The following is a 53,255-nucleotide window of genomic DNA, read 5'->3' on the forward strand; positions in this document are numbered from 1 at the left end:
GTTGACTACCATCACGACATTTCCTTCAACTGCTACTGGGTTGCCGTCAGACTTAACAGAGTGATGTTTGTACACCACAGTCAATTCTTTAACAACTGTCGCAGAGTCAGCAAATGTAAGGTTTGTAGTTTGGGCCTCTTTTTCTGCAAAAGTTGTTTTATTGCCAGCTGCAGTTCCAGTGAGGGTACGAGAAAGACCGATGGGCTTGCCGTCTCCGTCACCGTTCAAAAAGGCAGCTTCCAAAGCAGCAGCGAACGCTTCTGTGATTTGAGCAGATACGAATGATTGCAACCAAGCAGGTCCGAATTTTTCAGAGTCTTTAGGGATGACTACAAATGCAGTCAATTTGTTTTGGATTGCTTCTTCTTCGTTGAAGGCTTGTTTCAATTGGCCTTGAATTTCCCCGTTGATCTTGCCCCAAAGAGCTGTTCCGGTCTGAGTTGATTTGAGGAATTTAAGGCGGATGCCAGCGTTCCGCAATCCGATGTGTTGCAAGAGTGGGCGAGATTTCACCATATCATCAAAGATACGGTCGATTGTTTCTTGTGGGAAGAGTTTTTCTACTCCCACAGGGGCAGTCTTGTCGATGTCGTTGAAGAATTCACGAGCTTCCGCAGTCAATTTAGCATCATAAGGGTTCATTGCTGAAACTTCCTCATGAGCGGCATTGCGAGCTTGCTCCATCATTTCATTTGTCATTGACTCGATCATTTCATTGTAGAGCTTCGCTTGTTCTTCTTGAGGTGCGCCATTTGCTACAGCGTTCAAGAAGTTCTGACGAATTTCGTTGAATTTGTTTGATAATTTCATTGTCATTATTATTTTTCCTTTCTAAAATGCAAAAAAGCCGAACCCTTTAGGTGCAGCCTCGTTTGTGTTATTTTCTGGACTTTCTGGAAGGGTGAATCTTTTCTGTACAAATTCACTATTTTCAAAAGTCTCTTTTGCGATTTGTCGAGCTTCCAGCTTATTAGCTACCAATTCGGCAATTTTATCAACATCAGGAGTCATTGCTGATTTCGTCTTGTCAATAAAATCATGTGGAATCATTGGAGTTTCGCTTGCAGCAAATGCAGGAGCAATTTCTCCAGAAAACATGATCCTGTCAGCAAATCCTTGATTTACTGCTGATTCAGCATCGAACCAGGTAGTTTTGTTCATCAGATCCAATAAATCATCCAATGCTTTTCCAGTCTTATCAACATAAGCATTTGCGATTGATTTGTTAAATCCTTCAAGTACTCCAGCTTCATGTAGTAGAGTGTTGTGGTCTCCGTCAACTCGTGATGACACGTTGTGGATCATGATTTGAGCAGTAGGGCTAATTTCTACGACATCACCAGCCATTGCGATAACGCTCGCTGCACTTGCAGCAATTCCCACGATTTTAACAACTACTTTCCCTGAGTAGGCCCGTAATGCAGTATAGATTTCGCTACCTGCATATACATCTCCTCCTCCTGAATTGATGTGAACTTCGATGTCCTCACCAGTTTCTGGAAGTACTACGTTTTTAGGGGCGGTACAGTCCCAACCAAACCAATCATAAAGCCAAACATCATCGTTTGACACGATTGTTCCTTTAATCGGAATCACTTTCATCTTCTTTCTCACCTCCCTTCTCTACATCCTCACCAAGTTGATAGTTCTTAGTGATCAGAGGCTTGTCGCCCCACGGTACAGCTTCAAGACCGAGTTCTTCACGGACTTCATTGATAAGCATGGATCCCGAAGAAATTAGCTTGTCAATACTTTGAGCAAGCGAGAATTTGTCTCTTTGCCCTTCACCAACAATGACTAGTCGCTTATTGTCCTTGTACTCGCTTTTACTTAGTAAAGCAAAGTTCAGACCATCGCTCATTTTCTTCACAAGCGACTGGTAGCAATAGCTATTAAACATCTTCTGACTATTTTCCAGATTAGCCATGTCCCCATGCATCAGAGCAGTGGGAATCCCTAAGATGTCGGCTACCTCATCATCGAATTGCCTACGGAGCTTTTTCAGCTCATCTACAGACAAATTCGATGTACCTGTAGTATTGGTTAGCTCAGAGTATTCCATCCCCTCTTGAGCTGGGACAATCGCTACTGTCTTGGTCGTAAATGATTTAAAGAGACCGTCTGCATATCGTTGCATCTTTTCACGTTTTGATTCGTCAAAACTTGCATTCGTTCTAGTGCTGAGTACTCCACGGATTTGATTATTCCGTGCAAGTGCTTCAACCAGTCGAGTGTGTAGTTTTTCATAATCGTTGAAGAGTTGAGTGAAATATTCTTGGAGACGATTGTTGTTGTATTGTAAGAAAATGACTTCGTTCATTTTGAATGGTTTCTGGAAAGTATAATTTTGACAGCTTACAGATGTGAATGTGTCATCAAATACAGCATATTTCTGTCGGATGTACGAGTCAGCAATTAATAACTGATCGTCATTCGATAAGAAAATTAGTACTTCGTTTTTGGTCAATAAGCGATAAACCGCCTTTTGCCAAAACTCAGAAGCTGATTCATTCTTATTGGGCCTTACATTTAGCAGATAATCCCAATCAGTAGCCTTCTTTTTCCCATTATCGATGAATTTGAACTCAGATCTCGCAAAGATGCGGGCCACGAACTCAGCAGCCTTGTCAATCGACAGGCTCTTTAGTTGTAAATTTCCAAAGATCCGCTCCAGCTCATCAAATTCAAAACTTGGTTCCGGAACTTCTCGCTTGAATAAATTTAGCCATCCCAAGGCACCTCCTCCTTTCTAAAATTTTCTGCCTACCACCCACCCGGATATTTTTTTATCGTTTAAAGAAAGTCTTTTTGGAGCGTTTGAGTTCCTTCTTGATTGATTCAAACTCTTTATTTGTTTGTAAGACATTTTGACCGCAAATATCTTCATGTCGTTTCACGGACTGGCTCAAAGCATTCAATTCAGCACTAATTGAACCAATCTTGTTCAACAATTCCATGTTTTCTTTGCTTACTACTGCAAGCTCACATTCAAGTCCTTGAATCTTTTGTTCAAGTTGCTGTTTCTTTTTCATTCGTTTGTTCATTTTGTTATCCTTTCTAAAATTCCCAATCTTTGATCACATCAAGAAAGTCTCCAACAGTACTCTCTTGAATGATTTCTCTCTTGTAGAGAGCAGCAATAAAGGCATGGAAACCGTCAGTCTTTCGTCTCAGCGGTTCCTTTTTCAAAAATCTCTTGTTTCCGTCTTTGTCTTCTTTGACAAAGGTATTATCGGTATACCAGAGCATTGATTTGTCGTTTTCAAAAATGAATCTTTCGTTCGCAAATCCGTCCTCAATAATTGGAGCTACCTTCGACTGTATCGCTCCTGGATTTCGTAAAAATTCATATTCAAAATCAGCTTCCTCCAGCAATGGTTTCAGCAGATCCATTCGAAATCCGTCTGCGCAGACAATTTCGATATTGTACAGCTTGCGCCACTGAATCAATTTATCAACAAGTAATCTTGGATCTATACTTGGACCATCTACGATGGTGAAGAGGCCTTGCTCCTGCCATTCACGAATTGGAGCCTTGATTTTAAACATATCCAAAAATTGTTTTCTTGCAAAACTGTGTTGCTTCCAGATAAACTCATCACCGTTTTTAAATAGCAGTCCAACACTGGCAAAGTCTCTGATGCTTGCGTAGTCAAAACCAGCAACGCAAGATCTTCCTGAGAGATCTATGCCAGGGCTTCTCAATGCAGCCATTAACTTTTCACGAGTGGTCACATCTTTTTCAATGTCTGCTTCTGGCAGGTTCATCCGTTTTGTCATAAACTCTTGTCTGCCTGACGGTTCTAATTCCAAATCGTCATAGTCAGCTTTCGTTCTGGCAAGCAGACGTTTAGCGTAAGGAGTTGTCTCATCCAGCATAGGATTCGCTTTTGGCCAATTGCTCATATCGTCCACTTCTTCCGGATCATCCAACTTGCAGATAAACGGAAAAAAGCGGAACTCATCAAGTTCACCGTTCAAGATTTTCATCGACTTCTCAATCAGCTTGTCATAAAAACCTTCACGGACATGCCCGTTGGTACCGTTGTAGAAGGTGCGAGCATGGGCGATCTTACCAAGCCCTGACCGCTGAATTTTAACAGCAGAGTCATTTTCAAACTGGTGAATTTCATCGAATTCAAGGCAACCATCACGGGCTGAGTCCATTGTCTTTGGATTGTTAGTCCGATAAGAAAAGACCGAGTTGTTCCCTCGGCCTGTAATAGACATTTTTGTTAAATAAAAATGATCTTCCAATCCTCTTCGTTGGACGGTTTCATAAACCTCCTCAAAAGATACCTTCCCCTGTTTCTCCGAATTGGCTGTGATAGTCACATCATAATCTCGGATAGGATACAGTGGGCTGATAAAAAACGCATCTCGACTAGACATAAAACCATTCTTACCACCACCACGGGCCAAAGTAAGAAGGAATTCATCGAATTGAGGTTCGCCATCTTCTTTCCTGAAAAGGAATATAAACGGTGTCAAGAATTTTTGATATTTAGCAAGTGGAAAGAAATTTTTTTCAGTGAACTGAATATATTTTTCTATCAATTCATTGTGAAAATAAAGATCATCCCTTGGATATATCTTTTCTTTGATGATTTTAAATAACAGTGAGCGTTCTTTGTTGACTTTGATTTTTCCTGATTCGGCAAGTTCGATGTATTCATCAATCAGAGGATGAGAAATCACAATAGATCACTTCCGTCTGATGGTGGTTTCTTCTCAACTGGTGAATTTTCAACCTCAAAGTCAAATGATCGTTCAATCGCTAGTAGCTGATTGCTGGTCGTATTGATTTCTTTGATCAACGAGTTTGCCTTTTGAAATCTTTGCTGACCGTTATGGACGGTTATAACTAAACCGTCTTGTTTGAGCCGTTCTTTCAATTCATACAGTAGACGGACCAGGTATAGATAGCGATGAACTTTCTCATACTGGATCGCATCTTTTTTTCGTGTGCTGAAATTGCCGATTTTGGAAAGTAACTGATTTTCCAATTCTTTTATATTTTTTTCTGAGTATTCTTCCATGAGCCCCCTCCCCCTTAAAAAATAGTGCTTTGCATTTGGACAATCGACCCCTCCCACCGGTTCCCAGAGACCGATTTTTTTCGATTTTTTTCGACCGGGGGGTCTTTGAGTTTTTCAAAATTTTAAATTTTCATCCCCACCATTCGTCAGAACGAAAATTTTTATTTTGCAGTTTGGATGATTTGCGAAATTGGAAGCGATGATGTCGCTTGTTATGACACTCCTTGCACAGAGTACGAAGATTGTCTATATCTAAAGCAAACTCTGGATAATATTCCAGCTCTTTGATGTGATCGACTTCGAGGTTATCTGTAGTCACCTTCCCCTCATCTCGACACCAGACGCATTCAAAATGATCTCGACTCATTGCTTCGAGTCTTAATTGTCTCCATGATTTTGAAAGATAAAACTCTCTGCGACTTTCTCTTGTCGAAACATCTACTTTCAATTCTCAAATCCTCTGTAACATTTCATACTTTCAATTATCTATTTCTGAAATTCATTATATTATTTCTGAAAACTATATTGTTTTTCTCTCTTGAATTAGACATATCTTATATTCTGTCTGATTCGCCCCGGCATTAAAAAGCCAGTGAAATAAATGAATAGCAGGTAACTAATAAAACTAATTAGCGTTTTACTCGTTGTGTCTAATTGGTAACTATAAATCAAAATTAGACATGGCTTTATCTCGTTGATCTTGTCTAATCCCAATGTACCTCAGCGTAATTGCAGGAGATGAATGATTAAATAGATCCATGAGCATTGCCACGTCTTTAGTCTTTTTGTAGTAATGATAGCCAAATGTTTTTCTCATCGAGTGGGTGCCAATGTTTTCAATCCCACACTCGATAGCTGCGGTCTTCAATATCCAATCGACTGTCCGCCTGTCCAGTGGTTTGTTTTTTCCGATGCGACTTTGAAACAGATAATGATGCAGTGGCATATCTTTGATGTACTCTCTGACTTCTTTTTTCAAAGTCTTTGTCATCTTGAGCTGTTTCCTTTTTCCAGTCTTCTGCTCTTTGATTTTGATATACCAACCTTGCACATCCTTTACTCGTATTCGAAGAATGTCGCCCACTCGTAATCCGGAATTGATTCCAAATAAAAAGAGCAAGTAGTTCCGCTCATTCCATTCTCGTAGATATTCCTTCATAGCTTGGATATCATCCTTATCCCTGATTGGGTCCACAATGTTCATCGACTCACCTCCTTCCAAGGTAAAATAAAAAGCCAGCATTGCTGACTTACACTTATTGAGAATACAGGATTCGAACCTGTGTCCCTGGATTAAAAATCCAGTGCTCTTGTCCAAATTAAGCTAATCCTCAACCAATTTTCTATAAGGAGACCTCTCTTCGGTTTTACCCGATGATATAATTTTACCACCTTATTTTTAAATTTTTTCCACACTTTCGACTGTATTTTTAACTTTTTTCCAAATTAATATTAATCTTAGTGTTCACAGATAGTTCATAGATTTTCTTTTCTAGCCCGCTAAAGAATGGCTCAATCACTTCCTTGTAGGCAAGAGATTTACTGCAATGTAAGTATTTGATTGATGCTCCCTCCACAGTTAGAGTTCCATCAATGTATACTTCTTTGATTGCTGCCCATTGTTTTTCGGGTGTCAAAATTTTGATAGTGCTGATTGCTTCTCGAAGTAGTTCGAGACGATGCAGTTCTGGATCCGATTCTTTCTTGATGATATCGGCCAGCGCTTTCGGTGTCATTACCTTATTACTCTTGATCCCTGTATTTGGATCGGTTGGTTTCCAAGGTACTTCAATTTCTTCGATACGTTCCTTAATTTCTTTTTCAAACGGATACTGCTTCAAAGCTAGTATTAAATACCCATACCTGCTTCTTAAATTCATTTACTAACCTCCCTGCAGTATACTTCTATAATTCCATTCAATCCTAAACTTTCACGGTAAGCAAGTGCCTCGGATCTATCATGGAATTCTTTCTCTGTATACTTTGCTAAGTGTTTAGGATCGCTCCAACTTGAGCGTCCATGGTATTTCCTAACAACATATACCCTCATTTATTGTCCTCCACATCGATGATATGATCAATAATACGCTTTAAATCTCTAATATTGTCAAATGGCAGCACTGCATCGTGCAGATCTTCAAAATATGAATCGGTTACAAAAAACTTTTCCCCAAGTATAGCTATCTCTAGCTTGCCATTTATTTGGGCAATAGATAGAATTCTGTTCGCTCGCATTGGTATATGTACATTATCCAAACTCATCATTTCTCCTTTCTGTTTTTAAAAGCGATCACACTAGCCCAGATCAAGCCAGAGATCCAGACCAATGCGAATAATAAATAGATAAAGTTTTGTAGGTTCATGTTAATTCCCATCTATTTGTTATACAGTATTACATTGCTTGAGTGAGTGTAATATTCCTCGCCATTTTCAAAAGTTACACGAATGCTATCTTGTTTGTCATATTTTGCCCATTGCTTTACTTCACCTTCGACAATTCGTCCGTCAACTAGTCTGATTTTTGCGTATTTGAAAGTAAAAGTTGTTCCGAGAATATCTTTATTTCCACACCCCGATAGTGTTATAAAAGACAAACAAACAAAAACTGTGATCAATATTTTTTTTATCATATTTCTACCTCTTCCTCTTATGCTTCATTCAAATACTGGTTAAATACACCTTCGTCAAGAACTCCATTCTCAATTAAATTCTCAACGGCAATTTCAATTTTAATCAAACGATTTAATTCTTTATTTGGCAAGGATGCCATGATAACTTCTTCCATTATTTCACCTCTACTCTTTCTCCTGTGAATTTGCTTTCAAGACCTCTAAACAGTTCATATTCTCCTTTGTTATACGAATAAACCGCCGTCGTTGTCTCTTCCCACTGATTCTTAGTATATGGGTATCTGCTTGGTCGTGTCATATTACCACCTCATATATAAATATTTCGTATCAATATCCTGTTCTAAAATACACTCTTTCAACGACTTCAAAACTTCCAATGCTCCGCTGACTGTCCCCCATTTGTTTTCAGGTTCATACTGAGTATACTTCTCTGGATACCATTCTAACTCAGATATACCACGGGAGATATTATCTAAAATGTCAGCAACATTGTATGTTGTGTTTTGGTTAAAATCCCAATTCATGGCAACTCTGAACATTCTTCCAAGATTGTAGGTTGGAGAACTATATTTGGGTTCGGCAATGCAAATATAATCTCCATTTTCTATTTTTGCTAATATTTCCAAATCATAACTCATTCTGTTACCTCCAGCAATTCATGATTTTCGTAAATGTTGCCGATAACTTCAAAGTGATAATAAGAGAGATATAGTGGTTGCCATTCTGTTGTTCTATTTTGCAATTCATCTACAAACTCGTAAATAAAACTAGCATAAGATCCGTGCCATTTAACAATGACATTTCTACCTTTATAATCAAGGATATCTTTTTCAAAGATTTCCTTGCCGTTCTTATCTTTGAGTCCTGTGGATTGCATGAGTTCAATTTCATCAGGGGATGCTGGTATGCTGTCGTTCATGACTGAATCATTCAATTAAAGTTCTTCAAACCCATTGGCGAAGAAATACATAGTTTCTACTAGCATCATTCTGCCTAATTCATGATGCCACGCTCTAAATTTTGGAGTCATCTTGCACCTCCCATAAAATTATTAACAAGGTTTTGCTGTTCTGTGTCGATTATTTTATTTTTATAATTCAATATCGGATTCGTTAAATCATTTACCAATGCAGGCTTCAAAATGATTTCATTTGTTTTTAAAAATCTTTTACCGTCGATTTTTATTTTTATATCATACCCGTTAGCAATATGCTCAAGGTCGTTTTTAGATAAATATATTTCAAATCTACTCATTCTCCCACTTCCTTTGTTTTAATCCGTTAAATATTTATATAACGTAGTCATTTCATATACTCGAATAAACTCATCATTATGATATATGTGATCAAACTCATAAGTCTCATCATTTTCGTCGTAGATCATAAATGAAGCGTTTTGATAACTACCTACTGGTACTATTGTTTTAATAACACTAGCATCGAGAATGAAATCGCTATGTGTATTCTCGTATCTTAAGTACAATAATTTCATTCTGTTACCTCCTTACTTTTTTTGAATTATTCCGTTTGAAGATAGGGTTCTTCTTTTCTTTTTTCCTCTGCTTGTGATATTCACTGTCTTTATTGAAGATAATATCTTCATCTTCAATAAGTTCAGGAATAAAATATCTAGATAGGTCTCGTTCAGGTTGTTTCATCACTCAACCTCCTAAGTTGCTAAATGGAACTTCCCACCGATAATCATCATATTCATAACAAACGTTTTTGATGATTTCACCTTTGGAAATTTCAATTTCCTGCGTGAATTCCATTCCACATTCAAATGTAAAGATTTTAATATCAACATCAAACTTACTTGAAATTTTTTGATAATTTTCTGGTTCTACTGCCCATGCCTGATTAAAGTCATTTATCTCAATAACCAAATAATCATCATCAAGCCAAAAACTCAATTTATTATTTTGAATAAAGGCTCTTCTTGTACCATTGATATAAAAATAGGGTGCCGTGGTTGTTAATTCGAACAATCCAATTTCAAGATCCTCTTCAATTTCCACATTATCAGCAGTACAAAACATGTATTTCAATGCTGATGCAATATTTTCGCTTCTTCCTCTTAATTTAAGAGATCCTTCGGCCCAATTTGGCATTATCCCTTCACCTCCTCAATCTCAATTCCTGTACAATCAAATAGCCAATCAAAGCCAGCTTCTTCTAGCTCTTTGCGAGTGTGAGTGGTTTTCGTGTAGCTATATTCAGTATCATTCCCCAAATACCAACTGCCCCTAATTTTATCCAGTTTGAACATCGTAAACTCTTTGTCCATCCCCTTCATCTTCACTGTATACCGCTTCTCTTTTTCAATTGTATAACCATTGATCCAAGCTTCTGCAAAGATATCTACGTTTTCTAACTCAAGCCAATCGTTAACCGCACCTCTTGGTGCTTCGTTGATTGCACCAGCGATGTTATACCCGTCTTCTTTTGCTTGCACGATCCAGTCGGCAATAAAACGTGGGATCATTACTTTCTGTGGTTCATCTAACTGCTTAAAATCTTCTATAATTCCGTTGATCGTAACGATTGGAAAAGCATAAAGCTTTTCAAAAAGATCCTCGTACTTTTTAATTAATTCCTGCTTTTTCATCCTTCCACCTCCTCAACTTCAAACAACGGACTATTGAACACTTCCCCAAATCCAGCCTCTTCAAGCTCTTTGTGGGTGTGTTTAAATTTAAAAAATTCGTATTCCTGTTCACTACCCATAAACCAACTGTTATTAAACGGCTGATATTTCAAAATACTATAATTAGAATCGAGTCCCTTTATCTTCACAATATACCGTTTCTCTTTCTCGACCTCGTAGCCAAATTGGTGCATATTAACTAGAGTTTGAAATGGTTCAGTTTCACACTCAATAATCCATTCTTCAAATTTTGTTAATTCATTGTCATTTCGTTTTTCGGAAAGTTCATAAATACATTGAAACAAACTTATTTCAAAATCGTCCTTACATTCTTCATACCAATCCGCAACAAGCTGTGGTACTGTGACTTTCTGCGGTTCGTCTAGTTCCCGTAAATCTTCTAAAAAAATTAGACGAGCGATTTCTGCTCCTGGATCCTTACATACACCTTCAAGCTTTTCGTATTTCTCAATTAACTCCTGCTTATTCATTTTCACACCTCTTCAACTTCCATACCTTCGCAATCGAACACCCAACCTAAACCTAATTCTTCAAGATCAGATTTTGTAAAATTAGATCTAAAACTTGGATCGAAATGTGGACCTAGTTCATCATTAGAAAGGTATTGTTTAGTAGATTTACACTTAACTGTATACTTTGGTTCTTTCTCGACTGTGTAATCATTTGCCCAAGCTCTGGCAAAGGTGTCTTGATTGCTTATGTCTTTTACCCAGGCGATAACCTCATCGCTATTTGCGGCATAAAGTCTGATCGTAGCTGTTTCCAATGCAGAACGTATGCTACGTCTATCTACCAATTGAGCCTTGAAAATCCAATCACTTATAAACTTAGGAACTGTTACTTTTTGTGATTCGTTTATTTTTTTTAAATCACTGATAAGAATATGGATATTGACCTCGTTTGTAAAACAAGACACTCTTTCGCATCCTTCTATAAAATCACTCAGTTTCATTTTCTTTCTCCTTTTGTTTTTAGAATGGTAAATCACTTTCATCAATGTCCATCGGATTTGCATAGTTAGGTGGCATCTGTTCAGTCATGCTGTTCCGGTTGGCGGTGTTGTCACGCTTTTCCAAAACTTGAAAATTCTCTGCGACAACTTCAGTAACATATACTCGCTTACCGTCATTGCCTTCGTAGCTTCGAGTTTGGATTCTTCCTGTAATTCCAACCAACATTCCTTTTTTGGTCCAATTGCAAAATCTTTCCGCTTGCTCTCTCCACATCACACAGTTGATGAAATCTGCATCATATTCACCATTTGCATTTTTAAAATTTCGATTGCATGCAATATTAAATTGTGCTGTTGCGATATTATTCGGTGTATAGCGTAGCTCTGCATCTCTGGTTAACCGACCAATAAGAGTCACATTGTTGATCATTATTATCCTCCAACATTGTTCATTTCTGCAGCTTCCTTAACTGCTTCTGCCTTTTTCCGTTCCTGCAATTGGTACTCCCGATTTAATTTGTTTAGGATTACCTCTTGTGCAGTGTTTTGTTCAGCAAAGCGCTGAATACTTAATTCGTGCTCCTGGATGGTCCACTGCATATCCTTGATTGTTTTTTCTTGTTCAACTAATCTAGAATTGAGATTGATAGCAATCACCAATGTAATTCCTGCTAGTAATACCAAGTTAATGATTAGCCAATCGATTTTACGTTTCATCTTCGATTACCCTTTCTAGTTTTAGATGTCCTACATTTCTTCCTTGCTCGTTTAAGTGGATGTAATATTTGAGTAATGCACTATCTTTTCCAGTAATTCTGCTCAGTTCTTTTAAAGTCCCTGTACAGATGTACTTATCACGATCATATAACTTATAATCAGCAAGTTCTTCCGGATCACCCATCAACGTTTTTTCCTCGATACCGAAATACTCGCACAGCTCTTGGACATTCCTTGGTTTGATATCGTCTTTTGTGATCCATTCTTGTATCGTCTGTTCACCACGATAAAGATTCCTAGAAAGTTCTTTGCGAGTAAGACCTTTTCCTAAAATCAACAATTGCAGTTGCTGGCGAAAGTGATCCATTTGATTTTTCGTATAATGTCTCATAACTTTCACTCCTGCTTAACAATCGCTGTCTTTTCGAGATCTTCACGCTTCAAATCTGCGATGAGCCAGTCTAAGTACTTCTTTGCCTTGTTTAGATCTTCCAATCCGTTTTTCTCTTGATAGCAGCAAAGATACTTGATGACATTTCCCCAGTAAAATCCCCGGACTTCTTTTGGTCCTCCAGCAAAATTGCGAATAATGTCAATTGATTCAAGACCATATTGCCCACAGTAGTGATTAGGTTTATTTACTTTGTCAAAGCCATTGTTTAAAACTTCTTCTGTCATTTTAGTCGTTCCTCCTTAATCCAAACACCATCCACTAATTTTCCTGTTCGATCTTTGATTTCTTCATAAGCTATATTCAAGCACTCAACGAAGTCATGATGTAGCAATGCTGAAATTCGCATCAACTCATAAACAACATTTTTTAGTTGGTATGATTGTCGATTGAAATAAGCTGCCAATGATTGGTCCATCATCAAGACGAAATAATCTTCTGACTTTGCTGCATTGGAAAATACGAATGTATTATTTTCTGGGAAAATCTCTTCTGTTTTGATTTCTAACTGTAACGTCAAACCGATTAATACTACAGTGATGTCTCCGATGCTATCTTTCGTGACTTCCTCATCGTTTTCTGCCAGTCCTCGTGATAATTCACCGATCTCTTCATACAATTTCAAAAATTGCTTGTTTGGATCCTGTGTTTGCAAATTCCGGTCATAAAACCAGCGCTGAACTTTTGCGATTAAATCTTTTAATTGTTTGTTTTCCATCAATATCTCCTGCTTTCTGTGTTCTCTGGGAATTTAAAAATATGTTTGCTTGCGCCCTTGAAGATCCGGTCAGCAAGGGCCTTGTTGTAAATTGTTTTAATATCGTTGCTCGATAAGTTTGTGTTAAAAAATGTTGTTTGACGATTGTCCAAGATTTTAAACAGTACTCGTTGTCTCCATTCATTCGCTTCTTTGAGGTTTCCGCTCATACTGCTTTCTTTTCCTAAATCGTCAAAGAAAAGAAAATCAACCTTGCTCAGTAGATTCACAGCATAACTTTCTGTAAAGTCTCCTCGACCATTGAAGCTTTCTTCAATCTTTGAAAAGAGCGCAGAAGTCGAAATGAATAGCACACTCTTTGGTTGCTTGCATTCTTTAAATTTTTCATTTAATGCTTTAGCTATTCCAATGGATAGATGGCTTTTGCCAACTCCTGGAGGACCGCTCAAGATTACATTTCCTGTTTCAAATTTTAGGAAGTCTCGCAATATTCTTTTTGAAAAATTCAAAGCTCGCTCACACAACTTATTTCCAGCATCGTAATTATCAAGTGTTTTGTCTTCCAATTCCTTGGAATAGGTGCTCTCACGATTAAATACTTTGTATGTATTCGCTAGAATTGACTGGATAACTGCTTCTTGATTTAAGTGTTCCTGCAATTCATTGATTCCTTCTTTTTCACATTCTGGACAAATGTGGAGCAATCGCTGGGATCCATTAATCATAACTTTTGCAGTGATCATATTTGATCCGTGCTTATTACATATTTTTGGTTCACTAGTTGAACCTACTTCATAATCCTGATGCATTAAAATCCCAACCTTTCATCTTGTTGTTGAGTTGATGCACTCGAAGGCATTTTCTGATTTAAGTATTTTTCAAATTTACTTGCATTAAACAATGTATCTGGAGTTAAATACTTGGACATTTTGGAATCATTCTTCCACTCAAGAGTTTTTACATCAATAACATGTTTAAAATCATCTATTGAGTAATTCTCACTTAAACGACCATTGATTAATCTTTGAGTTGATTTGCTAGTAGGTTTAAAATGAGATCCTGTTTTGTCGTTTAGATATTTGATAATTTCGTCATAGACATCAGATTGAGCTTTTTGCTCCTTATCTATATCTATATCTATATCTATATCTATATCTCCGTTGCCTTTTGTTGCATCGGTGTTGCATTGCAACGCTTTTTGATTCTCTCGATGCTTGCGAGACCTACGTGTACTTGCTGTCTCACTTCCTACCATTTCTGGAACTTGTTCGAGATTAAACTGATAATTGTCTGATGTAGTCAATAGTTTCTTTTTTGTTAAAAACATCAGTGTCAATCTGATTGCTTCTGGATCTTCGTCTATTAAGAGAGAAAGTTCTTCAGCTAGATCCTCTGCCAATCCCTCAAAATATAGTTTTCCTTGTTCTGCCAGACTTGCCAGCATCATTTTTAGGTAGATGATTGTGATTTCCTCTCCCCCAGGAAGCTTTCTCATGAGCTTCATTTCTTTGGAATTAAAAAAGTCATCTTTTAGTTGTAACCAGTAATATCTACGATTCTCAGTTACCATTCATCAAGCCTCCTTATTTGAAAATTTCGCATATTCCTTGTGAAAGAATAGTTTGACTGTTCCTAAACTGCCATGTCTATTTTTTTCAAGGATCAATTCTGTAACATTATCAGGTTCTTCCTGCTCTTCACGATTGTAATAAGCTTCTCGATAGAGAAATGCTACTATATCAGCATCTTGTTCAATAGATCCTGACTCTCTTAAATCTGAGAGCACAGGCCTTTTGTCATTTCGTTGCTCAACCCCACGAGATAGCTGACTTAATGCAATTACTGGAACTTTCAATTCCTTGGCTAATATTTTTAATTGCCTTGAAATCTCAGACACTTCCTGTTGCCGATTTTCTCGGCCTCTACCAGTAATTAGTTGGAGGTAGTCGATTACAATTAATCCAAGACCGCCAGTTTCTTGAGATAATCGCTTGGCTCTAGATCGGATCTCAGCAATCTGAATTCCTGCTGTATCGTCAATATAGATCTTTCCTTTTGCAAGCTGTTCCTGTGCCAGGATCATCCTGCGCCATTCGCTTTCAGATAGATTTCCTGTTCTGACATGATACGATGGAATCAAGCCTTCTGCTGATAGCATACGTTCTACAAGACTTTCTGCTCCCATTTCAAGAGAGAATATTGCCACTGGTTTTCCAGCTCGTATTGCCACATTTTGAGCGATATTTAGAGCAAAAGCTGTTTTTCCCATTGCTGGCCGTGCTGCAAGAATGATCAGATTGTCAGTGTGTAGACCGGTCGTTATATTGTCAAAATCTGTGAAGCCTGTTGGTGTCCCTGTTACATCACCAACACGTTGTGAGCGCTCGTCAATAATTGACTGCGTAGAATCAATTACATCAATAATTGGACGGAAACCAGTCTGCTTGTCATTTGCTATATTTGATAACGCTTGCTCAGTCTGAACGAGTATGTCATTTAGATCTGATTGACCATCATATACGTTTGCTATCGTTTGATTGAGGTCTTCAATAACCTTTCGTGCTCTTGCTTTTTCAGCTACAACCTTGGCATAATGCTCAATGTGAGCACTGGTTGGTACGGCATTTATGAGACTAGCAAGAAATGCCATCCCTCCAATTCGGTCAAATTCTCCTATTGAATCAAGAGCTGATTTAACTGATACGGGGTCGATAGGTTCTCCCTTGTCCGACAAATCTTCCATGATTCCAAAGACAATTCCGTGTGATAGTTTGTAAAAACTTTCTTTTGTGAGGTACTCTGAAGCAATTAGGATTTTATCTGGATCTACAAAAATTGATCCAATTACTGCTTGTTCAGCAAGAAGATCGTGAGGCAGGATTGTATTATTTTCTGCCATAACTAGCTCCTATCTACGATATCCGAAACGCATTGCTTCTCGTGCTTCTTGAATGCGTTGCTGTTCAGCAATCATCTTTTTCAGTTCTCGTTTTGATTCTTTGCATCGCTCGCTAATTGAGCTGATGATGATCATTTGAAATAGGACCACGATGATTAATACTCCGACTAAGATTTCTGCTAACATTTTAATTCCTCCAATATTCTTTTATAAAAATAATTCCTGTGTTATAATTAAGTTATAGTTCTTTCAAAGTGCCTTTCTCAAGGCGCTTTTTTTATTTTTGCAAACTTCGACAGAATCGCTGAACATCTTCCAAATTATAGAGATACTTCCCGCCCTTTCCGGACTGTTGAAATTGAAATTTCCCTTGGTCTCTCCATTCTTCTAGTTTAGTTCTACCCCATCCGGTCGCTTCCTGTAGCTGTTTGATCGGCACCCATGTAGTATGTCTGCTTGATCTACGCTTAGCTTCTTCCATAGCTTTGATGTTGAGTGAAACCAGCTCTTCAAAGAGTTTATCTTTAAATTCAGTTCCAAATAATTCTAGAACCATGTAAGCCTCCTTACCCGACTAAGCTCATCTGTCCATTTCGGGCTTTGATTTCTAGCTTGGTATTTGCTGATGGCTCCCAACTATCCCAATAGTCGAAAGCTTTTTCCTCGTCCTTGCGCTTCAATAAGTCGTAGCGTGGAATACAGAAGTAGTCCTTGAAGTCTTTAGCAGCCTGTGAAAATACGGATTGTGCGAAATGTCGGTCACGGTATGCCTGGCTGTCTTTACCACCTAACAATGCCACGACTTTTTTCTTACGAATTTTTTCCAATGCCAGACAAACCGAAGGGTTGACCGGTTGCTCATTCTTCAGATAATCAACATCGGCTGATAAGATGGACTGTCCTTCTTTCAGCTTTTTCAATTCCTGGAGCGCATGGATCATTGCGTCTTCTACCACTAACTCGGTAGGTTGAATTGTCACTTCATTCATTATTCAAATTCTCCTTCTAAAATGTTGCTTTCTTTGCGGATATCGTTTAGGTCGTTAAAAAATCGAAGCCCTCGGCTGATAAAACTATCAAATTCATTTCGAATGATCCCGTCTGCTTTCAGAACTTTCTCTTCGTCTGCGTAGATTAGACCGCCCATACTTGCTAAAAAGTCATTACCCTTCTGCAATAGGCTTGTGATGTTCTTGTAGGCTGAGATTTGCTTCTGTACACTATTGAGTTGCCCTTGTGATTCTTCAATCGCTCGTGTCAATTCATCGTACTGAGAAGATTTCTTATCGACCTCTTCACGCTGGGCCAATGTGTCAGCAAGTTGCTTTTCGATGAATTCGGAGCGTTCTTCCATTGCCTTAACGGTTTTGGATAGTTCCTTATTCTTTTCTAGCAATTGCTTGTTTAGGTCCTGCGTGGCTTTGTAATCGTCCGGGATGACTTCCTTGATCTTTTCCTTAACTTCGATCTTGGAAGACTTGATTTTCTCGTTCTCAGCCCGTAGGCGTTCGTTCACTAGCTTGCTGAGGTTGAGTTTCTTTTTGACTTCCTGTAGTTCTCGTACCGTCGGATTGTCGCCATCTTCGATGCGTTGAATCTGCTCCTTCCTCTCTTCTTCTGGAAGAGTTGCAATCAGATGAAGTGCTGTTGTTCCTAAATTTCGTAACGTTTCGAAATTTGGAAGTTCTTTTGCTATCTTCATTGATTTACTAGCAAAATCTTTGTCAATTCCAAGGTTAGTGTACCAATCCATGAATTCCCCATGTACCAGATCGTGCTCTTTCACATGGTTCAATCGTCTGCCGATTTCCCAAATCGACTGACCAGCTATTTGCTTGTGATGACTGATTTCGAGTTCTATCTGAGATAGATTATTTGATAAAGCTATTTCGTTCACACGCTTTTTCCTTCCTAAATTTGGTATAATAAAAATAAAACGAGGTGATAGTTATGAGACTAAATCCCGATTGTATTCGAGATATTCTTTTTGTTGTAGAAAATAATGCGACGTATTCAAATGATGTTTCTGAAGAAACGATTTTCAAAGAACTTACTCCAAAATATTCTCGAGAAGAAATCCTCTACCATGTACGACAATGCGAATACAGTGGATTATTCCTCAAAGTAGTACACTATTTTGGAGGCTTCTCCATTGAGGATCTATCACCTTATGGTCATCGTTTCATTAATGATATACGTCAAGATAATAACTGGAGTAAAACAAAGGAAATTGCCAAAAGTGTCGGCTCTTTTTCACTGGATGTTCTGAAAGATATTTCATCACAAGTTATTACCAACCTCATTTCAAATCAACTTGGCGGTAAATTTTAAGTAAACAGTAGCATGGTTGCTTTCAGCCGTGCTTTTTGTTTTGATTGCCTACACATCATTTAATTTTTGGTTATTCAAATAAATGCCGTCTTTTCTTATTTTTAGTTCCTTCATTCTTTTCTCCTACTCCTCAAATTTTTCCCATGACTCATTGATTCGCAATTTTTTGTTAATGCGAAGTTTTAAGTCATCGCTACCTTTTCCTTCTTTGAAAAGTTGAGTTATTGTAGCTGGACTTACACCTACGACAGTCGCTAAGTCTGATCGTGACCACCCTCTTTTTTCGAGAGCTTCCTCTACTAATGAATTCCATCGTTTATGTTGTCGGCTCATCATATTGGCTCCTTTCTGCTTTTTGTAAAACAGTAAAAGAATTAGTTAAAAACTTTATAAAATTCCTTGACATTTTTTAAAATTAATTCTAAAATTAAGGCATAGTTAAAAGACATCTTAAAACCTTTTATCTTTAATGATTCTCGCTCGCCAAAGCTATCATTTTTAAAAAAGATTTTATATGTTGTTTTGCTAACTCTTTTACTTTACAAAAACTATTTTAAAACTAATTCTAATTTTTGTCAATAGTTTTTAGAATTAATTTTAAATATTTTTTGTCGTATCTTAGAAAGGTTGATATATCAATGTTTTCGACGTTCGATAAAATTAAAGAACTTTGCCAAAAGCAAGGAATTTCGCTTAACCAATTAGAAGAAAAACTAAATTTTAGTACAAATTATCTTTATAGTATGAAAAAGGGAAATCCGAAAGCTGATAATCTCCAAAAAATCGCTGATTATTTTAATGTGTCCACCGACTACCTCTTGGGACGCACGGAAAATCCAAACATTGCGAAAGATGGTGATGCTTCTGCACCATTAGACCTCCGAGACATCGCAGCACAATCTATGTTATTTGATGGTAAGCCACTTACCGAAGAAGATATTGATTTTATTACAGCGGTATTGGAGGCACACTTAAAAAATAAATAGAGGTGCATTTATGACTGTAAAAGAGCTTTGCGCTCAAGAGGGTGTAAGCCTATGTTACTTTGACGGGAGCGACTGGCATAGTCCTGGTTTCTTTAATCCTACTTTGAACATTTTAGCGTTAGATATTAATTTGTCAGTTGAAGATCAAAAGCAAGTTGCTTTGCATGAATTGGGTCACAAAGAGCATACTCCTGCTCAATATGAACTAAATAGAGAATACTGTGAACTGCAAGCTGATAGAAGTATGATTCATCATTTGCTGGAAGAAGAATTGAAGTTGATGGATGATGTTAGAGATTTCAATTACCTGCATTTTATGGAGAAATACAGTCTGAAGACCATTGCAAGTGAAACGATGGTCAAAGACGAATATAATTCACTAATTAGTTAAAAAAGGAGAAATACAATGGCTATTTTTGGGAAGAAACACGATGAATCAGAAGAAATTCAACTCTTTGAATCTACTGAAAATGAAAAGACATTTTTCTTTGCTAATCAAAAAACTCTAGTAAGAATTGATGATCATTTCATTCGTATAGCTCGACAAAATACAATCAGCAATGCTTTGTTGCAAGGATTGGATGGGGAAAAATCTATACTACTATCAAAGATTACTGCTTACCAATTAAAAGAACCAGGTAAAACAGTAGGCTATCTTCAGTTGATTTTTCCTGGCAGTCTTGAATCAAAAGGTGGGGTTTTCGATGCTGTGAAAGATGAAAATACAATCACATTCAACAAAGAAGACAAGGCCAAAATATTAGAAATCAAAAATGCTATTGAGAAGGCATTGATAAACAATTAAGACAAACAAAAAAGCCCTGCACTCAACATTTGGGGCGTAGAGTACAGGGATATTGTTAAGGCGTAAAAATAGGCTTGAAAAAGCCCTTTTCACTATGCCTATTGTACCAATAAAAGAGGGAAAAGGCAATGGAAATTAAATCTTACAAAAAGAAAAATGGTGATACTGCCTACGGGTTTAGGATTTATGTAGGCAAGGAAAACGGAAAAGATAAGTATGTAAAGCGTCAAGGATTTCCAACCAAAGCAAAGGCACGGGCAGCGCTCTTGCAACTTCAAGACGATTTGGAAAATGGGGAGCGAACAAAAAAAGATATCACAGTTGAAGAGGTAGCAAAGAAATGGCTCAAAGAGTATGCTGACACTGTTCAGGATAGCACCTATATCAAGACTGAAAGGAATATCAAAAATCACATCTATCCTGTTTTTGGGAATCAAAAAATAGCTTCTATCACTCCTCTTCAGTTGCAAGAACAGATCAATGAATGGTCTAGAAAATTAGTGTATGGGCGCAAGCTGAAAGGTCTGATGAATAACATTTTCAAGTATGCCATCCGTTATGGTTATATTTCAACCAATCCTGTTGATAGTGTCACCACTCTTGTCAAAAAAGAGACCGATTCTTCTAGTGATTTCTATGATAAAGATGAGTTAAAAGCATTCATGAAATTAGTGGATGATATGGATGATTTGAGAAAGAAAGTCATGTTTCGTCTTCTTGCGTTCACAGGGGCCAGGAAAGGGGAGATTTTGGCTCTCAAATGGACTGACTGGATAGATAATACCTTAAACATAAACAAGGCCATTACAAGGGGTTTTGAGGGCGAATCTGTGGGGGCTACTAAAAATAAGAGTAGTGTCCGACTAATTAGCCTTGATCAAAGAACAATTGATCTGCTGTCAGAGTATAGAGAAATGAATCCTGCTACCACTTTCATCTTTGAAAGCCCTGAAGGAAAGCCTATTCCAAGTTCACTACCAAGGAAGTGGCTTTTGCAAATTATAAAAGGGACAAATGTCAAGCCTATCAAAATACATGGCTTCAGACATACACATGCCAGCTTGTGCTTTGAAGCAGGAATGACATTGAAGCAGGTCCAGCATCGTCTTGGTCATTCCGATCTAAAGACAACCATGAATGTATACACACATATAACAAAGCAAGCCAAAGATGATATTGGTGAGAAATTTGCTAATTATATAGATTTTTAAATATTTCAGCATCAAGACAGACTCTTTTCAAAAAAGGGTCTGTTTTTGGGTCTGTCCATTTCAAAAAGGTATGGGAAAGAATAGAAAATATAAAAATAAAAAACGTTGAATCATCAACGTTTTAAGAAGTTTTAATAAGTTTCAAAAAGTATATATGGAGCCGGTGGGAGTCGAACCCACGTCCAAACACCTGCCAGCATATTTGTCTACAACCATAGGTTATGTCTTAGTTTAACAGCTACATGACACATAACTCAAGTCCTGTACCTGCGAGTCTATCAATCTCTTATCTAACTTCTAGACAAAGTTAGATCGTATCTCGCTAAAATTAAGACCTGTCATCAAACACGAGCGATTCGAATCGGGTCACGCCTGCTGGTGTTTAGGCAGCTAAAGCGTAAGAATTATTATTTTTTGCAGTTATATTTAACTGGCGTTTTACATCCGCTAGATGAGTTGCAAAATATACCTCATAATGCCTGTCGAATCCGTAACGACCCCAAAACGAATACAATTAGTATATCAAAATGTAGCTAAAAATGCAAAAGAAAAAAATTGAACAAGAAGGCTTCCACTGGGAAGCTCCTTGCTCAATTTGCTGTTATTATTGAAGATTCAACTTGTACTTGCTGATGTAGTGAATGGTGAAGTACATAGAAACAATCTTAATAACTTCATAAATGAGACCTGGGATGAAGTTTGGTCCAAAATCATCAATATTTCCATAAACCAATGCATATCCGACAGCATATGAATCTTTTAATGGATTGACTGCTGTACCTATGATACTTAACACAATACACAAGAGAAAGAAAAACAGAATAGCCTTCAATCCACGACGATTTTGGAACAGTTGGCCAAGTGCGATTGATACATAAAATAGTAAGATTCCTGAAGCTGTGGTAAAAATCCACCAGATGATAATCCAATAAGCAATAGAATGACTAAAAGCCTCAGCGATAATACTAAATACAGGAGAGAGGTCTTGTCCAATGACAGCGCCCATCACAAGTATTGTGATAAAACCACTAAAAAATAGAAGGAATAGGCAGTAAAGACTCGCTACTAAAGCTCCCACAAATTTAGACAAAATGATCGCATGAGGGCTAGCTGGAAGGGTCCAGGTCAAGTAACCTTCACGTCCGTATAAGTTGGAATAGAAACGACGAATAATAATATAGTAGTTACTAAGATAAAGACCAATGACTCCTCCAAAAATGAGAATCCCAAGAGTCCCCGTTATGATTTGCATACTATTGGTTTCCATATCCACAAAACCGTTTGTAGCACTTCCACCAATAACACCTGTAATCACTGACAAACCTAGTGCGATCAGGGTGATCAATAAATACCACTTAGCTGTCGATTTAAATTCATATTTTAATAATTTACCAAACATGGGGTCCTCCTAATAAACACGGAATTGATCACGGAAGATCTCATCGATTGATTTTCCGTGTTGATTGCGCAAAACAGTCGTATTTTCATGCAAGAGGATTCTTCCTTGGTTGATGAAAATCGCTTCATCCAAAACTTGCTCAATATCCGCAATCAAGTGAGTAGAAATCAAGACAGAAGAGTTTGGACGTCTGTTTTGAATAATGGTCCGCAAAATATAATCACGCGCCGCTGGGTCAACCCCACCGATTGGTTCATCAAGGACATACAAGTCCGCTTCACGGCTCATCACCAAAATCAATTGCACTTTTTCCTTGTTCCCTTTTGAAAGGCTGTTCAATTTTTGATTTGGATGCAAATGCAAATCGTTGAGCAATTGGTAAGCTCGTTGGACATTAAAATCTGCATAAAAATCTTGGAAATAGCTAATAGCATCACTAATTTTTATATTTTCACTCAGATAAGTCGTATCCGGTAAATAGGAAACAACTTTTTTAGAAGCTGGGGATGGTAATTGACCATGAATATAGATATTTCCAAGGCTTGGTTGCAACAAACCATTAATCAATTTAATGATGGTTGTTTTCCCGCTACCATTAGGCCCCAAAAGGCCAATAATACGGCCAGGTTGGATGTTCAAACTAACATCCATGAGAGCAACTTCATGCCCATAATTCTTTGTCACATGGTCCAAGTAGACCAAAGGATACTGATTCATGTAAATCTCCTTTATTTTCTATTTATGCTATTATACCTTGTCCTCTTGATGATTGCAACTTTATCTGAAAATTTGCTAAGAATTTGAAAATGGTTGTTCAAAAATACAGGTGTAAACAAATCAGAGGTTAGGGAAGCCCCTAACCTCTGATTTGTTTTGATGAATAGAATTTTTAACTAATTCCAAGTGCGATCCGGGCATAACGGCTCATCTTTTCAACCGTCCAAGCAGGGTACCAGACCAACTTCACATCCACTGATGTCACTTCTTCTACTTCTGCTAAAACATCATGAATTTGATCTGTCAGAAGATCCGCTAATGGACATCCCATGGTCGTTAGCGTCATATCAATAATGGTCGCTCCAGTTTCACCATCAAAATGGATCTCGTAAACAAGACCTAAATTAACAATGTCAATCCCAAGCTCAGGATCGATTACCTCTTCCAAAGCATTTAAGATTTTATTTTTAATTTCTTCAATTTGCTCAGTTGTATATGCCATATGACACTTCCTTTTTGTGCTATTATCATTCGATATACTAGGTTTATAAAACTCACTAAACCTTGCTATGTTCTCATATCTTGGTGACCGTTAAAAATGTCCACTGGACCTGGGTCGCTTCTTCATTTCTAAGCGACCGTTAAAAATGTCCACTGGACCTGGGTCGCTTCTTCATTTCTAGGCGACCGTTAAAAATGTCCCCCGGACATTCCTCGCTTCCGAATTTCTCAGCTCGGGTTAAAAAGATCCACAGGATCTTTTTAATCCTCAATAAAATCACGCAATGGTTTGCTTCTGCTTGGGTGGCGGAGTTTGCGGAGGGCTTTGGCTTCGATCTGACGGATCCGTTCACGGGTCACGTTGAAGACTTTACCCACATCTTCCAAGGTCCGCATTTTTCCATCATCCAAACCGAAACGTAAACGAAGGACGTTTTCTTCACGGTCTGTCAGGGTATCGAGGACTTCATCTAATTGTTCACGTAGAACAACACGAGTGGTGTAGTCTACTGGATTTTCAATCACTTCATCTTCGATGAAATCTCCCAAATGGCTATCGTCTTCTTCCCCGATTGGCGTTTCCAAAGAAACAGGCTCTTGGGCAATCTTCAAGATTTCACGCACCTTATCAGGCGTCATATCCATGCGTTCAGCGATTTGTTCAGGGGTTGGGTCTTGTCCCAATTCTTGCAAGAGATTGCGTTGTTCACGAACCAACTTGTTAATGGTTTCCACCATGTGAACAGGGATCCGAATGGTCCGTGCTTGGTCTGCAATGGCACGAGTGATAGCCTGACGAATCCACCAAGTAGCATAGGTAGAGAACTTGAACCCTTTGGTATAGTCAAACTTATCAACGGCCTTCATCAAGCCCATATTTCCTTCTTGGATCAAATCCAAAAATTGCATTCCACGACCAACGTAACGTTTCGCAATGGATACAACCAAACGAAGGTTGGCTTCTGCAAGACGTTGCTTAGCTTCCAAATCACCTTGTTCCACTAGTATAGCCAATTCTTGTTCTTCTTCATTGGTCAAAAGAGGAACAACCCCAATTTCTTTCAAGTACATCCGTACTGGGTCGTTGACCTTGGCAGAATTGCTTCCAAGCAATTCCTCATCTGACAATTCTGGCTCTTCTTCATTGTTCAACACACGCGCACTTGGGTTGCCGTCTTTATCAGTGATCGAAATCCCTGCATCTTGAATACGTTGCAAAAGATCTTCAATCCCATCTGCATCGAGTGTGAATGGAATAACCAATTGGTCATTAATTTCATCGTCTGTTGCAGTTCCGCTTTTCTTGTGGCTGCGAATAAATTCTGCAATTTGAACGTCCAATGTTGTAATATCTTTTTGTTCTTTAGCCATTCTTACTCCATTCTTCTTTTTTGAGCGATTAAACGCTCGAGTTCCAATAAAGCTTTTTCCGCATCCCCTATTGAGGAAGCTTCCTTCACTTTATTTCCAATTTGTTGACTTTCTTTGCGAAGAAGCTCACGATTCCGTGTCGCTTCTACTTCTTCTAACTCACCATCTGCTATCTCATCTGGTAAATCTTCTTCTAACATGCGGTACCAGGCGTGCTGGACCCCTTCAGGCTGCTCAGATAAATCCTGAGAGGTGACTTCTCCATTTTGACAGAGCAATTGATACAAGATCTGTAACTCCGGCGTGTCAAAGGCAAAATCAGGTCGCAAACGGTAATCATTGAGCACCATTGGAAAATCCTTCATCCTACTTAACAAATGATTTTCTGCCTTGATCAAGCGCGTCATCCCACGATTCGGCAAGAGCTCTACTGAAAAATGCGATGTTTTAGATCGTCCACCACTTTGAGCCTCCTGCCGTTGTTGCAAACGACTATTATTGACAATCTGCTCAATCTGCAAGTAATCAAAGTCCGGCAATAAATCGGCCAACTTATAAATATAGGTGTTTTGCGCTGTAATGGAGCGCGTCTGGGCGATCATCGGTGCCAGCTTTTCGACAAACTCAATTTGGGCTTGCAAGTTCTCAATATACTGGGGTTTCCAGTAGTGCATCAAGAATTCAACCTTACTAATCCGAGAATTCTTCAAGAGGGTAGCTAGATCTTCTGGGGACGTCTTTTTGAGGTACTCATCAGGGTCCATCTGATCAGGGATACGGACGATCTCCAACTCCAGATCCTGCAAGACATCCAAGGCCTTAGCTGTTGCTTCAAGTCCTGCCTTATCCCCATCATAGGTCAAGATGACCTTTTTGGTAAAATGAGACAGGTGCTGGACATGCTCTGGTGTCAAGGCTGTCCCCATAGAGGCGACTGCATTTTCTATCCCAGCTCGATAAGCCGCAATGACATCCATAAAGCCTTCCATGATATACATTTCATGTTGCTTTTTGGCGCTCGTCTTGGCTTGATCCAAATGATAGAGTTCATAACTTTTATTAAATAGACGGGTACTACGACTATTCTTGTACTTGGCTTGATGACTGCCATCATCCGTCATTTTCCACAGCCTACCAGAAAAGGCAATGACCCGTCCACTATCATCCGTCAAGGGAAACATGATCCGATCCTGAAAGGCATCAAAAACCGTTCCTGCATCTGAGATTGTAAACAAACCTGAATCGGTAATGACTTTCTCAGAGAATTTCTCAGAGAGATTGCGATAGAGGTAATTTCCTTCTGCAGGTGCTAAACCCAATTGAAAATGTCGGATCACTTCATCCGTCAGACCACGTTCATGCAGATAGTGTCGCGCTTCTTCCCCCATCTTAGTCGTCATCAAAATCGCCTGATAAAACTTACTAGCTTCCTGATGAATCTCATAAAGTTCTTGGTTTGGATTGACAGACGCTGATTGGGCAGGTCTTGCCTGGTACTGAAGCGCAATGCCAGCCTTGTCTGCTACGATCTGGACCGCATCCATAAAGGCGACTCCACGGTAGTCCTCAATAAACTTAAAGACATCTCCAGAGCGACCACATCCGAAGCAATGGTAAAACTGCTTGTCTTCAACGACATTAAAGGAAGGAGTCTTTTCACCATGAAAAGGACAAAGGCCTAAAAAGTTACGGCCAGCCTTGGTCAAAGAAACAACTTCTCCAATGACTTCAACAATGTTTACACTGTTTTTAATTTCTGCAATCAGCTCTTTATCAACCATAAACAGTGCCTCCATTTTACCATAGATTATCACTTTATATTTTATACTAAAAGTTAGTAAAAGTAAATTTTTTCCTACCGATTTCAAACAGAAAAGAAAAGATTTTCAACCTTTATCACTAATTTTAAGAAAATTAGGCATATTTCTTGTCAGTCGCATATTTTTCCGTTATACTATCATAGTAAAAAATTATTATGAAAGGACATATATAGGATATGTTAAAAGAATTGAAAGCTTTCCTCCTTCGTGGAAACGTTGTTGACCTTGCTGTTGCAGTGATTATCGGGGCTGCATTTGGTGCCATCGTGACATCACTTGTTAACGATATCATCACACCACTTATTTTGAACCCAGCTTTGAAATCTGCTGGTGTTGATAAAATCGCCGAATTGTCATGGAACGGTGTTGCTTACGGTAGCTTCTTGAGCGCAGTAATCAACTTCATCGTCATCGGAACTGTTCTCTTCTTTATCGTTAAAGCTGCTGAAAAAGCACAGAACCTTGGTAAAAAAGAAGAAGCTGTCGAAGAAGAAGCTCCAGCTCCTACTCAAGAAGAGTTGCTTGCTGAAATCCGCGACTTGCTTGCAAACAAATAATCAGATAAAAAGATCCGATCTTCTAGCTGGAAGGTCGGTTTTTTTGTCTTTGATGGATGAGAAAAAACAAAAAACAGACCGAAGTCTGTTTCTGTATTCAATTAGAATTTTTTACGTTTACGAGCTGCTTCTGATTTACGTTTACGTTTTACAGAAGGTTTTTCATAGAATTCACGTTTGCGTGTTTCTTGAAGAGTACCAGCTTTAGTAACCGCACGTTTGAAACGACGAAGAGCATCGTCAAGAGATTCATTCTTACGTACTACTGTTTTTGACATATTTTTCACTCCCTTCAAGCCTAAAATCTTAATTATTTTATCATACTTTAAAGGTGCTGTCAAGATCTTTTGAAACTTTTCTAGCCTTCCTAGCCTTCATGCTATTTCTTTTTCCGACTTTTTCATTCTTCCTATTTTATGATACAATGGAAACAAAGAAAACCCTGAAGGAGATACCATGTCAGAAATTTATGATATTACGATTGTTGGGGGCGGACCAGTTGGTCTGTTTGCTGCTTTTTATGGCAATATGCGCCAAGTTAAAGTCAAACTGATTGATTCCTTACCTCAACTTGGAGGACAACCAGCCATTCTCTATCCAGAAAAAAGTATCCTCGATGTACCCGGATTTACCAATTTAACAGGTGAAGAATTGAGCAACCGCTTGATCGAGCAAGTCAAACGATTCGATACACCGATCTTCCTCAATGAAACTGTAGAGGATATTCAAAAAGAGGGCGACCTCTTCACTATCACTACTTCTCGCCAAGTGCATCAGTCTAAAGCCGTCATCATTGCCATGGGTGGCGGTGCCTTTAAACCACGTGCTCTTGATATCGAGGGGGCTGAAGACTTTGATAACGTCCACTACCACGTATCAAATATCCAACAATATGAAGGACAGCAGGTGACCGTCCTTGGTGGGGGGGACTCTGCTGTGGACTGGGCTCTTGCTTTTGACAAGATTGCTCCAACTACAATCGTTCACCGTCGGGACAACTTCCGTGCCTTGGAACATAGCGTAGAAGAGCTCAAACAATCTTCTGTCAGCATCAAAACACCATTTGTTCCTAGCCGCTTGATTGGCGAAAATGGTCATGCCACTCATCTTGAAATCACAAAAGTCAAATCCGATGAAACCGAACTTATCCCGATTGATCACTTATTTGTCAACTATGGTTTTAAATCTTCTATCGGAAACTTGAAAGAATGGGGTGTAGAATTGCAACGCCATAAAATCAAGGTGAACCAAAAACAAGAAACCAGCCTTCCTGGAATTTATGCCTGTGGAGACTGCTGCTTCTACGAAGGAAAGATTGATCTCATCGCTACAGGTCTGGGGGAAGCTCCAACAGCTGTAAACAATGCCATCAACTACATCTATCCAGATAAGAAAGTCCAACCAACGCACTCAACTAGTTTATAATAAAAAAGGCCTTTGGCCTTTTTTATTTGTCTAAATCGTCTGCGATCTTATTGATCTTACGTAAGCGGTGGTTAACACCGCTTTTTGAAATAGGTTGTTGCAAACTATCAGCGATCTGCTGGATAGAATAATCTGGATGATTCATCCGGATATAGGCAACTTCTTGCAGGTCACTTGGTAAACTTCCTAGACCAACCGTATCCACAATTTTACTGATATTATTGATGGTTTTCATACTGGCTGTGACTGTGCGCTGGATATTGGCCATCTCGGCATTATTAGCCCGATTGAGGTCATTGCGCGTCTCTCTCATGACCTTGATGGACTCAAATTCTTGCATGGCTTGCATGGCCTCTACTACAATTAGAAAATCAATAATATCTTCCGCTCGTTGCAAATAGGTTACGACACCCTTTTTACGCTCGATGGTTTTCGCATCTAGTAAAAATCCTTGCATGAGAAGAGCAATTCCTTCCGCGTGGTCTGTATAAACAGAATGAATTTCCAGCTGGTACTTCCCTTTTTCAGGATCTTTTATCGAACCACTCGACAGAAAAGCTCCTCGAAGATAAGCACGGCTAGCTGCTTCATCTTCTAAAACACTAGCATCAATGCCTGTCTCAATCCCAAAGAAGGCATCTGCCAAATGCAAGTCAGCTAAAATTTCTTCTACCTTTTCATCCAAGAATACTGTGTAGACACGATTCTTTTTCAAATTGGTTTTTTGATGGTGGCGAATATCTGATTTGGCCTCATAAAAATGATGCAATAATTCATAGATATGGCGAGCGATCTTGGCATTTTCTGTCGTTACCGAGAGCGTCAAGCCGCCCATTGATATGCCGAGGCTCCCAGACATCTTGATAATAGCAGCTAATTCACTCTTTTCAAATCGCTTGAGAGACAATAATTCTTCTTTGACACGAACCGTAAAACTCATTTTCTCACCTGCACGATCTGCATCAGCTCTTCGACCACTTTTTCACCATCATGAAAAGCTCCCCCGTTGACCAGCTTTAAGAAATCGGAAGAAATCACTTGGGGAACTTGCGAGTGCAAGCCCTTAAAATCATGCTCTACCTGGACCAAGTATTCATCAAATTTATTGCTGTTCATATAAGCTGCGGGAACCTGATTGATATTGACAAGGACGGTGTCGATGAACTTTTCTCCCAAGTGCTTGTGAAGCACGGCCACGTGGTCACTATCTGTGAAATGCTCGGTTTCTCCTCTTTGGGTCATGATGTTACAAACATAGGCTACCTGAGCCTTGGTTTCAAGGATGGCTTTCCCAATCTCATCGATCATCAAATTAGGAAGGATCGAGGTAAAGAGCGAACCAGGACCCAAGACAACCATATCACTTTCAAGAATAGCTTCCACCACTTTCTTACTAGCTTTTGGCCGCTCTTGATCGAAGGTATTGGTCACATAGACATGATCAATCATGCCAGTGTAGTTAGCAATGTGGCTTTCTCCTACCACTTCTTTTCCATCTTGAAAGACGGCATGAAGGGTCAAGGGACTATCACTGGAAGGATAGATCTTGCCGGTCGTATGAAAGAACTTGGTTAACAATTGCATGGCATTATAGGTCGAGCCTTGCATCTCTGAAATCCCTGCAATGATCAAGTTTCCCAAAGGGTGACCGGCCAAAGGGCCATCATCGTCAGCAAAGCGGTATTGAAAGACCTTCTCATAAAAACGAGGCATATCTGACATGGCAACCAGCACATTTCGAAGATCTCCAGGTGGTGTCAATTTTTGGATGTTCTTCCGCAATTCACCTGAACTCCCGCCATCATCTGCAACGGTTACGATGGCAGTGATGTCGACCGGTTTCTTTCTCAGACTATCGAGGATAACAGAAATTCCTGTTCCTCCTCCAATAACGGTTACTTTAGGTTTTCTCATGAGCGATTCACCGTTTCTTTCCGTCTGTCCTTGTCTCTATGACTGCAATTGACTTGCCAATTTTTTTCTAAATCATGCGCTAAGCGCTCTGCAAAGGCTACTGAACGGTGTTGCCCACCGGTACAGCCCATAGCGATGGTGAGAACGGATTTACCCTCCCGTTTATAAGACGGTAAAATAGGAACGATCAAGTCATGGAGGTGACGATAAAAGTCCTCTGATTCAGGGTGATCCATGACGTAATCATAGACAGCTAGATCTTGACCGGTTAAATTCCGAAGTTCCAATTTGTAGTAGGGGTTTGGAAGGAAACGCACGTCAAAGACAAGGTCAGCATCGATCGGAAGGCCATATTTAAACCCAAATGACATGACCTCAACCCGAAAATCTGGCTGATTATCTTGACTGGCAAATTGTTCTGCGATCGTTTTTCTCAAATTACGAGGCGTCAACTCAGTCGTATCCACCACATTTTGACTGATATTTTTTAATGGTGACAAGAGTTCGCGCTCTAAGGCAATCCCATCCAAGACACGGCCATCTGCCGCTAGTGGGTGACTACGACGAGTTTCCTTGTATCGTGCTACCAACTCACTGTCAGTGGCATCCAAGAACAAGACCTTGAAATCGAGGTCTTCTTGGTTATCCAATTCATCCAAAATGGTGCGAATTTCATTGAAAAAAGAACGGCTCCGCATGTCCACAACAACGGCTAATTTATTGTTATCGGGACTGTGGCGCATGAGCTCAATAAATTTCAGCAAGAGCGCCGGTGGCATATTATCGATGGTAAAGTAACCCAAATCCTCAAACGATTGGATGGCGACGGTCTTTCCAGCACCGCTCATCCCTGTTACCATGACCAGTTGAATCTTACTTTCTGTCATTTTCTCCTCCCATAAATAAAACAGAGTGGCCTACAGTTTCCTGCTCTCCACTCTGTCTTTTTTGTCTTTGAATGGTTATTAGGCTTTGATTTCCGCAATAACTTCAATTTCAACCTTCACATCACGTGGCAGGCGTGCTACTTCAACAGCAGACCGAGCTGGAAACTCTGTAGTAAAGACTGTTTTATAGACCTCATTAAAAGGTACAAAGTCATTCATATCACTTAAGAAACAAGTGGTTTTCACCACGTGGTCGAAGTCTGTCCCAGCCTCTTCCAAAATAGCCCCAATGTTCTTTAAGACTTGCTCTGTTTGTTCTTGGATGGTTTCGCCAATGATTTCGCCTGTTTCAGGTGACAAGGGAACTTGTCCGCTTGCAAAGAGAAGATTCCCTACAATTTTCCCTTGAACATAAGGTCCAATTGCTGCGGGTGCTTTATCTGTATGAATTGTTTTTGCCATAGTATTCTCCAAGTCTATTTACTTCTGCTGGTTTTCTTTTGCTAATTTTTCCCTTTGTAAGCGTAATTTGCGCTTAGGATTTAGCGTATTAAAGAGTTCTTCTAGTTTTTCAGCATTCCAAACATCGGCTGCTGAAACAAAATTTCCATTTTCATCTCGAAAAGATATTGGTTTATCTCCCACTGAAAAAGCCTCACTTCTTATTTGGAATCCTTGATCCGCTGGGGATCTATCCTAATCTACAAACTCAAATTCAAATTTACCGATCCGGACGATATCGCCATCTTTTGCTCCACGCGCACGGAGAGCTTCATCAACCCCCATGCCACGCAATTGACGAGCAAATTTCATGACCGCTTCATCACGATCGAAATTCGTCATATTAAAGAGTTTTTCAAGTTTTTCACCAGACAAGACCCAAGCGGCATCGTCATCCCGACTGATGTCAAAGGCTGGCTGGTCTTCATCAAAGCCATAGTAGACTTCTTCTTGGGCCATTTCGTCTTCTGAATACAAGAGGAATTCTGGTGTTTTGTCTAACAATTCTGCCGTTGCTTCTAACAAGTTGTCCAAACCTTGATGCGCCAAACTAGAGATCGGGAAGATCTGTGGCAGTTCATCAAACTCATCGTAATTGGCCGCCAATTTCTTCTTGAACTCTTTCAAGTTTTCTTGACTCTCTGGCATATCCATCTTATTTGCCACGATAATCTGAGGTCGCTCCATCAAACGAAGATTATAGGTTTCAAGCTCTTTATTGATTTGAACATAATCTTCGTAAGGATCGCGTCCTTCACTGGCTGACATATCGATAACATGCAAGATAACCCGGGTGCGCTCGATGTGACGAAGGAACTGGGTTCCGAGTCCGACACCTTGGCTAGCTCCTTCAATCAATCCAGGAAGGTCTGCGACTGCAAAGGATTCACCTGACGGCGTCCGAACCATGCCCAAGTTTGGAACGATGGTTGTGAAATGATAAGCTCCAATCTTTGGTTTGGCAGAAGTAATGACACTGAGAAGAGTTGATTTCCCTACTGATGGGAAGCCAACCAAACCAACGTCTGCCAAGACCTTGAGTTCTAATTCGAGTTCACGTTCCTGACCAGGTTCCCCATTCTCAGAAATCTCTGGGGCTGGATTTTTAGGAGTGGCAAAACGAATGTTTCCACGTCCGCCACGGCCACCGTGGGCGACAATGTACTCTTGTCCATTTTCAACTAGGTCCGTAATGACCTTGCCAGTCTCGGCATCTCGGACGGTCGTTCCTTGAGGAACCCGAACATAGAGATCTTCTGCTCCCCGTCCGTGCATCCCTTTGGTCATTCCTTTTTCCCCATTTTGGGCTTTGAAATGCCGGTTATAACGGAAGTCCATCAAGGTGCGCAAGCCTTCGTCTACTACGAAGATGACATTGCCACCACGACCTCCATCACCACCCCAAGGTCCGCCATTAGGGACATATTTTTCACGGCGAAAAGCCACCATGCCATCGCCGCCATTTCCAGCCTTGACCTTAATCTTGGCTGTATCTAAAAACATACTCATAAATAGATGATTTCCTTTATTTCTGCGTGCGTCTTAGTAAGAAAGAGCACCAATTGCGGTTGCAAAGATTGCACCAACCGTTACAATCAACATAATCACAATGACCACCATCGTGATCATTTCAAATGGTGTTTTTTTACGTTTTCCGTTATCTCCAAAAGCCACTTCTAATACCTCGATTACTATAAATTCATTAGCCCTATTTTACCACGAAATAGGGGATTTTTCAAATCGAGCCTACACAAAAAGACCAGACAGATGTCTGATCTTTTATGAATAGATTTAGGAATCTTTTCTTACACGTAAAACGCCAACTGATAGAATTGCTAGGAAGACACCCATGACAAGAACCACCGGTGTCATCTTTTCACCTGTACTTGGAAGAACTTTTTTCTTACCAGGTTTTGGAGCTTCTTCTTTAACAGAAGATGAAGATGATTTCAATGAAGAACTTGATGTGGATGTTGAGTTCGATGTAGAGCTAGAACTCGTTGAAGATGATGAGCTTGATGAAGAACTAGAGCTTGATGAAGAACTAGAACTTGATGAGGAGGTTGAGCTAGATGTCGGTGGCGTTTGTTCTTTCTCACCCAATCCTTCGCCAGATCCTGTTTCCAATCGCACTTCACGGGTTAAACTACGCGGTGCTGGGAAATTGGTTGCCGTCCATGTTAACGTATTATGGACAATATCGCCTACTTTCGTTCCAGGTGCCACTTTTGTAGAATATTCAATATACATTGGCCAATTGTAGTTATCACCAAATTCAATTGTAAAACCAGTGGTCTTTCCATCTGCATTCTTATCGAAAACAGCTTTTTTAGTAAAGTTATCCAGAACTGGGAGACTTAAGATCTGAGCTTCGTTCTTAATCCCACCTTGGACAGGAGCATAACGAACAGCGCGTAAGCTCCCTTCAACCAATGTTAAGCCATCTCCGAATTGGTCTTTAATGACCATTCCTCGAAGCATATCTTGGCGAGCATTTAAGAGAATCCGCCATTTGATAATGGTTGGATCAGACTTATCTTGGTAGCCGTATTTCATCTCATAGTCTCCAGCTTCTCCAGCTGTTTTTTCATAATTCAATGAAAAATCTGTATTTCCTAGTTTAAACTGGATTGGAGATGTTTTTGTAACTACTTCTGAGTCTACTTTTACATCAAAATGAAGAGCAACTCGTTTGTTGAGTGGATGAGATGCGAAATAATCATTAAAGGTAACGGTCACTGTTTTCTTAGCTGTATCAACGACAGCTTTCCCCACCGTCTGACCATTTGATTGGCCTTCCTCAAGAACATTGAATTCCAATGCTGTGTAGAGGGCTAATTCTTTTGGCAAACTAAGAGTTAAGGTATCACCAGCTTGAATAGTTTGCGAATCTGGAAAGGCTAAATAAATACTTGCTGACAATTTTTCATTTGTCAACACCTTGCTCCCATTTGTTAGCGTGTTACCGTCTTTCGTTAGACGTGCTGTCTGTGTATATGATGAGACTTCTGCAGCATGAATTGTTTTAGTCAAACCAGCTGTGAATAGAATCGTTAGCACTAAGGCAAGTGCCCATACAATTTGACGAACCTGTTTCATATATACCTCCTCTGCTCGCCTATTTGCGAGCCATGTTTTTTACAAGGTTAAAGTCCGATTTCTGCTTGAACAACTGCAGCAATGGTATCTACATAGTAGTCCACTTCTTCATGTGTAGGTGCTTCTGCCATCACACGAAGGAGGGGTTCAGTTCCACTTGGACGCACGAGGATGCGTCCATTTCCTGCCATTTCCGCTTCCATTTTTTCAATGATTTCACGAATAGCAGGCACTTCCATCGCCTTGTCTTTCATGCTATTTTCAACCCGGATATTGACGAGTTTTTGTGGATAAATGGTTACTTCAGCAGCCAATTCAGATAATTTCTTGCCGGTTTCTTGCATGATTTTAGTCAATTGAACGCCTGTTAATTGACCATCACCAGTTGTATTGTAATCCATGATGACTACGTGACCAGATTGTTCACCACCAAGATTGTATCCTGATTTGCGCATCTCTTCGACCACATAACGATCTCCAACAGCTGTGATTTCTTTTTGAATCCCCTTCGCATCCAATGCCTTGTGGAAGCCGAGATTAGACATGACGGTTGTGACGATCGTATTTTTTTCGAGCAAGCCTTTGCTTGAAAGATAAGAACCGATGATGTACATGATCTTATCTCCGTCTACAATCTCTCCATTTTCATCAACAGCAATCAAGCGATCGCTGTCTCCGTCAAAGGCAAGACCAATCGCTGCGCCTACTTCTTTTACTTTCTCTTGCAAATGCTCTGGGTGAGTAGAACCAACCCCATCATTGATGTTCAAACCATCTGGGTTTTCACCGATGACGGTCAATTGAGCTCCCAAATCTGCAAAGATTTGACGCGCACTAGTAGAGGCTGCACCATTTGCTGTATCTAAGACTACGTGCATGCCTTCGAGTTGAACGCCTGTCGAGACAAGGAATTCTTGATACTTACGCAAGCCTTCTGGATATTCCATGACCGTTCCTAAACCTTGTGCACTTGGACGTGGAAGCGTATCTTCAGCCGCATCAAGCAAGGCTTCAATTTCAAGTTCGCGATCATCATCCAATTTGAAGCCATCACCACCAAAGAATTTGATGCCATTGTCCAAGGCTGGATTGTGGCTAGCAGAAATCATCACTCCGGCGCTGGCTTTTTCCGTACGAACTAGATAAGCGACACCTGGCGTTGCAATTACACCCAACTTGTAGACGCGAATTCCAACAGATAAGAGGCCAGCAATTAAGGCATGCTCCAACATTTCACCAGAAATACGCGTATCACGTCCAACAAACACCAAAGGTGTTTCTTCTTCATGTTGGCTCAAGACATAGCCACCGAAACGGCCTAGTTTAAAAGCCAATTCTGGCGTTAATTCTACATTTGCTTCTCCACGGACACCGTCCGTTCCAAAATATTTACCCATTCTTTATTACCTTTTTTACTTTCTAATTACTTGAACTGGAGGAAGTCGACGACGAACTGCTTGAGCTTGACGTAGACGAGCTACTCTTTGTGGTCACTTGAATCCGTGTTTCACTCGGCTTGACCAAACCTGGTAGAACATTTCCTTGAGCATCTACTGCATTTAAGGAAATAGTTCCGCTATAATTTCCACTAATGATCTCACTGGATGGGAAGACCGCTTGGACATGATCAATGCGACTCAAGGTTTCTTGATCGCTGGTCACTTCTACTTTGGTGGTTTCAAGAGAAATATTCGAAACCGTTATTCCATCTACAATTTGATTGTCTGGAATCGTTGCTCTAACAGCAAACGATTTTTTCGCTTTCTTCCCGATTTTTACAGAAACTTTCTGAGGCTCTACGGTTGCGGTCAAACCAGCCGGAAGATCTTCCACAATCAACGGCACTTCAACGGTACCTTCCTTGGCCTTACGAATATCCGCTACCACGCGAAACTTCCGAGTTCCCGGCTGCATTTCGCTTGCTAGAGCGACCCGGTTTGAACCCTTTAGAAAGACTGTTACTTCCGATGTTAACCCACTGACAAAGTATGTCTTGTCATTGTACTTGGCATCAATCGGAATATTGGTCAAGGTATTGGTGTAGGTCTCTGAACTCACTTGTCTAGCGCTGCTATTATTTTGAAAATTAAAGGAAGATGCATTGATAAACAAGATAAAGGACAATAAGACGGAAGAGAAAACATAAAGAAATTCTTTTTTCGATCTCATTTTGTCACCCTCCCAAATAGACGCTCTTTCCAACTAGTCGTTTTATTCTCTTCAGGAACCAAGAAGGCTCTCAATTCTACCTCGAACTCGTCTAAGGTTAAATCGTGTCGGAAAGTTCCATTGTAAGTCACAGAGATCCCGCCCGTTTCTTCTGATACCACAAAGGTAAAAGCATCAGAGACTTCAGACAAACCAATGGCTGCGCGGTGACGCGTTCCGAACTCTTTTGAAATTCCAGTGTTTTCGGTCAAGGGCAGGTAGGCACAAGAAACAGCGATTTTATCATTGCGAACAATGACCGCTCCATCGTGCAGAGGAGTATTTGGAATGAAGATATTAATCAGCAATTCTCCTGAAATATCTGCATCTAGAGGAATCCCTGTGGAAATATATTCCTGAAGGGTTCTAGCTCCTTGAATAGCTACCAAGGCACCAATCTTACGTGGGCTCATATAAGCTACTGCCTTAACGTAGGCCTGCACCATCTTCTCTTCCTGACTGACTTCACTCGTCGTAAAGAATTCTGTCGCCCGACCCAGACGCTCTAAACCAATCCGAATCTCAGGGGAGAAAATCACAACCAGGGCGATAACCCCATAAGTAATCACTTGATTGATCAGCCATGAAATAGTCGTGAGCCCTAAGAAATTGGCTAAAAACTGCACCAAGAAAAAGATAATAACTCCACGAACCAAAATCATGATCTTAGTCCCTACGATGGCCTTGATCAAAAAATACAACAACCAAGCCACCAGGGCAATATCGATGATATTGATAATAATACTCCACCAATTCGGGAACAAACTGGTCCAAAATTGTGGATTTGTAAACTGTTGAATATTCATATTCTCATACCTACCACTTCTCTAAAAGACATCACCTTATTATAACATGTTTCAACAGATTTTTCTGTAACCTTCTGATGCTTTTTATGATAAAATATGATTTATGAAGATAAATACAACCTTGGGCCTTCTGGCAGGAAAGCTTTCCGGCTCTATTCTAGAAAAAATGGGGCGGGGATCAACCCTACCAGGTAAAGTAGCCCTCAAATTTGATAAAGATATTCTCAGTCAACTGGCCAAAAACTATGAGATTGTTGTGATTACAGGGACAAATGGGAAAACCCTGACCACTGCACTAACCGTAGGTATTCTCCAAGAAGCGTTTGGACCGATTTTGACCAATCCAAGCGGGGCCAATATGATCTCTGGGATTACAACGACCTTCTTACGGGCTAAGCATTCGAAATCAAATCGACCGATTGCGGTACTTGAAATTGACGAGGCCAGCCTCTCTCGGATTTGTGATTATATTAAGCCCAGCCTTTTTGTGGTCACCAATATTTTCCGGGATCAGATGGACCGCTACGGTGAGATCTATACGACCTACCAAATGATTTTGGATGCCATTCACAAGGTCCCAACTGCGACGGTTCTGTTAAATGGAGATAGTCCGCTCTTTAATAGTCAGACCTTGTCCAATCCGATCCAATATTATGGATTTGATACAGACAAATCAGAGCCACAACTAGCTCATTACAATACAGAAGGAATCCTGTGCCCGCATTGCCACAACATCCTCAAGTACAAGCTCAATACCTATGCTAACCTGGGAGATTATATCTGTGAGCACTGTGGTTTCCACCGGCCACCTCTGACCTATGCCGTATCGGACCTCCTCTCTTTAACCCAGCGCTCTTCCCAATTCCGGATTCAAGGCCAAGACTACCACATCAATATCGGCGGTCTCTACAACATCTACAATGCCTTAGCTGCTGTTTCCGTTGCTGGATTCTTTGGAGTGCAACCTGAAGTGATTAAGCAAGGATTTGATCGCAGTCGCGCTGTCTTTGGTCGTCAGGAAACCTTTAAGATTGGGGATAAGGAATGTACCTTGGTTCTGATTAAGAATCCAGTTGGAGCTACTCAGGCTATCGAAATGATCAAACTAGCCCCTTATTCCTTTAGCTTATCAGTCCTCCTTAATGCGAATTATGCAGACGGAATCGACACCAGCTGGATTTGGGATGCGGACTTTGAGCAAATCACCCAGATGGACATCTCAGAGATTAACGCCGGAGGAGTACGCCACTCTGAGATCGCTCGGCGACTCCGGGTCACTGGCTATCCTGCTGACCAGATCACAGAAATGGCTGAATTAAAAGAGGTCTTCCAACGCATCCAGCAACAGGAAACCCCTCACGCCTATATCTTAGCCACTTATACGGCCATGCTTGAGTTCCGTGAACTCTTGGCCCAAGAACACCTGATTGAAAAGGAGATGCACTAATGACTTATACTTCCCTAGAATCTTCTGATCAGGCACAGTATCCCTACAGCCTGCGCATTGCCCATCTCTATGGCAACTTAATGAATACCTATGGGGACAATGGAAATATCCTCATGCTCAAGTACGTTGCGGAAAAGCTTGGAGCCCATGTCACTGTTGATATCGTCTCTCTCAAAGACCGGTTCGACCCTGATGCCTACGATATCGCCTTTTTCGGCGGCGGGCAAGACTACGAACAGACCATTGTATCCGAGGATCTACCAGATAAAAAAGAAGACCTCGAACGCTTTATTCATGACGATGGGGTAGTCCTTGCTATCTGTGGTGGCTTTCAACTTCTAGGCCAATACTACATTGAAGCTTCTGGCAAACGCATTGAGGGCCTCGGTATTATGGGCCACTATACGCTCAACCAAGTCAACAACCGCTATATCGGTGATATCAAAATCCATAACGAAGAATTTAACGAAACCTATTATGGTTTTGAGAACCACCAAGGTCGGACCTTCTTGGCTGAGGATGAAAAACCACTGGGCAAGGTCGTCTATGGAAATGGGAACAACAAAGAAGATGGATGCGAAGGGGTTCATTACAAGAACGTCTTTGGCAGCTACTTCCACGGTCCTATCTTGTCCCGAAATGCCAATTTGGCCTATCGCCTAGTGAGCACTGCTTTAAAAAATAAATATGGCAAGGACCTTTCCCTACCGGCTTATGAGGAGATTCTAAGCCTAGAGCAGCCGGAAGAGTACGCTGATGTGAAAAGCAAGGCCCCTACTGAACAATAAGGAGATAATGATGAACAAAAATAATCTACACTACATTGCTTTATTACTTTTAATTTTATTGATTGCTGGTATTTCCCTTGCAAACATGCAATCGGTTACCGTAAATTTCCTCTTGGTCCAATTTAAATTGCCCTTGATCATTCTGATCTTGCTCTGTGTCCTCTTGGGTGCATTTGTCATGACCTTGGTTAATTTTTCAAAGGGCTTCTCACTAAAAAAAGAACTCAAGAGCACTCAAAAGCAACTAGAGGAAGAAAAGAAAGAAGTTAAAATAGAAGAAAAAAATAACAACTAAAAAAGCACCGATCGGTGCTTTTTTCATGCTGATGTACCTTCTTTTGCTTGTAATTTCTTGGCGACTACTTGAGCTAGGAGTGAAAAGAGAATGACGCCAGCTCCTATCAGGAGAAAGGATTCTACTCGAACACTTGGTAACCAGGTCATCAAACCTTTAGCTACCGGCATAAAGAGAATGGCTAGGGTAAAAATCGTGCTTAAGACCCTGCCCAGATAGTCTCCTTCCACCTTGGTTTGCACTTGGGTAAAAAAGTGGATATTAAAAATCGTCATAAAGAGTTCACAGACTAAATTTCCAGAAAAGGAAAGAAGAGGCGGAAGGGGCAAGCCCATCATAACTACTCCCACTCCTGTTAAAATCAATAAGAAGAGAAGCATCTTCATGCTTGATTTAAATTTATTAGCGATCAAGGCTCCGATGATAGAGCCAATAGCCCCCATGGTTAAGATGGTCGCATAGGCTCCTTTGACCCCGTAAAGGCGATTGGAAAAAGGAAGCAAAAACTCAAAAGCCGCAAAAAAGAAATTCATGCTGGAAGCTACTAATAAGAGAAAGAAAATTTCTTTTTGATGCCAGATGTAGTTTAGTCCATCTTTCATATCCGAAAAAATATCTTTTCCTGTAAATTTTTTCTTCTCTTGAACCTTAGCTTCTTCTTTCGGAAGGAATGCCACCAGAACGAAGGCGATGAAAAAAGTCAGGGCATCCAGTAAGAGGGTCGCATGGAGACTGGCAAATTGTAAAACAAGGAAAGAGAACACAGGAGAGCTGACACTTACAACCTGTAAGACCAACTCCAAGTGAGCATTATAGATCACAATCTCATCTTTTTCTACAAATTCTGTGATAATGGCTTTATTAGCAGGTCGTGAAAAAGCAAAGGCTATGGCCTGGACAATATTGGCAACAATCAGGCCTGCAATCATCAAGCTATCATTTGTGATAAAAGAAATGCCCAAACAAAGGAGGCCACAAACCAAGTCGGTCGTCATCAAAATCTTGCGACGGGAAAAACGATCTGAGATCACGCCACCAAATGGATTAGCTAGTATCGCTGTCACCAACTCCGAAATTTGATAAATCCCTAACACCGTCTTTCCCACCGTACCCATTGAAGCCAGCCAAACACTATTCCCATAATCATAGAGCATATTCCCTATTTTATCGATAGCTCCACGAGCAATTAATTGGACTGCATGTCGATTCATAAAAAAACCTCCTTCATTTTCTGAAACTATTGTATCAGTTCATGAAAGAGGTTTTCATTTTGTCCCCTATTTGGGAAAAATAATGGTTTGCAAATTTATCAAAGGATCCCTACTGTTCTTTTGATTGAAGCTACTTAGCTACTAGCTGAGCCAAGAGTGAAAAGAGAATAACTCCAGCTCCAATAAAAAGAAATGATTCCATACGGACGCTTGGCAACCAAGTCATCAACCCTTTGGCGATAGGCATAAAGAGAACAGCCAAGGAATAAATTGTGCTCAAGACTCTCCCCAGATAATCATCTTCCACCTTGGTTTGTACTTGGGTAAAAACGTGGATGTCGAAAATGGTCACAAAAAATTCACAGACCAGATTTCCCGAAAAAGAAAGATAAGGTGGAAGAGACAAGCCCATCATGAACACTCCGACCCCTGCCATGAGCAGTAAAAACAGGAGAATTTTCATACTTGATGTTATTTTATTGGCAACAAGTGCTCCTAGAATAGATCCAATAGCTCCCAGCGTTAAAATGGTCGCATAAGCTCCTTTAACCCCGTATAGACGATTCGAGAAGGGAAGTAAAAACTCAAAAGCCGCAAAAAAGAAATTGACGCTAGAAGCCACTAATAAGAGAAAGAAAATCTCTTTCTGATGCCAGATATAGTCTAACCCATCCTTGATATCAGAAAAAATATCTTTCCCGGTAAACTGTTTTCTCTCTTGAACCTTAGCTTCTTCTTTCGGAAGGAAAGACACTAGGACAAAAGCAATGAAAAAGGTCAGTGCATCTAATAAGAGGGTCATATGAAGACTGGCAAATTGTAGAACTAGGAAAGAAAAAACAGGTGAACAGACACTAACAACCTGTAAGACTAACTCCAAGTGAGCGTTATAGGTCACAATCTCTTCTTTCTCTACTACCTCGGTAATAATGGCTTTATTGGCAGGTCGAGAAAAACCAAAGGCAATGGCCTGAACAATATTGGCAAAAATAAGAGCCGCAATCATCAAGCTATCATTTGTGATAAAAGAAATCGCCATACAAAGGAGACCACAAACCAAGTCGGTCGTCATCAAAATCTTGCGACGAGAAAAACGGTCTGAAATCACGCCTCCAAAAGGATTCACGAGAATCCCGGTCACTAATTCAGAAATCTGATAGATCCCTAATACCGTCTTTCCTATAGTCCCCATCGAGGCCAGCCAGACACTGTTTCCATAGTCATAGAGCATATTTCCAATTTTGTTAATAGCTCCACGACTAATTAATTGGACCGCATGTCGGTTCATAAAATCTCCTTTATCTCTGTCCTATTTAGGAACATTTATCTTTCACAAATTTATCAAAGTGTTCCTGATAGTAAGCTACCTGCTCTGGCAGTCCAAGCACATCAAAAATGTGCATGGCTTCCTGCATTTGCTGCCGCCCTCTTTCTGCTTGCCCCTTTTGGTACCGAGCAAATCCCTTGAGATAATGAAAGACATTGCGTTCGTAGAGTTTGATGCTCTTCCCGATAATCTTTTCTACATAGGCTTCAAAATAGCTGGCATTTTCAAAAGAACGGTGTTCTAAACAATGCTGGTAACAATTCAGAGCCAGAATTAAGACCAGTTTTCGATGGCGACCAATTTCTTGGTAGAAATCTTCCCGCTCCATCACTTCTCTACCAAGCCGAGTGACATAATCCACATCATAAAAGCTATAAAGATTGCCAAAGAGGATCAACTCATACATGGTCCATTCTTCCGTTTGAAAGAGATAATCTGCCACCTTTTCCAGATCACGTTGCTTCATCGTGTAGCTGGCATCTCTCTGGCAAATCAGCCCTTGTAACAAAATCCAGTTCAATTCAAAATAAAGGGGACTGGTCGAACCTTTAGCCTTTTCAAGTTCCTCTTCTTGAAGCTTTTGAAAACCCGCAATGTCGTTTGCATAATAAAGAGGAACCAGTTGTGCAATTAAGGCGACATGCTCATGGTGTTGAAAATTTCTGGCCTTATCCATAAAATTCTCAATCGTCACATGGATATTGTCCAAAATTTCAAAGAAACGCGAAGCAGCTAGATCCGACTCCCCCAATTCAAAACGGGATAATTGGGAAGTCGAGCAAGCTTCTCCTGCAGCTTCTTTCAACGAATAATTCTTACTGATTCGAAATTCACGAAAAACTTTGCCTAAATCTTCCATCTATTCCACCTGCTCTGACAGTTCTGCCCACTCTTCCATGACCGCTTCCTGCTGAACAGTCAGTTGATCCAGCTCGCTCTGGAGTTGAACCAAGTCGGCTGCATCGTTGGTGCTATGCATGGTTTCGGTGATGTCTTGGATTTTTTGATCCAGCTCTTCCATCTCCGCTTCCAATTGCTCAATGCGACGAGTGATTTTCCGGAGTTCCTTCTGGTTTTGCTTCTGCAAGTGATAGTCATTGCTAGTGACTTCTTCCGATGAAGAAGCAGGTACAGATTCTGCTTGTGCTGCAGCAAGGGCCTCTAACTCAGCTTTTTTCTCCAGATAATAGTCGTAGTCTCCTAGATAAAGAGTTGAGCCTTCTTCTGAGAGTTCCAAAACTTGTGTAGCAACCCGATTGATAAAGTAACGGTCGTGGCTGACAAAGAGCAAGGTGCCGTCAAAATCAATTAAGGCATTCTCCAGCACTTCCTTGCTATCGATGTCCAAGTGGTTGGTCGGCTCGTCGAGAATCAAAAAATTGTTATTTTCCATGGACAGCTTAGCTAGAAGCAAGCGGGCCCGCTCTCCACCCGACAGCATGCCGACGGTTTTCTTGACATCATCCCCAGAGAAAAGAAAGGCTCCCAGGCGATTGCGAATTTCCACTTCTGGCGTCAGTTTAAAATCATTCCAGAGCTCATCCAAGACACTGTTGTGAGGCGTTAGTTTACTTTGGGTCTGGTCATAGTAGCCCACCTCGACATTGGCTCCAAAACGAGCTTCACCCTTGATAAAAGGAATCTGCCCGACGATGGACTTGATAAGAGTAGATTTCCCGATCCCATTTGGTCCCACAATGGCGACTGCATTCATCTTGCGGATATCCAAATTAATAGGCTCTGAGAGGATTTGATCGTCATAGCCGACGGCTGCCTCTTCTACTGTCAGGACGACATTTCCAGATGTCTTATCGGAATGGAAGGTCATATGGGCAGACTTGGTCCCAGCTTCCGGCTTGTCTAGACGCTCCATTTTTTCCAACTGCTTACGCCGAGACTGAGCCCGCTTGGTAGTCGAAGCCCGCACCAAATTGCGATTAACAAAGTCTTCCAGAGCTGCTATTTCTTTTTGTTGCTTCTCGTAGTTTTTGGCTTCGGTCAGCAATTTTTGTTCTTTTTGCTCGACAAAGCTGGAGTAATTGCCGACATAGCGATCCAAGGAATGCTTGGTCAAGTCCAGTGTAATGGTGGCGACCTTGTCTAGGAAATACCGGTCGTGGCTGACAATGAGAAGAGCTCCGCTATAATTAACCAAGTAATTTTCCAACCAGGCGATGGTCTCAATATCCAAGTGGTTGGTTGGCTCGTCCAGTACCAAGAGATTTGGTTTTTCTAAGAGCATCTTGGCCAGAGCTAGACGGGTATTTTGCCCACCAGACAGCTCTTCAATCTTCATCTGCCACATGGACTCATCGAACTTGAAGCCGTTGAGAATCGCACGGATATCTGCCTCATAGGTAAAACCACCTGCCTGACGGAATTCTTCCGAGAGACGGTCATAGTCCTGCATGAGTTTTTCTAAGTCAGCCCCAGTTTTTTCCCCCATCTCAAGCTCCATCTGCCGCAAAGTTTTCTCCGTTTTACGGAGGTCGTCAAAGACATGGAGCATCTCATCGTAGATGGTATTGGACGACTCAAAGCGGCTATCCTGGGCTAAATAAGAGAGAGAAAGATCCCGCTTTTTATTGATTTCCCCAGAAGTCGGCTCTTCTTCTCCCACCAAGATTTTTAAGAGCGTAGACTTGCCGGCTCCGTTCTTTCCAACCAGGGCAATCCGGTCTCGTTCATCCACTTGCAGGCTGATATTATCAAAAAGAACCTCCCCTGCAAAAGAGCGTTCAATTTTGTTGGCTTGTAAAATAATCATGTCCCTATTTTACTATCTTTTTTCAGATTAAACAAGGAAAGACGAGCCATCAAAAAAATCCTGAGCCCCTTGAGGCTCAGAACTTTTAGAAAGTATTTAAAAACTTATTCTTCCTTGTATAATTGTCGGACTGCTTCCACATCTGTATCCTGAATACTGTAGAAAGAGCCGGCCGGTTGCATGACCGATTCTCCATCAGTGTGATCCAGCCCTATCGCATGGCCTAGCTCATGCTCAGCTGTATTGACAATCCGATCATAACTATAGTTATAGACATAGTTTAAAAGATAATGGCGATTGAGACGAACTGTGATGTGGGTGAAGCGGTTGGTTAAGAGGTTGGTCTGAGAAGCAGTCTCTCCTGCAGCAGAAACCGATGCGTTATCCATTTCCGTCAAGACCACATTAGCCTCTTTTTCATTTGTAACCAGCTTGAAGGTAAAGGCGCCTGTTTGGTTCCAAGCCTCAATAGCATCCCGATAAGCTTTTACAAAAGTTTGACTGATATTGGGATCCAGGTAGACCGTAGCTTCCGCTTTTTCCCAGCGAGCGCCACTATGCTCATGATTGTCCGTCTGCGTGGTCTGTGAGCTAGGCGCCATCCCAAAGCGCGATGCAAAGCCTTGATCACCAAATAAATTGCCGACTTGATAGACAACCTTTTGGGCGGCTCGGCCAAATCCATCCATACCAGAACTAGGAGAATCTGTGAAATAGATGATTCCCACTAGGACGAGAAAACTGATGGCAATGGTCCAGAAAAATCCCCAAAAAAGACTCCAAGCCATGCGAAGGATTCCTCTGAAAAATCGAAAAATGGTTCTCATACATTCTCCTTTCTCTTAAAGAAGGTATGCAATTGTAACACCTCATTCTTAAAAATAACTTAAATAACTGCGCTTTCCAGCTTATTGATGAACGGTTACTTTTCCTGTCTGGTAATCCAGGCTAATCCCACTTTGAACATTGGGAACAAAGACATTGAACTCAAGGGTCCCATCACTCGATTTAGCTTCGATCTGAGAACCTAATGGAATCAGATCTTCTGGATGGTTGTAGATCAAGGTCACCCGATAGCGGATCCGCTTGTTCTTATCCAGTGCTTTTCGGACCAGGGTCTCGTAGTAGTTTTGACCAGTGGAATGAGGATCATTGGCTTGATTGGACCAAGCCGTTTGAACGGCGATATTTTTGGGATTGCTAGTAGAGGCGTCAAAGCCTTTAAGATTGCCGATCAAGGCGTAGCCCAATAGATGACCTCTATCCACAGCATGGTCGTACTCGCCTGACAGATTATGAACCTGATGCCAACCTGCAGGTTTCCAATCGGTTAGGCCACTTCCTGTTGCATCGCGATCTCTGTACTGACGAGTCGCCTTAGTCATGATGGCATTGGCCACTGTCGGTACGGTCTTTCCATTGACTTCTTTTGTCTTGTTATCCGCATAGGGTTGACTAGCCACACTGGCATCCAAATCTGTTCGATTGCCCTTAACGACAAAGGCTCCAGCGCCATTCCATTCTATGTCATTTCCTAATTGTGAACGAGCAGATTTCGTTAGTACAGAGCTAGCTAACTCTTTACTGGGTGTTTCTTGTTGGCTACTCGTCACCACCGAAACAACCTGATCCGTCGCTTCTTTTATCGTCGGTTGATTAAAATAATAGCCCCCGATTGCTAGGGCTGTTGCCACCACAAAACCTGCTAAGGTTTGTTTGGTTCGTTTGGTTAACGTTTGTTTTGTCATGCCTCTCTCCAAAAAAGAGCAGCGCTAGATGGGTCACTGACTCGATTCGCTGCTCTCCTTTTTACTCAATGTTATTTAAATCTTATTTGCCGGTTAGCTTCCCAATGATTTCTGACCAGGTATCCGGAGAGAGAATGGACCATGGATTTTTTCCATCTCCAATCACTCCATAGCCAATGACCAAACCAACTGCAAAAATGATGATGGCAATCACAGCCAACAGGAGGACAATTCCTAGCTGTTTTCCAACATAGCGAAGATTAGTTTTCATCGTCTTCTTCCTCTACACGTTTCACGTCTGCACCTAGTGCCACCAATTTCTCATGGAATTGATAATAACCACGATCTAAGTGACTTAATTTGCTGACCTTTGTTTCTCCTTCTGCCACTAAGCCCATCAAGACAAGCGTTGCACTCGCGCGCAAATCGGTCGACATGACCTCTGCACCTTGGAAGCTTTCACCTCCTACGATACGAGCTGTATCCCGCATAATATCTGAGTGAACGCCCATTCGACGCATCTCTTCCAAATGTTGGAAACGATTCTCAAAGACGGTTTCAATCATGGTGGACTCACCCTTAGCCATGGCCATCAAGGCTGTAAATTGAGCCTGCATATCAGTTGGGAATCCTGGGTACGGAAGAGTTTTAACGGTCACTGGACGGAGCTTACTGATATCCGATTGAATCCGAATTCCATTTTCTTCTTCGGTTACCGTCACGCCCATCTCCTGCATCTTAGACAGCAACGGACGATTGTGTTCCCAAATGGCATCTTCGATCAAGACATCTCCACCCGTCATGGCTGCCCCAATCATAAAGGTTCCAGCTTCGATGCGGTCTTGTACAACATTGTGGTCTGCCCCGTGCAAGCTCTCCACACCGACGATGGTTAAGGTCTCAGTTCCTGCCCCCTTGACAGTAGCTCCCATTTTGTTGAGCAAAAGAGCTAGGTCAACAATTTCAGGTTCCCGAGCTGCATTTTCAATCACCGTGACTCCATCTGCCAAGGTTGCCGCCATCATAATATTTTGTGTCGCCCCTACTGATGGGAAGTCCATATAGATGTGTGCACCCTTGAGACGATCTGCTTTTGCTTCAATATAGCCGGCTGTTTGGGTAATTTCAGCTCCCATAGCTTCCAGACCTTTGAGATGAAGGTCAATCGGACGACTCCCGATCGTACAGCCTCCAGGCATGGAAACTTTGGCATGGCCATTGCGTGCCAAGACAGGACCCAAGACAACGATAGAAGCCCGCATCTTACTCACATATTTATAAGGCGCTTCCTCAGACAATTTCTCTCGTGCATCTACGACAACCGTATTGTCTTCTTCATTGAAGGTTACTTGTGCATTCAACCCACGAACAACATTGTTCATTGTAAAGACATCTGATAAAACAGGTACATTTTTCAAGGTTGTCACGCCCTCGCTTGCTAGAACTGTTGCAGCAAGAAGAGGAAGGACAGCATTTTTTGCTCCTTCGATTTTGACGGTTCCAACCAGTCGATTATGACCACCATTAACGATTATTTTTTCCATACGGGATTGTTCTCCAATTTCTTAAAGTCACGCTTTCTATCATACCATATTTTTTATAAAATGTGGCTAGAATTGGCCAATAAAAATCTGCCGACTCATCTCATAAACACTGATAAAAAATGAGCTGGCTAGATAGCCTATTCCGACGCTGATCATCAAGATCAAAAAACGGATTTTAACCGCATTTTCAGCACTTACTTTTAAAAACTTTTCCCATTGAACCAGGTTCAACAATAGGTAATAGGCAAAAAAGATAAACAATAGATGGCTTGAAAGATTAAAAATCATTTGAATCATACAGCTATTATACCATATTTGGTCCGTACTTTCTTCTTTTGATTCTCTCCCAACAAAAATAAGGTGAGGACAAAACCTCCACCTTATTTTGAATATCTTATAAACGATTTCCGACATTAATCCGGTTAATGGCGCGTTGAAGAGCAATTTTAGCACGACGTTCCATATCAACCGAATGCTGATCTTTGGCTTCTTCAATCGCTTTTTCAGCTCGCAGTTTGGCACGTTCTGCACGACTAATGTCGATATCTCGAGCACGTTCGGCAGAATCGGCAACAATGGTAATGACATTATCAGCTACTTCGATAATCCCACCATTGACTGCAATCCAATCAATATGTTTGTCATCGTCGACACGACGAACCTTTACTTGGTCTACAGCCAAAACCGCAATGGTATTGATATGATGAGGTAAAATCCCTAATTCACCATCAATTGTCTTGACAGATACAAATGCGGCATGATGATCATAAACCAGTCCATCCGGTGTAACGATTTGGACGTTCATTTGACTCATCTTTCACCTCTTCTTAGAATCCCATTTTTTCAGCTTTGGCGATCACATCTTCGATCGATCCAACACCACGGAAGGCATCTTCAGGAAGATGGTCATATTTCCCATCCAAAATTTCTTTAAAGCCACGAACAGTTTCTCCAACTGGTACATAAGAACCAGGTTGACCTGTAAATTGTTCCGCAACGTTGAAGTTTTGTGACAAGAAGAATTGGATCCGGCGAGCACGAGCAACCAAGGTCTTTTCTTCGTCAGACAATTCATCCATCCCCAAGATAGCAATGATATCTTGCAATTCATGGTAACGTTGAAGGACGCGTTTGACTTCAGAAGCTACTGCATAGTGTTCTTCTCCTACGATTTCTGGAGAAAGGGCACGTGAGCTTGATGCCAATGGATCCACCGCAGGGTAGATCCCCAATTGTACCAATTTACGTTCCAAATTGGTGGTTGAATCCAAGTGAGCAAAAGCGGTTGCTGGCGCTGGGTCTGTATAGTCATCGGCTGGCACATAGATGGCTTGGATCGATGTAACAGAACCTTTCTTCGTTGACGTAATCCGTTCTTGCAATTGACCCATTTCAGTTGCCAAAGTAGGTTGGTAACCAACGGCTGATGGCATCCGTCCCAAAAGGGCTGATACTTCAGATCCGGCTTGAGTGAAACGGAAGATATTGTCGATAAACAAGAGAACGTCCTGACCTTCGACATCACGGAAGTATTCCGCAATGGTCAAACCAGTCAAAGCAACACGCATCCGTGCTCCAGGTGGCTCATTCATTTGTCCAAAGACCATGGCTGTTTTTTCAATAACGCCAGATTCTTTCATTTCCCAGTAAAGGTCATTCCCTTCACGTGTCCGTTCCCCAACACCGGTAAATACAGAAATACCACCGTGTTCTTGGGCAATATTATGGATTAATTCTTGAATCAAGACGGTCTTCCCAACTCCGGCACCACCGAAGAGTCCGACCTTCCCACCTTTCAAATAAGGGGCTAAGAGGTCAATAACCTTGATCCCTGTTTCAAGAATTTCTTCTGAAGTAGAGAGCTCGTCAAAAGATGGAGCTTTTTTGTGGATGGAGTCACGAGAAGCATCCTCAGGAAAAGGTTGATCCAAGTCAATGGTATCTCCAAGAACATTGAAGACACGTCCCAAGGTTTCTTTTCCGACAGGAACAGAGATTGGACGACCTGTGTCCAAGACTTCCATTCCACGTGTTAAACCATCAGTTGATTCCATGGCGATGGTCCGTACAACCCCATCACCAAGTTCCAAAGCTACTTCAAGAACGACTTTTGATTTTTGTTGGTCATTTTTATAGACTACAAGCGCATTATTGATCTCAGGAAGTTTATCTCCAACGGAAAAGGCAACGTCTACGACGGGACCTACGACCTGAGAAATTTTGCCTAAACTCATGTCATTCTCCTATTCTAAGTAATTTCTACTGCTCAAAAGTTCTCTTTCGAGCATCTGTTTTTGTATTTAAAATTGTATCCGACAACTATTCAAGGGCGCTAGCACCAGCAACGATTTCGGTAATTTCTTGTGTAATCGCTGCTTGACGAGCACGGTTGTATTGAATCGTTAATTCATCAATGACTTTCTTGGCATTGTCTGTTGCAGTTTGCATGGCCATCATCCCCGCAGCATTTTCAGCTGTTTTAGCATCAATAATGGCACCATAGATCATGCTTTCAGCAAATTGAGGGAGCAATTGATCCAAAATGGCATCTCGACTAGATTCCAATTCTAGATTCAATACATAATCCTCATCTGCTTCATTGGGGTCCAAATCAATAATCGGAAGCATCTGTTCTACCCGCATTTGGCTAGTCAAACTGTTAACGTGATGGTTGTAACAGACGTACAACTCGTCAAACAAGCCTTCCTGATACATTTGGACTGTTTTCGAAATGATCGTACGAACTTCCTTAAAGCTAGGTTGATCAGGCAAACCACGCAATTCATAAACCGGCTGAATCCCACGGGCACGGAAGAAATCCGCCCCGACACTTCCAATACAGATCACTTCAAAGTCATCTCCAGTTGGATGGTATTCTGCCTTCATTTCCATCATGGTTTTAAGGATGGAGGCATTGTAGCCTCCGACCAAACCACGATCAGATGTAATCACGATATAAGCTGTCTTATTTACCGGCCGACTCACCAACATAGGATGGGATTTGGCATTTTCTGTTTCATGTCCATGGAGCAAGTCTGTTAGTAACTTACGTACCTTAGCGGCATAAACCTGAAAATCCTTGGCTGCTTGCTCAGATTTCCCGAGTTTAGCAGCAGACACCATCTGCATAGCATTGGTAATTTGACTGGTATTTTTAGTGGATGCAATTTTATTTTTTATATCATTTAATGAAACTGCCATCTTCCACTCCTATTTCTATTTGAAATTTGACTGGTTGACAAATTCTGTAAGGGCTGCATCCAGTTCTTCTTCTGCTGGAAGATCATGTGTCGAACGAATCGTCTCAAAGATTTGGTTATAATGTGCTTCAAAGTAATCAAACAACTCTTCTTGGAAACGAAGAATATCGTCTACTGGAACACTATCTAAGAAACCATGAGTCAAGGCATACAAGATCACGACTTGTTTTTCAACTGTCAATGGTTCATGAACAGGTTGTTTCAAGACTTCAACTGTTCGGCGACCACGGTTCAATTTCGCTTGAGTCGCAGCATCC

The 53,255-nt window shown here is 40.7% G+C and carries 74 protein-coding genes, 1 tRNA gene and 1 other RNA gene (2 of these 76 running past the window's edge); 10 read left to right on the forward strand and 66 right to left on the reverse strand.

What is annotated here, in order from left to right:
- The 34 genes from PCY11_RS02040 to PCY11_RS02205 all read right to left on the reverse strand — a co-directional run.
- A protein-coding gene (locus PCY11_RS02040; protein WP_118228308.1) for a phage major capsid protein crosses the window boundary here: on the reverse strand, window positions 1-816 show its 5' portion. Its footprint begins 297 nt before the window's first position; 816 of the gene's 1,113 nt are visible here — the first part of the coding sequence; the start codon lies at window positions 814-816; its stop codon lies beyond the left edge, outside the window.
- 15 nt (window positions 817-831) lie between these two features.
- Complete coding sequence (locus tag PCY11_RS02045; protein ID WP_301362380.1) at window positions 832-1,602, reverse strand: head maturation protease, ClpP-related; 771 nt, start codon at window positions 1,600-1,602, stop codon at window positions 832-834.
- Window positions 1,583-2,734 carry a phage portal protein gene (locus PCY11_RS02050; protein ID WP_049472230.1) on the reverse strand — a complete coding sequence of 384 codons (1,152 nt, stop codon included), beginning with the start codon at window positions 2,732-2,734 and terminating at the stop codon, window positions 1,583-1,585. The genes PCY11_RS02045 and PCY11_RS02050 overlap by 20 nt, the downstream gene beginning before the upstream one ends.
- Before the next feature lie 52 nt (window positions 2,735-2,786).
- Window positions 2,787-3,044, reverse strand: coding sequence for a hypothetical protein (locus PCY11_RS02055; protein ID WP_301362381.1), 258 nt, complete (start codon window positions 3,042-3,044; stop codon window positions 2,787-2,789).
- A gap of 13 nt (window positions 3,045-3,057) precedes the next feature.
- Window positions 3,058-4,698, reverse strand: coding sequence for a terminase TerL endonuclease subunit (locus PCY11_RS02060; protein WP_301362382.1), 1,641 nt, complete (start codon window positions 4,696-4,698; stop codon window positions 3,058-3,060).
- A complete protein-coding gene (locus tag PCY11_RS02065) occupies window positions 4,695-5,039 on the reverse strand; it encodes a hypothetical protein (RefSeq protein ID WP_009732618.1) in 345 nt (114 codons plus the stop codon). Before PCY11_RS02065 ends, PCY11_RS02060 begins: the two co-directional genes overlap by 4 nt.
- Window positions 5,040-5,169: 130 nt before the next feature.
- Entirely contained in the window at window positions 5,170-5,487 is a 318-nt protein-coding gene (locus tag PCY11_RS02070) for an HNH endonuclease (RefSeq protein WP_061604992.1), read from the reverse strand.
- 213 nt (window positions 5,488-5,700) lie between these two features.
- Window positions 5,701-6,243: a site-specific integrase gene (locus tag PCY11_RS02075; protein WP_009732616.1), complete on the reverse strand. Its 543-nt coding sequence runs from the start codon at window positions 6,241-6,243 to the stop codon at window positions 5,701-5,703.
- A 55-nt stretch (window positions 6,244-6,298) separates the two neighbouring features.
- Window positions 6,299-6,373: transfer RNA gene (locus tag PCY11_RS02080), tRNA-Lys, on the reverse strand.
- Between the two features lie 96 nt (window positions 6,374-6,469).
- Entirely contained in the window at window positions 6,470-6,919 is a 450-nt protein-coding gene (locus tag PCY11_RS02085; RefSeq protein WP_049506695.1) for a hypothetical protein, read from the reverse strand.
- A 166-nt stretch (window positions 6,920-7,085) separates the two neighbouring features.
- On the reverse strand, window positions 7,086-7,304 hold the full coding sequence (locus PCY11_RS02090) for a hypothetical protein (protein WP_301362383.1): 219 nt from the start codon (window positions 7,302-7,304) through the stop codon (window positions 7,086-7,088).
- A 110-nt stretch (window positions 7,305-7,414) separates the two neighbouring features.
- Window positions 7,415-7,669: a hypothetical protein gene (locus tag PCY11_RS02095; RefSeq protein WP_301362384.1), complete on the reverse strand. Its 255-nt coding sequence runs from the start codon at window positions 7,667-7,669 to the stop codon at window positions 7,415-7,417.
- A 17-nt stretch (window positions 7,670-7,686) separates the two neighbouring features.
- Window positions 7,687-7,824, reverse strand: coding sequence for a hypothetical protein (locus tag PCY11_RS02100; RefSeq protein ID WP_301362385.1), 138 nt, complete (start codon window positions 7,822-7,824; stop codon window positions 7,687-7,689).
- A 144-nt stretch (window positions 7,825-7,968) separates the two neighbouring features.
- Window positions 7,969-8,307, reverse strand: a complete 339-nt coding sequence (locus tag PCY11_RS02105) for a hypothetical protein (protein WP_301362386.1) — start codon at window positions 8,305-8,307, stop codon at window positions 7,969-7,971.
- The gene (locus PCY11_RS02110; RefSeq protein ID WP_301362387.1) at window positions 8,304-8,603 is read right to left on the reverse strand and encodes a YopX family protein; all 300 of its coding nucleotides are present in this window, start codon (window positions 8,601-8,603) and stop codon (window positions 8,304-8,306) included. Before PCY11_RS02110 ends, PCY11_RS02105 begins: the two co-directional genes overlap by 4 nt.
- A gap of 92 nt (window positions 8,604-8,695) precedes the next feature.
- The gene (locus PCY11_RS02115; protein ID WP_301362388.1) at window positions 8,696-8,923 is read right to left on the reverse strand and encodes a hypothetical protein; all 228 of its coding nucleotides are present in this window, start codon (window positions 8,921-8,923) and stop codon (window positions 8,696-8,698) included.
- Between the two features lie 18 nt (window positions 8,924-8,941).
- Complete coding sequence (locus PCY11_RS02120) at window positions 8,942-9,160, reverse strand: hypothetical protein (RefSeq protein ID WP_301362389.1); 219 nt, start codon at window positions 9,158-9,160, stop codon at window positions 8,942-8,944.
- 4 nt (window positions 9,161-9,164) lie between these two features.
- The gene (locus PCY11_RS02125) at window positions 9,165-9,326 is read right to left on the reverse strand and encodes a hypothetical protein (protein ID WP_301362390.1); all 162 of its coding nucleotides are present in this window, start codon (window positions 9,324-9,326) and stop codon (window positions 9,165-9,167) included.
- Window positions 9,327-9,329: 3 nt separating this feature from the next.
- On the reverse strand, window positions 9,330-9,779 hold the full coding sequence (locus PCY11_RS02130; RefSeq protein ID WP_301362391.1) for a hypothetical protein: 450 nt from the start codon (window positions 9,777-9,779) through the stop codon (window positions 9,330-9,332).
- Entirely contained in the window at window positions 9,779-10,276 is a 498-nt protein-coding gene (locus tag PCY11_RS02135; RefSeq protein WP_301362392.1) for a DUF1642 domain-containing protein, read from the reverse strand. The genes PCY11_RS02130 and PCY11_RS02135 overlap by 1 nt, the downstream gene beginning before the upstream one ends.
- Window positions 10,273-10,806, reverse strand: coding sequence for a DUF1642 domain-containing protein (locus tag PCY11_RS02140; RefSeq protein WP_301362393.1), 534 nt, complete (start codon window positions 10,804-10,806; stop codon window positions 10,273-10,275). The genes PCY11_RS02135 and PCY11_RS02140 overlap by 4 nt, the downstream gene beginning before the upstream one ends.
- Window positions 10,807-10,808: 2 nt before the next feature.
- The gene (locus PCY11_RS02145) at window positions 10,809-11,288 is read right to left on the reverse strand and encodes a DUF1642 domain-containing protein (protein ID WP_301362394.1); all 480 of its coding nucleotides are present in this window, start codon (window positions 11,286-11,288) and stop codon (window positions 10,809-10,811) included.
- Window positions 11,289-11,307: 19 nt separating this feature from the next.
- Window positions 11,308-11,718: a single-stranded DNA-binding protein gene (ssb, locus tag PCY11_RS02150; protein ID WP_301362395.1), complete on the reverse strand. Its 411-nt coding sequence runs from the start codon at window positions 11,716-11,718 to the stop codon at window positions 11,308-11,310.
- A gap of 2 nt (window positions 11,719-11,720) precedes the next feature.
- On the reverse strand, window positions 11,721-12,005 hold the full coding sequence (locus tag PCY11_RS02155) for a hypothetical protein (protein WP_301362396.1): 285 nt from the start codon (window positions 12,003-12,005) through the stop codon (window positions 11,721-11,723).
- The gene (locus PCY11_RS02160) at window positions 11,995-12,396 is read right to left on the reverse strand and encodes a hypothetical protein (RefSeq protein WP_301362397.1); all 402 of its coding nucleotides are present in this window, start codon (window positions 12,394-12,396) and stop codon (window positions 11,995-11,997) included. Before PCY11_RS02160 ends, PCY11_RS02155 begins: the two co-directional genes overlap by 11 nt.
- Window positions 12,397-12,401: 5 nt before the next feature.
- On the reverse strand, window positions 12,402-12,683 hold the full coding sequence (locus PCY11_RS02165; protein WP_301362398.1) for a DUF3310 domain-containing protein: 282 nt from the start codon (window positions 12,681-12,683) through the stop codon (window positions 12,402-12,404).
- The gene (locus PCY11_RS02170; protein WP_070589377.1) at window positions 12,680-13,174 is read right to left on the reverse strand and encodes a MazG-like family protein; all 495 of its coding nucleotides are present in this window, start codon (window positions 13,172-13,174) and stop codon (window positions 12,680-12,682) included. Before PCY11_RS02170 ends, PCY11_RS02165 begins: the two co-directional genes overlap by 4 nt.
- The gene (locus PCY11_RS02175; RefSeq protein ID WP_301362399.1) at window positions 13,174-13,983 is read right to left on the reverse strand and encodes an ATP-binding protein; all 810 of its coding nucleotides are present in this window, start codon (window positions 13,981-13,983) and stop codon (window positions 13,174-13,176) included. The genes PCY11_RS02170 and PCY11_RS02175 overlap by 1 nt, the downstream gene beginning before the upstream one ends.
- Window positions 13,983-14,744 (reverse strand): conserved phage C-terminal domain-containing protein, encoded by a 762-nt coding sequence (locus tag PCY11_RS02180; protein ID WP_301362400.1) that lies wholly within the window; start codon window positions 14,742-14,744, stop codon window positions 13,983-13,985. Before PCY11_RS02180 ends, PCY11_RS02175 begins: the two co-directional genes overlap by 1 nt.
- A 3-nt stretch (window positions 14,745-14,747) precedes the next feature.
- The gene (gene dnaB / locus PCY11_RS02185; protein WP_247919557.1) at window positions 14,748-16,073 is read right to left on the reverse strand and encodes a replicative DNA helicase; all 1,326 of its coding nucleotides are present in this window, start codon (window positions 16,071-16,073) and stop codon (window positions 14,748-14,750) included.
- 9 nt (window positions 16,074-16,082) lie between these two features.
- Entirely contained in the window at window positions 16,083-16,259 is a 177-nt protein-coding gene (locus PCY11_RS02190; protein WP_157915963.1) for a hypothetical protein, read from the reverse strand.
- Window positions 16,260-16,350: 91 nt separating this feature from the next.
- Window positions 16,351-16,629 carry a hypothetical protein gene (locus tag PCY11_RS02195; protein ID WP_070589385.1) on the reverse strand — a complete coding sequence of 93 codons (279 nt, stop codon included), beginning with the start codon at window positions 16,627-16,629 and terminating at the stop codon, window positions 16,351-16,353.
- Between the two features lie 10 nt (window positions 16,630-16,639).
- The gene (locus PCY11_RS02200; protein ID WP_301362401.1) at window positions 16,640-17,062 is read right to left on the reverse strand and encodes an ORF6C domain-containing protein; all 423 of its coding nucleotides are present in this window, start codon (window positions 17,060-17,062) and stop codon (window positions 16,640-16,642) included.
- Window positions 17,062-17,970, reverse strand: a complete 909-nt coding sequence (locus PCY11_RS02205; protein ID WP_301362403.1) for a DUF3102 domain-containing protein — start codon at window positions 17,968-17,970, stop codon at window positions 17,062-17,064. The genes PCY11_RS02200 and PCY11_RS02205 overlap by 1 nt, the downstream gene beginning before the upstream one ends.
- 53 nt (window positions 17,971-18,023) lie before the next feature.
- Here PCY11_RS02205 and PCY11_RS02210 point away from each other — a divergent pair, with 53 nt between their 5' ends.
- The gene (locus tag PCY11_RS02210) at window positions 18,024-18,404 is read left to right on the forward strand and encodes a DUF2513 domain-containing protein (RefSeq protein ID WP_301362404.1); all 381 of its coding nucleotides are present in this window, start codon (window positions 18,024-18,026) and stop codon (window positions 18,402-18,404) included.
- A gap of 123 nt (window positions 18,405-18,527) precedes the next feature.
- On the opposite strand, the gene PCY11_RS02215 is transcribed toward PCY11_RS02210, so the two are convergent.
- Entirely contained in the window at window positions 18,528-18,737 is a 210-nt protein-coding gene (locus PCY11_RS02215) for a helix-turn-helix domain-containing protein (RefSeq protein ID WP_301362478.1), read from the reverse strand.
- A 305-nt stretch (window positions 18,738-19,042) separates the two neighbouring features.
- Here PCY11_RS02215 and PCY11_RS02220 point away from each other — a divergent pair, with 305 nt between their 5' ends.
- The 4 genes from PCY11_RS02220 (at window position 19,043) to PCY11_RS02235 (ending at window position 21,406) form a co-directional block, all read left to right on the forward strand.
- Window positions 19,043-19,390 (forward strand): helix-turn-helix domain-containing protein, encoded by a 348-nt coding sequence (locus tag PCY11_RS02220; RefSeq protein WP_301362405.1) that lies wholly within the window; start codon window positions 19,043-19,045, stop codon window positions 19,388-19,390.
- Window positions 19,391-19,400: 10 nt separating this feature from the next.
- A complete protein-coding gene (locus PCY11_RS02225; RefSeq protein WP_049488098.1) occupies window positions 19,401-19,781 on the forward strand; it encodes an ImmA/IrrE family metallo-endopeptidase in 381 nt (126 codons plus the stop codon).
- Between the two features lie 15 nt (window positions 19,782-19,796).
- Window positions 19,797-20,195, forward strand: a complete 399-nt coding sequence (locus tag PCY11_RS02230) for a DUF4429 domain-containing protein (protein ID WP_301362407.1) — start codon at window positions 19,797-19,799, stop codon at window positions 20,193-20,195.
- A 128-nt stretch (window positions 20,196-20,323) separates the two neighbouring features.
- A complete protein-coding gene (locus tag PCY11_RS02235; RefSeq protein WP_301362408.1) occupies window positions 20,324-21,406 on the forward strand; it encodes a site-specific integrase in 1,083 nt (360 codons plus the stop codon).
- Between the two features lie 152 nt (window positions 21,407-21,558).
- On the opposite strand, the gene ssrA is transcribed toward PCY11_RS02235, so the two are convergent.
- The 6 genes from ssrA to dnaG all read right to left on the reverse strand — a co-directional run bounded on the left by ssrA (window position 21,559) and on the right by dnaG (window position 27,175).
- Window positions 21,559-21,907, reverse strand: a transfer-messenger RNA (tmRNA) gene (gene ssrA, locus PCY11_RS02240).
- Window positions 21,908-22,010: 103 nt separating this feature from the next.
- Entirely contained in the window at window positions 22,011-22,805 is a 795-nt protein-coding gene (locus tag PCY11_RS02245) for a hypothetical protein (RefSeq protein WP_070666232.1), read from the reverse strand.
- Window positions 22,806-22,814: 9 nt separating this feature from the next.
- Entirely contained in the window at window positions 22,815-23,522 is a 708-nt protein-coding gene (locus tag PCY11_RS02250; RefSeq protein ID WP_223141196.1) for an ABC transporter ATP-binding protein, read from the reverse strand.
- A 172-nt stretch (window positions 23,523-23,694) separates the two neighbouring features.
- Window positions 23,695-24,024 (reverse strand): metal-sulfur cluster assembly factor, encoded by a 330-nt coding sequence (locus PCY11_RS02255; RefSeq protein ID WP_004220168.1) that lies wholly within the window; start codon window positions 24,022-24,024, stop codon window positions 23,695-23,697.
- A gap of 260 nt (window positions 24,025-24,284) precedes the next feature.
- Window positions 24,285-25,394, reverse strand: a complete 1,110-nt coding sequence (rpoD, locus tag PCY11_RS02260) for an RNA polymerase sigma factor RpoD (RefSeq protein WP_003003251.1) — start codon at window positions 25,392-25,394, stop codon at window positions 24,285-24,287.
- Between the two features lie 2 nt (window positions 25,395-25,396).
- Window positions 25,397-27,175: a DNA primase gene (gene dnaG / locus PCY11_RS02265; RefSeq protein WP_201089780.1), complete on the reverse strand. Its 1,779-nt coding sequence runs from the start codon at window positions 27,173-27,175 to the stop codon at window positions 25,397-25,399.
- 215 nt (window positions 27,176-27,390) lie between these two features.
- On the opposite strand from dnaG, the gene mscL reads away from it, so the two are divergent.
- Window positions 27,391-27,771: a large conductance mechanosensitive channel protein MscL gene (gene mscL, locus PCY11_RS02270; RefSeq protein ID WP_201089782.1), complete on the forward strand. Its 381-nt coding sequence runs from the start codon at window positions 27,391-27,393 to the stop codon at window positions 27,769-27,771.
- 101 nt (window positions 27,772-27,872) lie between these two features.
- Here mscL and rpsU read toward each other — a convergent pair whose 3' ends face one another.
- The gene (gene rpsU / locus PCY11_RS02275; protein WP_000048054.1) at window positions 27,873-28,049 is read right to left on the reverse strand and encodes a 30S ribosomal protein S21; all 177 of its coding nucleotides are present in this window, start codon (window positions 28,047-28,049) and stop codon (window positions 27,873-27,875) included.
- A gap of 178 nt (window positions 28,050-28,227) precedes the next feature.
- Here rpsU and PCY11_RS02280 point away from each other — a divergent pair, with 178 nt between their 5' ends.
- Complete coding sequence (locus PCY11_RS02280) at window positions 28,228-29,196, forward strand: NAD(P)/FAD-dependent oxidoreductase (protein ID WP_024055510.1); 969 nt, start codon at window positions 28,228-28,230, stop codon at window positions 29,194-29,196.
- Window positions 29,197-29,218: 22 nt separating this feature from the next.
- Here the strand turns inward: PCY11_RS02280 and whiA are convergent, their stop codons facing one another.
- The 11 genes from whiA to cdaA form a co-directional block, all read right to left on the reverse strand.
- Window positions 29,219-30,136: a DNA-binding protein WhiA gene (gene whiA / locus PCY11_RS02285; protein ID WP_049474808.1), complete on the reverse strand. Its 918-nt coding sequence runs from the start codon at window positions 30,134-30,136 to the stop codon at window positions 29,219-29,221.
- Window positions 30,133-31,110, reverse strand: coding sequence for a YvcK family protein (locus PCY11_RS02290; protein WP_003017791.1), 978 nt, complete (start codon window positions 31,108-31,110; stop codon window positions 30,133-30,135). Before PCY11_RS02290 ends, whiA begins: the two co-directional genes overlap by 4 nt.
- Window positions 31,107-31,997 carry an RNase adapter RapZ gene (gene rapZ, locus PCY11_RS02295; RefSeq protein ID WP_070845442.1) on the reverse strand — a complete coding sequence of 297 codons (891 nt, stop codon included), beginning with the start codon at window positions 31,995-31,997 and terminating at the stop codon, window positions 31,107-31,109. The genes PCY11_RS02290 and rapZ overlap by 4 nt, the downstream gene beginning before the upstream one ends.
- Window positions 31,998-32,075: 78 nt before the next feature.
- The gene (locus PCY11_RS02300; RefSeq protein ID WP_003006514.1) at window positions 32,076-32,459 is read right to left on the reverse strand and encodes a RidA family protein; all 384 of its coding nucleotides are present in this window, start codon (window positions 32,457-32,459) and stop codon (window positions 32,076-32,078) included.
- Window positions 32,460-32,477: 18 nt separating this feature from the next.
- Window positions 32,478-32,642: a hypothetical protein gene (locus tag PCY11_RS02305; protein ID WP_003006512.1), complete on the reverse strand. Its 165-nt coding sequence runs from the start codon at window positions 32,640-32,642 to the stop codon at window positions 32,478-32,480.
- A 51-nt stretch (window positions 32,643-32,693) separates the two neighbouring features.
- Window positions 32,694-34,007 (reverse strand): GTPase ObgE, encoded by a 1,314-nt coding sequence (gene obgE / locus PCY11_RS02310; protein WP_023917726.1) that lies wholly within the window; start codon window positions 34,005-34,007, stop codon window positions 32,694-32,696.
- A gap of 33 nt (window positions 34,008-34,040) precedes the next feature.
- Entirely contained in the window at window positions 34,041-34,172 is a 132-nt protein-coding gene (locus PCY11_RS02315) for a DUF4044 domain-containing protein (RefSeq protein ID WP_003011566.1), read from the reverse strand.
- 117 nt (window positions 34,173-34,289) lie between these two features.
- On the reverse strand, window positions 34,290-35,597 hold the full coding sequence (locus PCY11_RS02320; RefSeq protein ID WP_070845441.1) for an LPXTG cell wall anchor domain-containing protein: 1,308 nt from the start codon (window positions 35,595-35,597) through the stop codon (window positions 34,290-34,292).
- A gap of 47 nt (window positions 35,598-35,644) precedes the next feature.
- Window positions 35,645-36,994 (reverse strand): phosphoglucosamine mutase, encoded by a 1,350-nt coding sequence (glmM, locus tag PCY11_RS02325; protein WP_023917722.1) that lies wholly within the window; start codon window positions 36,992-36,994, stop codon window positions 35,645-35,647.
- Between the two features lie 22 nt (window positions 36,995-37,016).
- Window positions 37,017-37,766, reverse strand: a complete 750-nt coding sequence (locus tag PCY11_RS02330; RefSeq protein ID WP_301362409.1) for a YbbR-like domain-containing protein — start codon at window positions 37,764-37,766, stop codon at window positions 37,017-37,019.
- Window positions 37,763-38,611 carry a diadenylate cyclase CdaA gene (gene cdaA / locus PCY11_RS02335; RefSeq protein WP_070465636.1) on the reverse strand — a complete coding sequence of 283 codons (849 nt, stop codon included), beginning with the start codon at window positions 38,609-38,611 and terminating at the stop codon, window positions 37,763-37,765. Before cdaA ends, PCY11_RS02330 begins: the two co-directional genes overlap by 4 nt.
- Before the next feature lie 103 nt (window positions 38,612-38,714).
- On the opposite strand from cdaA, the gene murT reads away from it, so the two are divergent.
- Genes murT through PCY11_RS02350 form a run of 3 tightly spaced genes read left to right on the forward strand, consistent with a single transcriptional unit; the run spans window position 38,715 to window position 41,141 of the window.
- A complete protein-coding gene (gene murT / locus PCY11_RS02340; protein WP_301362410.1) occupies window positions 38,715-40,058 on the forward strand; it encodes a lipid II isoglutaminyl synthase subunit MurT in 1,344 nt (447 codons plus the stop codon).
- Window positions 40,058-40,846 carry a lipid II isoglutaminyl synthase subunit GatD gene (gene gatD, locus PCY11_RS02345; protein ID WP_045759263.1) on the forward strand — a complete coding sequence of 263 codons (789 nt, stop codon included), beginning with the start codon at window positions 40,058-40,060 and terminating at the stop codon, window positions 40,844-40,846. The genes murT and gatD overlap by 1 nt, the downstream gene beginning before the upstream one ends.
- Window positions 40,847-40,856: 10 nt before the next feature.
- Window positions 40,857-41,141, forward strand: a complete 285-nt coding sequence (locus PCY11_RS02350) for a lipopolysaccharide assembly protein LapA domain-containing protein (protein WP_024056107.1) — start codon at window positions 40,857-40,859, stop codon at window positions 41,139-41,141.
- A gap of 23 nt (window positions 41,142-41,164) precedes the next feature.
- Here the strand turns inward: PCY11_RS02350 and PCY11_RS02355 are convergent, their stop codons facing one another.
- From PCY11_RS02355 to atpA, 13 genes are all read right to left on the reverse strand, one after another.
- Window positions 41,165-42,352: an MFS transporter gene (locus PCY11_RS02355; protein WP_301362412.1), complete on the reverse strand. Its 1,188-nt coding sequence runs from the start codon at window positions 42,350-42,352 to the stop codon at window positions 41,165-41,167.
- Window positions 42,353-42,482: 130 nt separating this feature from the next.
- On the reverse strand, window positions 42,483-43,640 hold the full coding sequence (locus PCY11_RS02360; RefSeq protein WP_201089826.1) for an MFS transporter: 1,158 nt from the start codon (window positions 43,638-43,640) through the stop codon (window positions 42,483-42,485).
- A 25-nt stretch (window positions 43,641-43,665) separates the two neighbouring features.
- Entirely contained in the window at window positions 43,666-44,538 is an 873-nt protein-coding gene (locus tag PCY11_RS02365; protein WP_301362413.1) for an XRE/MutR family transcriptional regulator, read from the reverse strand.
- Complete coding sequence (locus PCY11_RS02370) at window positions 44,539-46,446, reverse strand: ABC-F family ATP-binding cassette domain-containing protein (RefSeq protein ID WP_301362414.1); 1,908 nt, start codon at window positions 46,444-46,446, stop codon at window positions 44,539-44,541. It abuts the gene before it with no gap.
- 104 nt (window positions 46,447-46,550) lie between these two features.
- Window positions 46,551-47,273 (reverse strand): M57 family metalloprotease, encoded by a 723-nt coding sequence (locus tag PCY11_RS02375; protein ID WP_021152905.1) that lies wholly within the window; start codon window positions 47,271-47,273, stop codon window positions 46,551-46,553.
- Window positions 47,274-47,354: 81 nt separating this feature from the next.
- A complete protein-coding gene (locus tag PCY11_RS02380) occupies window positions 47,355-48,194 on the reverse strand; it encodes a DNA/RNA non-specific endonuclease (protein ID WP_301362416.1) in 840 nt (279 codons plus the stop codon).
- An 82-nt stretch (window positions 48,195-48,276) separates the two neighbouring features.
- Complete coding sequence (locus PCY11_RS02385; protein ID WP_024056063.1) at window positions 48,277-48,465, reverse strand: DNA-directed RNA polymerase subunit beta; 189 nt, start codon at window positions 48,463-48,465, stop codon at window positions 48,277-48,279.
- Window positions 48,455-49,738 (reverse strand): UDP-N-acetylglucosamine 1-carboxyvinyltransferase, encoded by a 1,284-nt coding sequence (murA, locus tag PCY11_RS02390; RefSeq protein ID WP_301362417.1) that lies wholly within the window; start codon window positions 49,736-49,738, stop codon window positions 48,455-48,457. Before murA ends, PCY11_RS02385 begins: the two co-directional genes overlap by 11 nt.
- Window positions 49,739-49,804: 66 nt before the next feature.
- Window positions 49,805-50,035 carry a DUF1146 family protein gene (locus PCY11_RS02395; RefSeq protein WP_009732557.1) on the reverse strand — a complete coding sequence of 77 codons (231 nt, stop codon included), beginning with the start codon at window positions 50,033-50,035 and terminating at the stop codon, window positions 49,805-49,807.
- 97 nt (window positions 50,036-50,132) lie between these two features.
- Window positions 50,133-50,552: a F0F1 ATP synthase subunit epsilon gene (locus tag PCY11_RS02400; protein WP_003002471.1), complete on the reverse strand. Its 420-nt coding sequence runs from the start codon at window positions 50,550-50,552 to the stop codon at window positions 50,133-50,135.
- 13 nt (window positions 50,553-50,565) lie between these two features.
- Window positions 50,566-51,972 carry a F0F1 ATP synthase subunit beta gene (gene atpD / locus PCY11_RS02405; RefSeq protein WP_049472156.1) on the reverse strand — a complete coding sequence of 469 codons (1,407 nt, stop codon included), beginning with the start codon at window positions 51,970-51,972 and terminating at the stop codon, window positions 50,566-50,568.
- Between the two features lie 85 nt (window positions 51,973-52,057).
- Window positions 52,058-52,939: a F0F1 ATP synthase subunit gamma gene (locus PCY11_RS02410; protein ID WP_201036914.1), complete on the reverse strand. Its 882-nt coding sequence runs from the start codon at window positions 52,937-52,939 to the stop codon at window positions 52,058-52,060.
- 15 nt (window positions 52,940-52,954) lie between these two features.
- A protein-coding gene (atpA, locus tag PCY11_RS02415) for a F0F1 ATP synthase subunit alpha (RefSeq protein WP_003006447.1) crosses the window boundary here: on the reverse strand, window positions 52,955-53,255 show its end. Its footprint extends 1,205 nt past the window's final position; only the last 301 of its 1,506 coding nucleotides appear in the window; its start codon lies off the right edge, out of view; its stop codon occupies window positions 52,955-52,957.

It is taken from the genome of Streptococcus sp. SP8, assembly GCF_030440045.1.
Taxonomy (GTDB): domain Bacteria; phylum Bacillota; class Bacilli; order Lactobacillales; family Streptococcaceae; genus Streptococcus; species Streptococcus parasanguinis_I.

What these genes read in the sequence shown, in the direction of transcription:
- glmM (WP_023917722.1), bottom strand. Translation starts at nt 36,994, where the DNA reads ATGGGTAAATATTTTGGAACGGACGGTGTCCGTGGAGAAGCAAATGTA.
- PCY11_RS02330 (WP_301362409.1), bottom strand. Translation starts at nt 37,766, where the DNA reads ATGAGATCGAAAAAAGAATTTCTTTATGTTTTCTCTTCCGTCTTATTG.
- PCY11_RS02090 (WP_301362383.1), bottom strand. Translation starts at nt 7,304, where the DNA reads ATGATGAGTTTGGATAATGTACATATACCAATGCGAGCGAACAGAATT.
- PCY11_RS02180 (WP_301362400.1), bottom strand. Translation starts at nt 14,744, where the DNA reads ATGGTAACTGAGAATCGTAGATATTACTGGTTACAACTAAAAGATGAC.
- PCY11_RS02235 (WP_301362408.1), top strand. Translation starts at nt 20,324, where the DNA reads ATGGAAATTAAATCTTACAAAAAGAAAAATGGTGATACTGCCTACGGG.
- PCY11_RS02255 (WP_004220168.1), bottom strand. Translation starts at nt 24,024, where the DNA reads ATGGCATATACAACTGAGCAAATTGAAGAAATTAAAAATAAAATCTTA.
- PCY11_RS02120 (WP_301362389.1), bottom strand. Translation starts at nt 9,160, where the DNA reads ATGAAATTATTGTACTTAAGATACGAGAATACACATAGCGATTTCATT.
- ssb (WP_301362395.1), bottom strand. Translation starts at nt 11,718, where the DNA reads ATGATCAACAATGTGACTCTTATTGGTCGGTTAACCAGAGATGCAGAG.
- PCY11_RS02400 (WP_003002471.1), bottom strand. Translation starts at nt 50,552, where the DNA reads ATGAGTCAAATGAACGTCCAAATCGTTACACCGGATGGACTGGTTTAT.
- PCY11_RS02290 (WP_003017791.1), bottom strand. Translation starts at nt 31,110, where the DNA reads ATGAGAAAACCTAAAGTAACCGTTATTGGAGGAGGAACAGGAATTTCT.
- PCY11_RS02215 (WP_301362478.1), bottom strand. Translation starts at nt 18,737, where the DNA reads ATGAGCCGACAACATAAACGATGGAATTCATTAGTAGAGGAAGCTCTC.
- PCY11_RS02210 (WP_301362404.1), top strand. Translation starts at nt 18,024, where the DNA reads ATGAGACTAAATCCCGATTGTATTCGAGATATTCTTTTTGTTGTAGAA.
- PCY11_RS02095 (WP_301362384.1), bottom strand. Translation starts at nt 7,669, where the DNA reads ATGATAAAAAAAATATTGATCACAGTTTTTGTTTGTTTGTCTTTTATA.
- rpoD (WP_003003251.1), bottom strand. Translation starts at nt 25,394, where the DNA reads ATGGCTAAAGAACAAAAAGATATTACAACATTGGACGTTCAAATTGCA.
- PCY11_RS02230 (WP_301362407.1), top strand. Translation starts at nt 19,797, where the DNA reads ATGGCTATTTTTGGGAAGAAACACGATGAATCAGAAGAAATTCAACTC.
- dnaB (WP_247919557.1), bottom strand. Translation starts at nt 16,073, where the DNA reads ATGGCAGAAAATAATACAATCCTGCCTCACGATCTTCTTGCTGAACAA.
- PCY11_RS02075 (WP_009732616.1), bottom strand. Translation starts at nt 6,243, where the DNA reads ATGAACATTGTGGACCCAATCAGGGATAAGGATGATATCCAAGCTATG.
- PCY11_RS02320 (WP_070845441.1), bottom strand. Translation starts at nt 35,597, where the DNA reads ATGAAACAGGTTCGTCAAATTGTATGGGCACTTGCCTTAGTGCTAACG.
- PCY11_RS02280 (WP_024055510.1), top strand. Translation starts at nt 28,228, where the DNA reads ATGTCAGAAATTTATGATATTACGATTGTTGGGGGCGGACCAGTTGGT.
- PCY11_RS02105 (WP_301362386.1), bottom strand. Translation starts at nt 8,307, where the DNA reads ATGAGTTATGATTTGGAAATATTAGCAAAAATAGAAAATGGAGATTAT.
- PCY11_RS02045 (WP_301362380.1), bottom strand. Translation starts at nt 1,602, where the DNA reads ATGAAAGTGATTCCGATTAAAGGAACAATCGTGTCAAACGATGATGTT.
- PCY11_RS02160 (WP_301362397.1), bottom strand. Translation starts at nt 12,396, where the DNA reads ATGAGACATTATACGAAAAATCAAATGGATCACTTTCGCCAGCAACTG.
- PCY11_RS02055 (WP_301362381.1), bottom strand. Translation starts at nt 3,044, where the DNA reads ATGAACAAACGAATGAAAAAGAAACAGCAACTTGAACAAAAGATTCAA.
- PCY11_RS02370 (WP_301362414.1), bottom strand. Translation starts at nt 46,446, where the DNA reads ATGATTATTTTACAAGCCAACAAAATTGAACGCTCTTTTGCAGGGGAG.
- mscL (WP_201089782.1), top strand. Translation starts at nt 27,391, where the DNA reads ATGTTAAAAGAATTGAAAGCTTTCCTCCTTCGTGGAAACGTTGTTGAC.
- PCY11_RS02365 (WP_301362413.1), bottom strand. Translation starts at nt 44,538, where the DNA reads ATGGAAGATTTAGGCAAAGTTTTTCGTGAATTTCGAATCAGTAAGAAT.
- PCY11_RS02395 (WP_009732557.1), bottom strand. Translation starts at nt 50,035, where the DNA reads ATGATTCAAATGATTTTTAATCTTTCAAGCCATCTATTGTTTATCTTT.
- PCY11_RS02360 (WP_201089826.1), bottom strand. Translation starts at nt 43,640, where the DNA reads ATGAACCGACATGCGGTCCAATTAATTAGTCGTGGAGCTATTAACAAA.
- PCY11_RS02245 (WP_070666232.1), bottom strand. Translation starts at nt 22,805, where the DNA reads ATGTTTGGTAAATTATTAAAATATGAATTTAAATCGACAGCTAAGTGG.
- PCY11_RS02380 (WP_301362416.1), bottom strand. Translation starts at nt 48,194, where the DNA reads ATGACAAAACAAACGTTAACCAAACGAACCAAACAAACCTTAGCAGGT.
- PCY11_RS02175 (WP_301362399.1), bottom strand. Translation starts at nt 13,983, where the DNA reads ATGCATCAGGATTATGAAGTAGGTTCAACTAGTGAACCAAAAATATGT.
- PCY11_RS02200 (WP_301362401.1), bottom strand. Translation starts at nt 17,062, where the DNA reads ATGAATGAAGTGACAATTCAACCTACCGAGTTAGTGGTAGAAGACGCA.
- PCY11_RS02190 (WP_157915963.1), bottom strand. Translation starts at nt 16,259, where the DNA reads ATGTTAGCAGAAATCTTAGTCGGAGTATTAATCATCGTGGTCCTATTT.
- murT (WP_301362410.1), top strand. Translation starts at nt 38,715, where the DNA reads ATGAAGATAAATACAACCTTGGGCCTTCTGGCAGGAAAGCTTTCCGGC.
- PCY11_RS02165 (WP_301362398.1), bottom strand. Translation starts at nt 12,683, where the DNA reads ATGACAGAAGAAGTTTTAAACAATGGCTTTGACAAAGTAAATAAACCT.
- PCY11_RS02140 (WP_301362393.1), bottom strand. Translation starts at nt 10,806, where the DNA reads ATGAATAAGCAGGAGTTAATTGAGAAATACGAAAAGCTTGAAGGTGTA.
- PCY11_RS02100 (WP_301362385.1), bottom strand. Translation starts at nt 7,824, where the DNA reads ATGGAAGAAGTTATCATGGCATCCTTGCCAAATAAAGAATTAAATCGT.
- atpD (WP_049472156.1), bottom strand. Translation starts at nt 51,972, where the DNA reads ATGAGTTTAGGCAAAATTTCTCAGGTCGTAGGTCCCGTCGTAGACGTT.
- PCY11_RS02130 (WP_301362391.1), bottom strand. Translation starts at nt 9,779, where the DNA reads ATGCCAAATTGGGCCGAAGGATCTCTTAAATTAAGAGGAAGAAGCGAA.
- PCY11_RS02225 (WP_049488098.1), top strand. Translation starts at nt 19,401, where the DNA reads ATGACTGTAAAAGAGCTTTGCGCTCAAGAGGGTGTAAGCCTATGTTAC.
- PCY11_RS02125 (WP_301362390.1), bottom strand. Translation starts at nt 9,326, where the DNA reads ATGAAACAACCTGAACGAGACCTATCTAGATATTTTATTCCTGAACTT.
- PCY11_RS02155 (WP_301362396.1), bottom strand. Translation starts at nt 12,005, where the DNA reads ATGAAACGTAAAATCGATTGGCTAATCATTAACTTGGTATTACTAGCA.
- PCY11_RS02250 (WP_223141196.1), bottom strand. Translation starts at nt 23,522, where the DNA reads ATGAATCAGTATCCTTTGGTCTACTTGGACCATGTGACAAAGAATTAT.
- whiA (WP_049474808.1), bottom strand. Translation starts at nt 30,136, where the DNA reads ATGAGTTTTACGGTTCGTGTCAAAGAAGAATTATTGTCTCTCAAGCGA.
- PCY11_RS02065 (WP_009732618.1), bottom strand. Translation starts at nt 5,039, where the DNA reads ATGGAAGAATACTCAGAAAAAAATATAAAAGAATTGGAAAATCAGTTA.
- PCY11_RS02300 (WP_003006514.1), bottom strand. Translation starts at nt 32,459, where the DNA reads ATGGCAAAAACAATTCATACAGATAAAGCACCCGCAGCAATTGGACCT.
- PCY11_RS02145 (WP_301362394.1), bottom strand. Translation starts at nt 11,288, where the DNA reads ATGAAACTGAGTGATTTTATAGAAGGATGCGAAAGAGTGTCTTGTTTT.
- cdaA (WP_070465636.1), bottom strand. Translation starts at nt 38,611, where the DNA reads ATGAATATTCAACAGTTTACAAATCCACAATTTTGGACCAGTTTGTTC.
- PCY11_RS02350 (WP_024056107.1), top strand. Translation starts at nt 40,857, where the DNA reads ATGAACAAAAATAATCTACACTACATTGCTTTATTACTTTTAATTTTA.
- rpsU (WP_000048054.1), bottom strand. Translation starts at nt 28,049, where the DNA reads ATGTCAAAAACAGTAGTACGTAAGAATGAATCTCTTGACGATGCTCTT.
- dnaG (WP_201089780.1), bottom strand. Translation starts at nt 27,175, where the DNA reads ATGGTTGATAAAGAGCTGATTGCAGAAATTAAAAACAGTGTAAACATT.
- PCY11_RS02375 (WP_021152905.1), bottom strand. Translation starts at nt 47,273, where the DNA reads ATGAGAACCATTTTTCGATTTTTCAGAGGAATCCTTCGCATGGCTTGG.
- PCY11_RS02135 (WP_301362392.1), bottom strand. Translation starts at nt 10,276, where the DNA reads ATGAAAAAGCAGGAATTAATTAAAAAGTACGAGGATCTTTTTGAAAAG.
- PCY11_RS02385 (WP_024056063.1), bottom strand. Translation starts at nt 48,465, where the DNA reads ATGAAAACTAATCTTCGCTATGTTGGAAAACAGCTAGGAATTGTCCTC.
- rapZ (WP_070845442.1), bottom strand. Translation starts at nt 31,997, where the DNA reads ATGACAGAAAGTAAGATTCAACTGGTCATGGTAACAGGGATGAGCGGT.
- obgE (WP_023917726.1), bottom strand. Translation starts at nt 34,007, where the DNA reads ATGAGTATGTTTTTAGATACAGCCAAGATTAAGGTCAAGGCTGGAAAT.
- PCY11_RS02085 (WP_049506695.1), bottom strand. Translation starts at nt 6,919, where the DNA reads ATGAATTTAAGAAGCAGGTATGGGTATTTAATACTAGCTTTGAAGCAG.
- gatD (WP_045759263.1), top strand. Translation starts at nt 40,058, where the DNA reads ATGACTTATACTTCCCTAGAATCTTCTGATCAGGCACAGTATCCCTAC.
- PCY11_RS02410 (WP_201036914.1), bottom strand. Translation starts at nt 52,939, where the DNA reads ATGGCAGTTTCATTAAATGATATAAAAAATAAAATTGCATCCACTAAA.
- PCY11_RS02170 (WP_070589377.1), bottom strand. Translation starts at nt 13,174, where the DNA reads ATGGAAAACAAACAATTAAAAGATTTAATCGCAAAAGTTCAGCGCTGG.
- murA (WP_301362417.1), bottom strand. Translation starts at nt 49,738, where the DNA reads ATGGAAAAAATAATCGTTAATGGTGGTCATAATCGACTGGTTGGAACC.
- PCY11_RS02115 (WP_301362388.1), bottom strand. Translation starts at nt 8,923, where the DNA reads ATGAGTAGATTTGAAATATATTTATCTAAAAACGACCTTGAGCATATT.
- PCY11_RS02195 (WP_070589385.1), bottom strand. Translation starts at nt 16,629, where the DNA reads ATGGTTCTAGAATTATTTGGAACTGAATTTAAAGATAAACTCTTTGAA.
- PCY11_RS02355 (WP_301362412.1), bottom strand. Translation starts at nt 42,352, where the DNA reads ATGAATCGACATGCAGTCCAATTAATTGCTCGTGGAGCTATCGATAAA.
- PCY11_RS02220 (WP_301362405.1), top strand. Translation starts at nt 19,043, where the DNA reads ATGTTTTCGACGTTCGATAAAATTAAAGAACTTTGCCAAAAGCAAGGA.